This is a genomic window from Brevundimonas sp. ALps5 (assembly GCF_058681645.1).
The window spans coordinates 1,749,381-1,804,343 of sequence record NZ_CM178744.1 but is presented as its reverse complement, the minus strand read 5'-3'; the positions used below and the strand labels follow the sequence as shown (position 1 = coordinate 1,804,343).

Here is a 54,963-nt window from a genome sequence, read left to right as displayed (position 1 = left end):
TCCGCGGCGGCGGGAACGCCTGCGCTGGCGCAGAGCCACGCCGGGCATGCAACGCCCGCGCCTGTTCGCCAGACGCTTCCGGAGGGTTGCGTCGCGCGCGGCTCCTCCACCGCCGATGCATCCCGGATAGGGACGGCCGGAGCGCCGACGTGCCCGACGGGCGCGGTGCCCGTCCGTCTGCAGGCTGGGGCGATGCCGGCGGGGCACGACATGTCGACCATGGGCCAGACCCGGCCTGCGCCGGCCATGCCTGCGGGACACGACATGTCTACGATGCCCCAGACGCAGCCCGCTCCAGCCGCCGCGTCTAGACATGCCGGTCATGACATGTCGACCATGGGTCAGACCCAGCCCGCGCCGGCCATGCCGGCGGGGCACGACATGTCGGCTATGGGCCAGACCCAGCCGGCTCCGGCCGCCGCGTCCCCGCATGCCGGCCATGACATGTCGGCCATGGGTCAGACCCAGCCTGCGCCAGCCATGCCCGCGGGGCACGACATGTCGACGATGGGCCAGACTCAGCCGGCTCCGGCCGCCACGTCCCCGCATGCCGGTCATGATATGTCGACCATGGGTCAGACCCAGCCCGCGCCAGCCATGCCGGCGGGACACAACATGTCGACGATGGGCCAGACCCAGCCGGCTCCGGCCGCCGCGTCCCCGCATGCCGGCCATGACATGTCGACCATGGGTCAGACCCCGCCCGCGCCGGCCATGCCGGCGGGGCACGACATGTCGACGATGGGTCAGATGCCGGCCGGACACGACATGTCCGGAATGGCCATGCCGCCCGACGTCCCGACCAGCGCGAACAATCCCGGACGTCCACCGGAAGCCCCCGCTCCGGCGGGCGCGGCAAGCGGGCCGGCCAATGCCGCCGACCTGCTGTTCGACCCCGCCGAAATGGCGGCGGCCCGCGCCCAGCTGTTGGTCGAGCACGGAAACGTCCGCACGACGGCGGTCATCATCGACCAGCTCGAAGCGACCTTTGGCGACGACGAGGAAGGCTACGCCTGGGACGCCCAGGGCTGGACCGGCGGCGACATCAATCGGTTCTGGTGGAAGTCGGAAGGGGAGGGCGCTTTTGACGGCGAGGTCGAGGAGGCCGAGATCCAGGCCCTCTACAGCCGGGCGTTCCGACCCTTCTTCGACTTCCAGACCGGCCTGCGGCAGACCTACCGGCCCGAGGGCGACCGGACCGATCTGGTCGTCGGCATTCAGGGTCTGGCGCCCTACTGGTTCGAGGTCGATGCGGCGGCCTTCCTGTCCAACAAGGGCGAACTGACGGCGAGGGCGGAGGCCGAATATGATCAGCGGATCACCAATCGCTGGATCGTGCAGCCCCGGGCCGAGGTGGTGCTGTCGGCGGAGGACATCCCCGAACTCCGGATCGGGTCCGGCCTGTCGACGCTCCAGATCGGGGCCCGCTTGCGCTACGAGTTCCGCAAGGAATTCGCACCCTATGTCGGCGTCGAATGGACCAAGAGCTTCGGCAATACGGCGGACTTCCTGGAAGCTGACGGGCGAAGCTCGGAAGACACCCGGCTGGTCGTCGGCATTCGGGCGTGGTTCTAGCGAAGCGGCGGCGGGTCTTGTCTTGACGCCGGCGCCCCCACAGGCACGCAACGGGTCGGTTGTCAGGACGCCCCCGCCGGGGCCAGGGCCTCGCTACAGCCTGTGCCTTGCGCCGGCCGGTGACCGGCCCGGTGTTGTCCAATGACAGCGGAGCGGCGGATCCGGGCCGTCGTGATCGATCTGGATGACACCCTGCTCTCAGCCTATCGCCGCCCTGATCTGGCGTGGCGCAGCGTCTGTCAGGTATACCAGACCGAGCTTGGCGACCTCGCTCCGGACGTTGCAGCGCGCGCCCTGACGGAGGCGGGGCGGGCCTTCTGGAGCGATCCGGACAGCCACGCCGTGGGCCGCGCAGACCCGAAGCAGGCCCGGCGCGTCATCGCAGCCAAAGCCTTCGAGGCCTTGCGGCGCGACAGTAGTCCAACGGTATCTCCCGAGATCGCAGAGCGCATCGCCGACGCCTTCAGCCTCCATCGCGACCGGCAGATGCGGCTCGAACCCAAGGCGGACGCCGTGTTGGTCCAACTGCGGGACGCTGGATACCGGCTCGCGCTGCTCACCAACGGCGCCGGTCCACTGCAGCGCGCCAAGATCGAGCGTTTCGGTCTGGCTTCGCGTTTCCATCATATCCAGATTGAAGGCGAGGTCGGCGTTGGCAAGCCCGATCCGGGCGCGTTCAGGCGAGTGTTTGCCGCCTTGAACGTCGATCCGCCCGAGGTCTGTGTCGTCGGAGACAGTCTGGAATGGGACATTCGCCCGGCCAAGGCGCTGGGCTGTTTCACCATTCTGTACGACCCGGAGGCTGGCCAAGCTGTAGGACGCGGTTTCGGCGACGCCCACGTTGTGACCCGGACATTGGCGAGCTTGGCGCCCCACCTTCAGGAGCGTAGTTCGCCCCCCGGCCGGATGGATCGCGCCGGCCGGCGATCACGGCGCGCCGACTGAGCCCAGGGCTGAAAGACCATCGCGAGGGGTCAGCCGGGGAGCCGACCGCTGATCGACGACGGAAAAACGCCGCGCGGCAGGTCGCGCGGCGTTCCTTCCACATCCGGCTTCGGCCCCTCAGGAGGCGGGAGGCCGATCCCTCAGTGAACCATGAAACGGACGAGGCCGTTCATCTGGTGGCCGTCGGCGCCCTTCGCGGCCCAGGCGGCGGAATAGGATCCGGGGGCCAGGATGGGGAGGGGCGCGCTGACCGTGGTGACCGGCGCCGCGTCGTCGACCACAGCCACGTCGATGGACCGGGCGTCAGGGCCCGTCAGCCTGAGAGAGGTCAGGGTCATGGCGTGCGGGAACGTCGCCGAGAAGGTCGTCGGCGCGACCGCTAGCATGGCGTTGTCCGCGGGCGCGGTGACGACGCCGTTGGCGGGGGCCTGCATGGCGGCGTGATCCTGCGCCGACATGCCCGCGTGCGAATGGCTCTGGGCCTGGGCGAGGGAGACGGGAGCCAGCGCCGCCAGAGCGGCCAGGCTGGTGAGGATTGAACGGTTCATGAGAGACTTCCTGATGCTTACGTGGACTACTGGTTGGGCGGCATGGTCATGCCGTCCATCTTCGACATGTCATGGCCGGCCATCGGATCGGCCGGCGGCGGCGTCGGGGCGGGTGCTGGCGCCGGCGCGGGGCGGGTCGGTCGGGGCGTCGAGGCCCGGGGGGACGGCGCCGGGGCTGATGCGGCGGCCTGCGGCTGCGGGGTCGGCTCGGGCGTGGCGACCGGCGCGGCCTCCATCGGGGTCGTCGCCGAGGCGCCCGGCGCCGTCTGGGCCTCGACCGGTTGAGGGTCGGCGGCCGGCTGGCAGGCGCCCAAGGTGATCGCCGCTGCGGCGGCTAGGATCGGGACTCTCATGTGACAAGCTCCTGAAAGAAAAGGGCGATGATCGGGTCGATTTCCCGCGACGCCCTCATACTAGAATACGCGGACGGGCGCCGCATCCCTCGCCGCCTGGAGGTCGATCGACGGAGCGCCGCTGCGGCCCGAGCGGGGCTAAGGCGCGACGAAGGTTCCGAGGACCCTCGAGCTGATCACTCAAGAGCGGCCCGGACAGCGGGCGTGTCGTCCAGCGCCTCGGACAGCTTGCGACGAGCCCGCGCCACGCGGGTCTCCACGGTCTTGATGGAGACACCCAGCATCCCGGCCGTTTCCGCCTGACTGCGCCCCTCGATCGCCGTCAGCAGAAGCGGAGCCTTGAGGTGCGGCGGCAGATGGCTCACAGCCTCGTTCAACCGCGCCAGCCTTGCGCTGGCATCCATCCGGTCATCCACCGCCTCGGCCCCGTCCGGCACGGACATGGCTTCCGGCGACGACAGGTCGACGCCGCCCCGGATGAGCCGCCGAACGAAGCGGCGACGGCTCCAGTCCCGGCATTTATTGAGTGCGATGGTCCGGATCCAGGCCTCGAAGGGTCGGACCGGGTCGTAGCGGCGAATGTTGATCCAGGCCGCCGCATAGGTGTCCTGCAACAGGTCCCAGGCGTCCTGTTCATCGCCGACATAGCGCCGGACGAAACGGAACAGAGAAGTCTTGGTCTGCCGCATCAACTCGCTGAAGGCCGCCCGGTCCCCGCCGGCGGCGCGGGCTGACAGGTCGTTGGGGCTGTCCACGCGGAACGCTAGCCTTCGTCGGGCGCGAGGGCCTCGACGATACGGTCGTCGAATACCTCGGCCTGGGCCGGCGTCAGAACGGACCGCATCTCGAAGACGTGGGCGATCGTCTCCTTCTGCAAGGCGCCCATGGCGACGTGGAAATGGTCCACCGCCGCCTGGACCTGGGGACCGTCGCCGTCGCTCCGTGCGATCGCGCGCGCCAGTTCCTGATTGGCCGCGCGGACGTCCGCTTCGAGCGCGGGCCGGCGCGCGGCGAACCGGGCTTCGACTGCGTCGATGCGGGTCAGCTGGTCGGGCGAGAGCTTCAGGTCGTGGTGCACGATGTCGTGCAGGGATGGCGGTTCGCGCCGGCTCAGCACCCAGCTGGCGCTGATCCAAGTGCCCGCGCCGCTGGCGACCGCCGCCAGGACGGCCGTCAGGGCGATGGCCTGCCAGCCGCGCTTCATCGGCCGGTTTCCAGTCTCACCAGAGGCGACAGGCCCGCGTCGACCGTGAAAATGGCCATCTCCCCGGCCGGTCTGGGGGCGGCGACCGCGCCGACGCCGCCTGCCGTCAGGCCGGTGACCAGGGCCATGGCGACGGCCCCCAAACGCAGTTGCGACGCGAGCCTTTCGCCGCGAAGCGCGTCGACCCGGCTCCAGACGAGCGGTTCGAGCCCGTCGAGCGACCGGCCCAAGGGCGTCGCCGCCGATCCGGCCAAAAGATCATCCAAATTACGCGCCATCGAACACTCTCCTTGCGCCCCTAATCCCTACTACGCCGAAACAAGCCAAATCCCTCAAACGAGGGGACGGCCTCCCCGGTGCGTAGTTAGCAGAAGGGACGGGATGGGAGAGAACAATGTCGATACGCAAACTTCTGTCGGGGATCGCCCTGGTGGTGGCGCTGTCTGTCAGCGCGCCCGCGTTCGCGCACGAGGATCATGACAAGCAGGCCGCGGCCCGTGCCCAGGCCGCCGCGCCGGCGGGCGCCGTGCCAGAAGGCGGCGTGATGGCCATGCCGGGGATGGCTATGGACATGGAACACGGGGCCATGACGGCGGACGAGGGTCCCAAGCCAATGCCCCAGCGCCTGTATCGCTGGCTCGGCGCCATGCATCCCGCCGCCGTCCATTTCCCGATCGCGCTGTTCCTCGTCGCCGCGCTCCTCGAGATCGCCGCCCTGACGCTGCGTCGGCCGGTCCTGACCCAGGGCACGCGGGTGATCATCGCCCTGGCGGCGATCTCCGCGGTCGCCGCGGTGGCGCTGGGATGGTTCGCTATGGGGCTGCCCGGGAAGGACGATGTGACTCACCTCTACCATCGGTGGCTCGGCACCTCGATCGCCGCGCTCGGCCTGCTGAGCTGGTGGGCGAAGGAACAATGGGTCCGCCGGCCGGGGCGCGGGCGCGAGCTGATCTACATCGGTCTTTTGACCGTGACCGCCGCCGCCGTGGTGGTCAACGGCCTGCTGGGCGGGATGCTGACCCATGGCATGAGGCATCTGATGTTCTGACGGCCTTGGGGTCCGTCGTCGCCCGAACGCCTCGTTCTTCATCTACTTCGCCGGACCGGGTTCTACTGCGGCCGCGGCAAACCAGGAGACTGCACCATGATGTTCCGTTCAGCACTCGCCGGATCGGCGGTCGCCGCCCTCCTCGCGACCTCCGGCCAAGCGCAAGCTCAATCACAGGCGCCGGCCCGCTCCCACGCCCCCGGCTCGGCCCATACGCCAGGCTCGGCGCACGCCCCCGGCGATGCGCAATCCGCTGACGAGGCCCAGGTCCGAGCGGTCGTCACCGCCTACAAGGACGCCATCGAGCGGATGGACGTGTCGCAGACGCCGGCCCTGTTCTGGACCGACTCGGAGATCTTCGAGAACGGCGGCGTGGAGGGATCGTTCGCCTATTATCTGGAGCACCATCTCGGGCCCGAATTCGCCGATCTGGCCGGCTTCGACTTCCGCAACCACGAAATGAAAGTCGAGGTTGACGGCGACACCGCCTTCGTGAGCGAGACCTACACCTTCCACATCACCTTCAAGGACGGAGCCCGGGCCCCCATAGAGCGCCGCGGCGCCGCCACGAGCGTCCTGCGCAAGCGGGGTGACGAGTGGAGGTTCGACGTCTATCACTCCTCGGCCCGGCCCTTCCGCCCCGCCGCCTGATCGCGGCGGCGACCGTCATCGGCGGCCTCCAGATATCGCTCGCCAGAGGGACCCATGAGATCGATGCCCACCCTTTCACGCCGTGCGTTTCTGGCCGCGGGGGCCGGCTCCGTCGCCGTCGCGGCCTGCGCTCCGGGCGCCCGTTCATCGACCGAGCTCGCGGTCTACAAGACCCCGACCTGCGCCTGTTGCACGGCCTGGGTGGATCACATGCGCGCCGCCGGCTTCAAGGCGCGGGTCAACGAACTCCCGAGCCTTCGCTCTATACGCAGCACCCAAGGCGTGCCCGAGGCGCTCGCCTCCTGCCACACGGCCATGATCGGCGGCTATGTCCTCGAGGGCCATGTGCCGGCCGAGGATGTCCGCAAGCTTCTGGCCGAACGTCCCGAGGCCGTGGGCCTCGCAGTGCCGGCGATGCCGCTGGGGTCTCCCGGCATGGAGACGCCAGACGGCCAACGTGAGCCCTATGAGACCCTGCTGATCCTCAAGGGCGGCGGTACGCGCGTCTTCGCGCGTCACGGCTAGGCGAGGCCCAGGGATGAAGGTTCTCAAGCTCTCCACCCAGCTGCACAAATGGATTGCGCTCGTCGTCGGCCTTCAGGTCCTGTTCTGGGTCGGCGGCGGTCTGGTGATGACGGCCATTCCGATCGAGACGGTGCGCGGCGAACATCGGGCGGTTGACCTCAAGCCGAGCCCGCTGGAGCTCGGCGCGCTTCCGGCACTGAGCGAGATCGCGCGCCGAGCGGGCGTCGCGCCTGTCCAGGCGGAGCTTCACACGACGCCGCGGGGGGCGGCCTGGACCTTGAAGCCGGCGTCGGGCGAGCCAGTCGTCGTGTCCGCCGCGACCGGCCGGCCGTTCGGACCGATGTCGGCCGCCGACGCCTCGGCCTTCGCCAAGGGCGCGTACAAGGGCGAGGCGCGGGTTTCCGGCGCGGTTCTTCTGGCGACGGCGCCCGAGGAGACGGGACGCACCGGACCGCTGTGGCGGGTAGACTTCGCCGACCGCGAAAAGACGGCCTTCTACCTGTCGCCAGCGACAGGCGAAGTGGTGACGCGCCGCTCGGGCGTGTGGCGGATCTTCGACTTCTTCTGGCGACTGCACGTCATGGACTGGAACGACGGCGAGGACTTCAATCACCCCCTGATCATCATCACTACCGCCTTGACCCTGAGCATTGTGATTTCGGGCTTCATCCTGCTGTGGATACGGATCTCCCGCGACCTGAAAATGGCGCGTGCGGTTCGCAAGCGGGAGCCATGAGGCAGGCGACGGCTCGATCACAGGAAGCTCTGCCAAGAGACAACGACCGGACTTCACCACCGCGTCTCGCCGCCCTGACCACCGCCTGGCCGCCGCACATCCTGCGGCAAGAGGACGTCGCGGCCAACGGGGCCGAAATGTTCGCCACGACCCACGGCGGTTTCGAGCGGCTGGCGCCTATCTATCGAAACGCCTTGATCGACACACGGCATTCGTGCGTCCCAATGGACTGGTATCTGCAGCCGCACAGCTTCGCGGAGCGGAACGACCTGTTCCTGGAACACGCAGTCGCCCTGATGGCCGAGAGCACGACGAGCGCGCTGGAGCAAGCGGGGTGATCGCGACCTTGGCCGGTTTTGGACCACTCGGATCATCACCTGCCCGGCGCGCCGCTAGTCCGATCCGGCCCTTCCGGGTCATTCGTCATCCCAACTACTGGATCGCATCTCTTGAGATCGCCATCCTGCCGCTGGTTTTCGGCCAGGTCTGGATAGCAGTGGTGTTCACCGCGCTTAATGCCATGCTGATCACCTGGCGGGTGCGGCTGGAGGATCGCGCTCTTGCCTATCAGGCCTGTGAGCCAGAACGACCTGGATGCGAGGCGGGCCAGTCACCGACGATCAGGTCACGCGGTGCGAAATCTCGGTCAGAGCCCTGAGACCGGTTCCGAAGCGGGCGATTGATGCCCGGTGCCGTTCCAGTTCTCCGTAGGGCAGATAGCGCACATTGAGATCGGCGATCCGGCTGAAGGCCGGACGTTGCAACTGCGCCCGCACATCGTTTTCGCGGCTGTCGGGAGCGACCAGGAAAAGGCCGGCGGAGATGTTTAGTTCGCCTGACAGGGCGAGGTCCAGCATTCGCACGACACCGGAGTAGATCGTGGTGGAATGCTCGACCTCGAAGGCGGCCGCCACGCGGTCCGCGTCTCCCTCCAGCCAGAGTACGTCGATCAGCCGGATGGACTCGGCGCCTGGACCGTTCGCCAGCGACGGCGGTAGTTGTTCTAGGCAGCCCTCGCTCAGGCGTGCGCCCTCGTGCTGGCGCCCGCGGTCATTGGACGCGATCCAGACCCTGTAGCCCAGCGCGCGACCCAGATCACGGACCCAGGCCTGGATCTCTGTGTGGGTCCGGTCCGTCTCGCCCTGCTGGAGCGCGGTCTTCTCGAACTTGACCGCTTCGGCGCGCGCTTCGGCCAGCCGCGCGTCCCAGCCGCTGGCGGACAGACTCTCGTCGTCCAGGGGCGGCGCGGGATAACGGCCGGAGCCCACGTCGAACAGGAAGCCCGCGATCGCCCCGAGATCGTTGGACAGAAGATCGCTGTAGCGAGCGTTGAGGGCCAAAATTCCTTGCCGCATCGCAAGGTAGTGCTCCCAGCTCCCGAGCTTGACCTTTGATCCGGTGATCGCGTTGTAGCCGTTGACGATCGCGGTATTGAACGGCGAAACGTGGGTGGGATGGAGAAAATAGATCAGGTTGGCCACTGCAGGCCCGAGTCCCTTGATTCGGAGTTGGTCGATCGTGCGGATGCCCGCGAGAATTTCCGTTGCTGTCGAACAACAGCTGCAGTGATGCAGGAGCCGGCCGAAAGCGCGTTGATTGGCCGGGTTTTCGTAGATGTCCGGGATGCGAAGTTTGGGCTTCCAGAGGAAGGCATGGTCCGCGCCCTTGAAGATCTGCCGTTGTTCGGCCACCGAATGAACGATCGTCTCCAGCGACGACCCGCGATAGGCCACGCCGAACCGGCCTGCTTCGATCTCCTTGACGACCTGGCCGATGCCGCGACGGATGGAGCGGAAATTCTTCAGACGCTCGTCCCACAAGAACCAGGTCTGGTAGGTCGCAGCCGGGTCGCGCCGCCACTGTTCAATAAGATCACGAACTCGATCTGACACGGCGCGCCCCCTCAATTCTTGAGCAGTCTAGGCGGGTCCAGGTCGCTGGGCCAACGGCCATTCGCAGCCGGTCCCAAGAGCGCGTGCGACGCACCTGGCTCCAGCGCGTTCGGCGCGCGCCAACGGCTACATCGCCATTTCCATGGCCGAGACCGGAGCCAGGGTTCCCATGATGGACACCAGGGCCAGCAGCCCCAGGGCGAGGAGGGTCTCCATCACCAAGCTGCGTTTCAGCCGTGAAATGGCGGGGCCAAGATACTCGGGATCGTCCAGGGCGCTGCCGAGGTGGGGCGTCAGATAAAAGCGGTTCGCGGCCGCCAGAACCAGCATGAGCGCGAAGAGCACGAGCTTGCCCGTCAACAGCAGACCGTAGGGCGTGCTCAAGAGGCCAGCGATACGATCGGGTCCGACCATGAACCAGCTGTTCACCAGTCCGCTCAGAACCAGGACGGCGACCGATGCGGTTCCGACGCCGGCAAATCCGTGAAGCGCTCGATGAAGGATCCTGTCGCTATCAACCGTTTTTGACCGTCGCCCGAAGGTCAGGATAAGCAGCGCCGCGAGCGCGCCGAGCCACACCGCCGCCGCCCAGCTGTGCAAAATAGCGGCCGTCAGATGCACATAGCGCCCGGCGCCTTCGGTGGCCGCGCCGTGTCCCGTCCAGGCGAAGCTGGCGCCGACGATCAGACCGGCGACGGCGAAGAATCCCCACAGGCCGCGGGACGGCTTGTCTTGGATGAGCGCAAGAAGCGCGAGCAACGCGGCCAGCGTCCGGACGAGAAAGGCGGGTCCGAGGCTCGTGCCCGTGAGCATGAAGCCGAGCGTCGCCGGCTTGAGACCTTCAGTCAGCGAGCCCGCCATCACAGCGGTCTGGGCCGCGAAGGCGGCGGCGGAGCCTATGGCGACCACGGCCGCCGCGCTGACCAGCAAGGATCTCGTCCAGCCGAGGGCCACCGCGTCCGACCCGCGCAACCCGTAGAGGAGGAACAGCGGCGTCCCGAGCAGGACGACAGCGCCGCCGTACTGCGCGAGCCGGAGCAGGATGACCAGAACGTCGAGCACGATGGGTCAGCGCACCGTGAAGGCGATGGCGCCGGTCATACGGTGGCCGTCTGCGGAGGCGGCGTGCCAGTTGAGGCTGTAGGCGCCGGCCGCGAGCGGTCGCGCCGTCCGTCCCGAAACGGTCATGCCGTCATCGGAGACGGTGGTCGCGACCGGGAATTTGGCACCGGCGGCGTTCACGACCTCGAGGCCCGAGAAAGCGGGAACGACGCGTTCGCTGAAGGTGACCGTCAGCGAACGCGGCGAGGCGATGCTCGCGCTCGCCGCCGGGTTGGAGGCGACGACGCGCGCGTGGGCGGCAGCCTGCGTCGCCCCCAACAGCAGGGCGCCGACGGCGCCGACGACGGAAAGGATTTTGCGAGTGGTCATAGGGAGGCTCCGAAACCAGAGGGGTTCAATGAGTTATACGGGCGCCGGGGTTGAATCCCTCGTTCGAACTGCGGGCGGGCGCGCGCTGATCCGGAGCATTGCGTTGCGCGCGCCCGACGCCAGCCCGTCGGTCGCTTGACACGGCCGGCCGACGGGCGTGGGATGAACGCGCATGTGGAACCTCGTCCGCACCCTTCTGTTCGCCCTGGCGGTGGCCGGCTTCGTCGGCCAGTCGTCCGCGCACGCCACGCCGTTCCAGGTATTCGAAGCGACGGGCGGCATGGCGGACATGGATTGCGCCGAGATGATGGTGATGGCGGACGGGCCTTCCGGCGGCGCTACTAGCCCTTGCGACGAGATGACGCCCGACTGCATCGCCAAGATGGGCTGCGCCGCCGTCGCGGCGCCCATGCCGCCGGCGCCGACCGTTCAACGGCCTTCGGCTCCGCGGGGACTCCGGTTCGCAGCCGTCGATGTCGTGCGAGAGGGCGCAGGCCCGCTTCCACTGAAGAATCCGCCGAAACGGCTGGCTTAGAACGCTTTCGCTGAACGGTAGGCCGTGCGCGACGTTACGCCGCGGTAACCGATCGATCTGAGCCCTTCGCCGGTGTCCTGCCCTCACGGCGGGTCCGATGGTTTCGAGGAATTTCATGACCATTCGTTTGAGGACGGCGACACGCGCGTCTGCTTGTCAGCCGCCCCGTGTCCGCCTGCCGCGCGTCACGACGCGGCGAGCCGAGGCTTCGGCGCCCACCCGGTGCCGTGAGCTAACCGCAAGCTGGGCGATCCTTCCCGCTTCCGTTCTGCTCCTGAGCGTCTGGACCGCGCCGGCCCAGGCTGACCCCCAGACGTTCGACGAGGCCCTGGCCCGCGCGGCGTTCAGCGCACCCAGTCTGCGCGCCAGCGCATTGGGTGTCGACGCCGCTCGTGCGGCCGTTCCGGCAGCGGGGCTTCTGCCGGACCCCCGGCTCTCCGTCGGTCTCGACGGATATCCGGTGACCGGGCCGTTCGCGGGGCAATTCGATGAAGACTTCACCATGCTCAGGATCGGCGTCGAGCAGGAGGTGCCCAGCCGCGCGCGTCGTCGCGCCGAGCGAGACATCGCCGAGGCGGCGATCGGCGTCGCCGGCGCTGAGGAGTCCGTCGCGCGACGAGAGGTCCGGGTCGCCGTGGGCCTTGCGTGGATCGACCTGTTCTATGCCGAACGCCGCTTTGCGGCGTTGGAAGAGCTGCTGGCGACGTTGCAACCCCTGTGGGACGCCGCCCCGGCCGGAGTCGCGTCCGGCGCCTATCGGCCCGCCAACGCTCTCGGGCCCGTTCAGCTCAAAGCCGATCTTGACGATCGCCGCAGCAGTCTCGCCGCCGACATCGAGAAGGCGCGAGCCGAACTCGCCCGGTGGACGGGCGACGCCGATCCCGAGACGGTTGGCCCGCCGCCGCAGGACGATCTCGACCTGACCGCCTTGCGGAACGGCATCGCCCAGCTGCCGACCGTGCGGGCCTATGGAGCCGCCGCGCGCCGCGCCGAAGCCGAGGTCGACCTGGCCCGCGCCGGACGTCGCCCGGACTGGTCGTTCCAAGCCAGCTACGCCCGCCGCGATGAGCGGTTCGGCGATCTGTTCTCCGTCGGAGCGAGCGTGCGGCTGCCGATCTTTCCCGGTCGAAGGCAGGATCCCGTCATCGCCGCGCGCGCCGCTGATGCGCTGCGGGTCACCGCCGAGCGTGAGGACGCTGAGCGCGTGTTGACCGCGTCGCTGCGAAGCGCCCTGGCCGAATACGCGACCGCTCACGATCAATGGGTCCGGTCGCGCGACGTCGTTCTGCCCAGTGTCCTTCAGCGTTCCGATCTCGAAACCGCGAGCTATGCGGCGGGTCGGGCGGGCATCGTTGAAGTTCTCGAAGCCTTCACCGCCGTGGCCAACGCCCGGCTCGACACGCTCGATCGCGAGGCCGCCGTGATGCGTCAAGTGGTCGAGATCACTCTCACCTATGGGAACGACGACCGATGAACGCCCTTCGCAACAAACGCCTGGGCATCGCCATGGGCGCGCTTCTTTTGGTCGGGGTCGGCGTCGGGGCCGGCATCGTCGTCGCTCCGCGGCTGGATGGGGCCGGCGGTGAGACCGCCGAGGGGGGAGGGGAGCGCGAGATCCTCTATTGGTACGATCCCATGGTTCCAAACGAACGCTACCCGGGGCCGGGGAAGTCGTCCATGAACATGGAGACCATCCCCAAATATGCCGATGAGGGGGGAACGACCGCCACCCCCGGCGTTCGAATCGATCCGGCGCTGGCCCAGAATTTGGGGGTCCGGTATGCCACGGCTCGCCGTGGCGACCTTGAGGGCGATCTGAGCGCCACGGCGGTGGTCGATTACAATGAACGCGACATCGCCGTGGTCCAGTCGCGGGCCGACGGCTTCGTGCAGCGAGTCTACAACCGCGCGCCGGGCGATGTCATCGCTGCGGGCGCGCCTCTGGTCGATTTGCTCATCCCGACCTGGGGCGGCGCCCAGACGGAATATCTGGCCGTACGGCGCACCGGCAACACGCCCCTGATCCAGGCGGCGCGGCAGCGACTGGTGCTGATGGGCATGTCCGAGAGCCTGATCGCCTCGGTGGAGCGCAGCGGGCGGGCGCGAAACACGATCACGATCTCAACGCCCACTGGCGGCGTGATCAAGACCCTGGGCGTGCGCGCCGGCATGAGCGTGACCCAAGGCATGACCTTGGCCGAGATCAACGGCCTGGCCACCGTCTGGGTCAATGCCGCCATCCCGGAGGCGCTGGGGAGCCGGCTAAGGGTCGGACAGTCCGTCGAGGTGGCTTTGACCGCGTTCCCGGGAGAGCGGTTCACGGGTCGTCTGACCGCCCTGTTGCCGGAACTCGTCGGCGACAGCCGCACGGTCACGGGACGGATCGAAATGGCCAATCGCGGGGGCCGTTTGCGCCCCGGCATGTTCGGCCGGATCACCTTCGGCGGCGGTTCGACGACGGCGTTGCTCGTGCCGACCGAGGCGGTGATCCGAACGGGTGAACGGGACATTGTCATGCTCGCCCGGCCGGAAGGCCGGTATCAACCGGCCGAGGTCCGTGTCGGGCGAGAAGCCGGGGGGCAAACCGAGATCCTCGCCGGTCTCAGGGAAGGCGAACGGATCGTCGCGTCGGGGCAGTTCCTGATCGATTCCGAAGCCAGCCTGTCAGGCGTAACGGCGCGGCCGATCGGCCCGACGTCCCGGCCCGCCACCGCCGCCCCAACGGGCGCATCCATGGCCGCGCCCGCCTCGCGCGGGAGGTCGAGCCAATGATCGCCGCGGTCATTCGCGCCTCGGTCAAGGGGCGCTTCCTCGTCCTTATGGCCGCCGTCGCCCTGCTCGCCGCCGGCCTGTTCGCGGTTCGCAGTACGCCGGTCGACGCCTTGCCGGACCTGTCGGACGTGCAGGTCATCATTCGCACCAGCTACCCGGGGCAGGCGCCCCAGATCGTCGAGAACCAGGTCACCTATCCTCTGGCGACCACCATGCTGTCCGTACCCGGCGCGCGAACGGTTCGAGGCTATTCCTTCTTCGGCGACAGCTTCGTCTATGTGCTGTTCGAAGATGGGACGGACCTCTACTGGGCGCGTTCCCGGGTCCTCGAATACCTCAGCCAGGTGCAGGCGCGGCTTCCCGCGACCGCCCAACCGGCACTTGGTCCGGACGCCACCGGCGTAGGCTGGGTCTATGAATACGCCCTGGTCGATCGCACAGGCCGCAACGATCTGGCGCAATTGCGAAGCCTGCAGGATTGGTTCCTCCGCTACGAGCTGAAGACCGTGCCGGGGGTCGCCGAGGTCGCCAGCCTGGGCGGCATGGTGCGGCAATACCAGGTGGTGCTCGACCCCGTCAGGCTCGCGTCCTACGGCGTCACCCATCAGGCGGTGGTGGACGCTCTCCAGCGCGCCAACGGCGAGACGGGCGGCTCGGTGCTCCAGCTCGCCGAAGCCGAATACATGATCCGCGCCAACGGCTATCTGACCGAGCTCGACGACTTCCGGGCCGTGCCGCTCCGCACGGCGGCTGGAGGCGTGCCGATCAGCCTCGGGGATGTCGCGACCATCCAGATCGGCCCGGAGATGAGACGCGGCATAGCCGAGCTCAACGGCGAAGGCGAGGTCGCGGGCGGCGTCGTCATCCTTCGATCCGGCGCAAACGCCCGCGCCACGATCGCGGCCGTGACCGAGAAACTCGAGACGCTCAAAGCCGGACTGCCCCCGGGAGTCGAAGTGGTGACGACCTACGATCGCTCGCAGCTCATCGACCGGGCGATCGACAATCTGAGCGGCAAGCTGATCGAGGAGTTCATAGTCGTCGCCCTGGTCTGCGGCCTGTTCCTCTGGCACGCCCGGTCGGCGCTGGTCGCCATCCTGACCCTGCCGCTGGGCGTCCTGGCGGCCTTCCTGATCATGAATCTTCAGGGCGTGAACGCCAACATCATGTCGCTGGGCGGCATCGCCATCGCCATCGGCGCCATGGTGGATGCGGCGGTGGTCATGATCGAGAACGCCCACAAACACATCGAACGATGGGAACACGATCACCCGGATGAAAAGCTGGCGGGCGAAGATCGCTGGAAGGTCATCACCGAGGCGGCCGTGGAGGTCGGCCCCGCGCTGTTCCTGAGCCTGCTGATCATCACCCTGTCGTTCATCCCGGTGTTCAGCCTGCAGGCCCAGGAGGGCCGGCTGTTCGCGCCCCTAGCCTTTACCAAGAGCTATGCGATGGCGGCGGCGGCGATCCTGTCCATCACTCTCGTGCCGGTTCTGATGGGCTATCTGATCCGCGGACGGATCCCGGCCGAACAGAGCAATCCGATCAATCGCTGGCTCACGCGCATCTATCGCGGGCCATTGGACTGGGTGCTGCATCATCCCAGAAAGACCTTGGTGGCAGCCTTGCTGATCTTCGCCACCACCGCCTGGCCTCTTAGCCAGCTCGGCGGCGAATTCATGCCGGCGATGGACGAGGGCGACCTGCTGTATATGCCTTCGGCCCAGCCGGGTCTCTCCCCGGCCAAGGCCGCGGAACTGCTGCAACAGACGGACCGGATGATCCGCACCGTGCCCGAAGTGGCGACCGTGTTCGGCAAGGCGGGCCGGGCGGAAACCGCCACGGATCCGGCTCCGCTGGAGATGTTCGAGACCACCATCCAGTTCAAGCCGCGCGATGAATGGCGGCCGGGCATGACCCCGGAAAAACTGATCGAAGAACTCGATCGCGCGGTTCAGGTCCCCGGACTGTCCAACGTCTGGGTCCCTCCCATCCGAAATCGCATCGACATGCTGGCGACGGGCATCAAGAGCCCCGTCGGCGTCAAGGTGTCCGGCTCTGACCTGGCCGCGATGGACCGTATCGCGGCCCAGGTGGCCGATGTCGCCAGGACCGTACCGGGCGTGACCTCCGCCTTGGCCGAACGCCTGACCGGCGGGCGTTATGTCGACATCGACATCGACCGGCGCGCGGCGGCCCGCTACGGCCTGAACATCGCCGATGTCCAATCGATCGTATCGGGCGCCGTGGGCGGCGAGACGATCGGACAGACGGTGGAGGGGCTCGCCCGCTATCCGATCAGCGTCCGTTACCCGAGAGAATTGCGCGACAGTCTGGAGCAACTGCGCGCCCTGCCGATGCTGACGCCGTCGGGCCAGCAGATCACCCTTGGCACGGTCACCAATATCCAGATCGCGGACGGCCCGCCGATGCTCAAGTCCGAGAACGGCAGGCTGACCACCTGGGTCTATGTCGACACTCGGGGGCGCGACCTCGCGTCTGTCGTCGCCGATCTGCGTCAGGCGGTCGCCAGCGAGGTGGATCTCGCGCCGGGCGTCAGCATCGCCTACTCCGGCCAGTTCGAATATCTGGAACGGGCGGCCGAGCGGCTAAAGATCGTGGTTCCGGCCACGCTCGTGATCATCTTCATCCTGCTCTATCTGACCTTCGGGCGCTTCGACGAAGCCCTCCTCATCATGGGCACCCTGCCATTCGCCCTGACCGGCGGCTTCTGGTTGCTCTATCTGATGGGCTTCGATCAGTCGGTCGCGACCGGGGTTGGCTTCATCGCCCTCGCTGGCCTGTCGGCGGAGTTCGGCGTCGTGATGCTGATCTATCTCAAACATGCGCTGAAGGATCGAGGACCTGATCCCGACCGGGAGCAGGTCGAGGAGGCCGTTCGCGAGGGCGCCCTTCTGCGGGTCCGGCCCAAGGCGATGACGGTCGCCGTGATCTTGGGCGGTCTGTTCCCGATCCTGATCGGCCACGGCGCGGGGTCGGAGATCATGACCCGGATCGCGGCGCCAGTCATTGGCGGCATGATCACCGCGCCCCTCCTGTCGATGCTCGTCATCCCAGCCGGCTATCTCCTCCTGAGACGCCGGAAATCACGTCCCACCCAAACCCCCACCCAAGGAGCTACCCTATGAAAAACCTGTTCGTGAAGTCGGCCAGGCTCGCCCTCGGCCTGAGCCTGTCAGCCGGGGCGGTCATTGCCCTGGCGGCCTGCAGTCAGCAGCCGGCGACGGAGACGGAAACCCCAGCCGCCACCGGTTCCGCCGTTGCCCCCGCGGCGCCCGCGGAGATGGACGCCATGTCGTCGGCGGCCGGAGAGGAGTCCGCGACCGCGCGCGGGGTGATTTCGGCCATCGACGCGGAGGGCGGCAAGATCACGATCGAGCACGAGCCGATCGCCAGTCTGGAATGGCCCGCGATGACCATGGGCTTCGCGGCGTCACCCGCCCTGATTGACCAGGCGAAGGTCGGCGACCGGGTCGAGTTTGATCTGGTCGTTACAGGCAGCGCGGGCGAAGTGAAGGCGATTCGGCCGCAGTAATCCCCTGCTGCCGGACTGTCGTCGCACGGGGCGGCGGCGTCCGGGTTGACGACGCGGCGGGGAACCTTTGGCTTCTCCGCCGCGTCGAGCCTTTATGGGTTCAGCAGACGGCTTCAAAGCGGCGTGAAGATGGACAGTGCCGACTGTCCGAGTTGTTTCGGTCCGAACCCGAATGGGCTTCGAGGCGGCGCTCGGCGCGGGGATGTCGTGCGAACAAGCCGAACCGTGGACTGAGGGACCGCAGCGTTGGAACTCGCCTTGGAGTACCCGAGTTCGATCTTGAAGGAGGTGGGTGACATGAGCGACATGAACGGAATGCCCTCAAGGTCGGGCGAGGCACGCCTGTCGTGCCTGCTGAGGTCCATCGATCTGACTCCTCAACGACGGGCGCCCGCGTCGGATCTTCTTGGGCGGTCCCGCCGGGGCTCGGTGGCCGCCGCCCTGCTGCTGGTGCTCCTGGTGGTCGCCGTCGTGAGCTGGCGAATCGGTCCCGCCGGCGTGGCGTCCGGGGCGCGGGAAGAGCGCCTCGAGGACGACGCCGACGAGCCCGCGCGATCCGACCGCCGCGACGAGCGAGATCGCCGCGGCCGATCCGGGGGCCGGGACCGTGACTGACCCCATCCGGCGTCGTTTCCCGCCTGTGGCGCGCCGGTGAGCCCTGACGGCGCCTGGCGCGGGGGTCTGCAGATCGGCCCGGGCTGGGCGCGGTGGCGCGGCGCGGTCGGCGACAACGCGCTTCACCGGCACCTCGCGGCGCAGGCGGTGTTCGCCGACCGGCCGATCGCCGTCGAGACTGCGGGCGGCCGCGTCCTTCGCGCCACGGCGTTTCTCGTCGATCCGCTCGTGGGCCATCGGCTCGGCGCCGCGGCGCAGGCCGAGATCCTGTTTTTCGAGCCGGGAAGTCTGGGCGTGGAGGCGCGCGCGGCGCTTCGGGCCGTGCTCGTCCGCGCGTCCAGCGCCCACGTGCTGGCGGCCGAGGGCCGTCGGCGGTTCTGGTCGGACCAGGCGGGCGGAGCCGGAGGCGAGCCGGCCGCGCCCGCGGTGTCCTGGATGGCCGGCGTCCTGACGTTCATCGACGCCGCGCTCTCGGAAGGCCCCGTGCGGCTCGATGCGGCTGCGGGCCGCGCGGGTTTGTCGGCCGACCGGTTCCGTCACGTCTTCGCCGAAGCGCAAGGCTTGTCGTTCAAGCGGTTCGTCCTCTGGCGGCGGCTGCAGCTTGCGGCGACACTGCTGGCGGGCGGGGTCGACGTGACCACCGCCGCCCATGAGGCCGGCTTCTCCGACGGCGCGCACCTCGCGCGGACGATGAAGGCGATGTTCGGGGTGCAGCCGCGGCGCCTGGTCCCCTCCGGCTGAGCAGCCGCTTCGTTCAAGCGGCGAGCCCGAATCCAGGCGATGCTCGTCGCCATGAACCAGGACAGAGACTTCGTCCCCGCGCTCGGTCGCCACGAGCTCACCGGCGCCTACGACAGGGTGCTGGCCGTCATGACCCGGGAGCGTCGCTGGCGGTGCGCCCTGCTGTCGGAAGCCGATCCGCAGCCTGGCGAGACAATCCTCGACGTCGGCTGCGGCACCGGGACCTTCGCGATCCAGCTCAAGACGGCGTCGCCGGGATCGCGCCTCATCGGCGTCGATCCCGACAAGGCGGTGCTGGAGATCGCGCGCGACAAGGCTCGCCGGGCCGGGGTCCACGTGGAATGGCGAGCCGGCTACGGGGACGCGCTGACCGCGATCCTGCCGGGCGCGGCCGCGGACAAGGTGGTCTCGAGCCTGGTGCTGCATCAATGCCCGATGCCCGTGAAGCGGGCGATCCTCGCCGCCTGCCTGGGCGCGCTTCGACCCGGCGGCCGGCTGCATATGGCCGACGCCGGCCGCCAGGCGAATCCCTTGATGCGCCTGCTCTTCCGGCAGGTTCAGATGCTGGACGGCTTCGAGCACACCGAGCCCAATGCGCTCGGCGTGCTCCCGGACCTCATGCGCGAAGCCGGCTTCGAGGCCGTGAGCGAGACGCGGCGGATTCCCACCCCGACCGGGTCGATCTCCCTCTACGCGGCCGTGCGGCCGTAGGCCGCCGTCGGGGGCGCCGCGACGCCCTCGACAGCGAGCTCCGCCTGCCCGCGATGACGGCGGGCCCGAGCTCGGGCGGCCGCGGCGCGCGACGGAGGGCGCAACTTGCCGGGCGCCGGGCCGCTCCTGTACCGGTCGACGCCAAAGGAGGCCGAGCGCATGAACTCTATTCCAACCGGGCGCAGGGGTTCGTGCGTGTGGCGGTTTGCACGCCGCGCATCGCCGTGGCCGATCCGGCGGCCAACCTCCTCGAGACCCTGAAACTGGCGCGGGAGGGACACGCCCGCGGCGCCGACCTCATGCTGTTTCCGGAGCTGGGCCTGTCCGCCTATGCGATCGACGACCTCCTGCTCCAGGACGCCCTCCTTCAGGCGGTGAACGCCGCGCTCGCCGAGCTCGTGCAGGCGAGCCGGGACCTGCAGCCGGTGCTGGTGGTGGGAGCGCCCCTCGTCCGCAACGGACGGCTCTACAATTGCGCCGTCGCCCTCGCCCGGGGCCGCGTCCTGGGGGTCGTGCCCAAGAGCTTCCTTCCGAACTATCGGGAGTATTACGAGAACCGCTGGTTCGCCCCCGGCGCCGGCGTGCGCGGCCTGGACATCGCCGTCGCCGGGCAGAGGGCGCCGTTCGGGACCGACCTGATCATCGAGGCCAGCGACGTCCCGGACTTCGTCTTCCACATGGAGCTCTGCGAGGACTTCTGGGCCGCCACCCCGCCCTCGACCCTGGCGGCGCTGGCGGGAGCCACCCTGCTCTGCAACCTGTCGGCGTCCAACATCGTGGTCGGCAAGGCCGACGAGCGCGCGCTGCTCTGCGCCTCGCAGTCGATGCGATGCCAGGCCGCCTACCTCTACGCCGCGGCCGGGCCCGGCGAGAGCACCACCGACCTGGCCTGGGACGGGCAGGCGACCATCCACGAGCTCGGCCGTCTGCTGGCCGCGACCCGCCGCTTCCCGGACGTCGCCCAGATGGCCGTGGCGGACGTGGACGTCGAACGCATGCGCCTCGAGCGGCTGCGGACGCCCACCTTCAACAACGCCGCCGCCGCCGCCGGCCACCCCGAGCACGCTTTCCGGCGGATCGCCTTCGAGCATGCGGCGGAGCACGTCGATATCGGGCTGCTGCGGCCGCACGACCGGTTTCCGTTCGTGCCGGACGATCCGGCCCGGCTGGACCAGGATTGCTATGAAGCCTTCAACATCCAGGTGCAGGGCCTCGCCAAGCGCCTCGACGCGGCGGGCGTCAGGCGCGTCGTGGTCGGCGTCTCCGGCGGCCTCGACTCCACCCACGCCCTGATGGTCGCGGCGAAGGCCTTCGACGCCCTGGGCCGTCCGCGCACGGACATCCTGGGCTTCACCATGCCCGGCTTCGCCACCAGCGAGGGCACCAAGCGCAACGCCTGGGCCCTGATGCGAAGCCTCGGGGTGACGGGCGAAGAGATCGACATCCGGCCCGCGGCGCGGACGATGCTGGAGGCGATCGGCCACCCGTTCGCCCGCGGCGAACCGGTCTACGACGTCACCTTCGAAAACGTCCAGGCCGGGCTGAGGAGCGACTTCCTGTTCCGGCTCGCCAACCAGCGCGAGGGCCTGGTGCTCGGCACAGGCAACCTGTCCGAGTCGGCGCTGGGCTGGCAGACCTACGGCGTCGGCGATCACATGAGCCACTACAACGTCAACGGCTCGGTCCCCAAGACCCTCATCCAGCACCTGATCCGCTGGGTCGCGGCCACCGGGCAGTTGGACGAGGCGGCCTCGGCGACCTTGCTTGGCGTGCTGGGCACGGAGATCTCGCCCGAGCTGGTGCCGCAGGCCGCCGCGGACGCGCTTCAGAGCACGCAGTCCAGGATCGGGCCCTACGAACTGCAGGATTTCAACCTGTTCTACCTGACGCGCTACGGCCTGCGTCCCTCCAAGGTCGCCTTCCTGGCCTGGCACGCTTGGCGGGATCTCGAGGCGGGGGCGTGGCCGGCCCACTTCCCGGCCGCCTCGCGCGCCGCCTATGATCTGCCGACGATCAAGCAATGGCTGGAGGTGTTTGTCACCCGGTTTTTCGCCCTCAGCCAGTTCAAGCGCTCCGCCATGCCGAACGGCCCCAAGGTGATTTCGGGCGGCAACCTTTCGCCGCGCGGCGACTGGCGGGCGCCCTCGGACGCGAGCGCCCGGGTCTGGCTGGACGACCTGAAGCGCAATGTCCCATAGTTCGCCCCGCACGACGCCCCGCCGGTTTTCGGGCCAGGGCGGTCTGCTCGCGTCCTGGGGGCGCCAGGCCTGACGGCGGCCCGCGACATCGTCAGCGTCGTCAACGCCCGGCGATCCGGCTAGGATCGTCGCCTCGCTCGCCAGGATGCCGTCATGCCCGCCTCTTCGCCCTCCCCCTCCCGACGCGCCCTTCTGACGGCGCTGCCGGCCCTCGCCTTCGCCGGCCCGGCCCTCGCCGCGCCGCCGAAGCGGATGACCGCCTACAAGACGCCCTGGTGCGGCTGCTGCGGCGGCTGGATCGCGCACATGCGCCAGGCCGGCTGGACCGTCGAGGTCGTCGAGCGCGAGGATCTGGCTCCGATCCGGGCGCAGCACGGCGTTCCGGACCGGCTGGCCTCGTGTCACACGGCGGTGGTCGGCGCCTACGCCATCGAAGGCCACGTCCCCGCCGGCGATGTCGATCGGCTGCTCAGCGAACGCCCCGCCGCCAGGGCCTTGAGCGCGCCCGGCATGCCGGCGGGCTCGCCGGGCATGGAGGCCGCCGGCCGCGAACCCTATACGACGGTGCTGATCCTCAACGACGGCTCGACCCGCGTGTTCGGCCGACACAACGGCACCTGACCGCCGACCCGCGGCCGGAGGGCGTCAGGCGACCGGTTCACGGCCTGTCGGGTTGGCCCGCCCCAGCCGCTTCCGCCGGGTCGTCGCCGCCATCGGCGCCTCGCGAAAAGTCAGCCTGATGCGGGTGACCGCCGTGCTGGGCGCGATACTCGGCCGGGCTGAGACCCCTGCCCGTCATATGGAGCTTCGGCGGCGTCGCGGGAGCGTCCGGATCAGTCTCGCCGCGGGTCCTCGCGGTGTCGGGGCGCTCGCCATCGACATCCGGTTGATCGCCAGTCTGTTCGCCCATGACACCCTGCGCTCCGCTCCGGCGTCGCTTGCCGTGTCGGGATGCAATCCGCGAGCGGAGGCAGGGTTGCGCGGCGCCGGATAATCCCTGACCTTCGCTGGCCAGGGGCTGACCCGGATCCCTCCCGGCGCGGCCCTTCGAGCCCGGCTCTCTCCCGTCAGGCCTGTCGACGCGGCGTCCAGCGCAGCAGGCGCATGGCGTTGGCCGTGACCAGGACCGTGGCTCCGGTGTCGGCGAGGATGGCGGGCCACAGGCCCGTCACTCCGATCACGGTGGTGACCAGGAAGACGGCCTTCAATCCCAAGGCGATGGTTATGTTTTGCCGGATATTGCCCATCACCCCGCGGGACAGGGCGATCATGTCGGGAATGTCCCTGACCCGGCCGCGCAGGACGGCGGCGTCCGCGGTCTCCAGGGCCACGTCGGTGCCGCCGCCCATGGCGATGCCGACATCCGCCTGGGCCAGGGCCGGGGCGTCGTTGATGCCGTCCCCGACCTTGGCGACCACCAGACCTTCGGCCTGGAGCGCCTTGACGATCACCAGCTTGTCCTGCGGCAGCAGTTCGGCCCGGGGCTCGATGCCCAGCCCGGCGGCGACCGCCTCCGCCGTGCGGCGATTGTCGCCCGTCAGCATGACGGTGCGGATGCCCCGCGCCTTCAGGTCGGCCAGACCCTGGACCGCATCGGGCCGCGCCTCGTCACGCATGGCGAGGAACCCGGCCACCCCGCCTGCGGCGACAAGGACGGACACCGTCTTGCCCTCGGCGTTGAGGGCGGCGATGGCTGCGTCCTGGGCTGGCGAGATCGGCGCGCGCCGGGCCGCGGCCTGCGGCGAGCCGAGGAATATGCGTTCGCCGCCGACCTCGCCTTCGACGCCCTCCCCCGCAATGGCCTGGGTGGCCGACGCCGGCGGCGCCGTGATCTCATCCGCCTCGGCTCGGGCCAGGATGGCGAGGGCCAGCGGATGGCTTGATCCCGTCTCCAGCGCGGCCGCCAGGGTCAGCAGGGCGGAGGCGTCCCGCGTCCCGGCGACGACGTCGGTGACGACGGGCTTGCCGGCGGTCAAGGTCCCCGTCTTGTCGAAGGCGATCGCGGTGATCTTGCCGAGCGTTTCCAGCACGGCCCCGCCCTTCATTAGCAGGCCGCGCCGGGCGCCCGCCGACAGGCCGGCGGCGATGGCGGCCGGCGTGGATATGACCAGGGCGCAGGGGCAGCCGATCAGCAGCACGGCGAGGCCCTTGTAGATCCATTCGCTCCACGTTCCGCCGAACAGCAGCGGCGGCGTGACCGCGACGAGGGCGGCGAACACGAGCACGCCCGGCGTGTAGATTTTCGAGAAGCGGTCGATGAACCGTTCGGTCGGAGATTTCGATTCCTGCGCCTCCTCGACGAGACGCACCATCCGGGCGATGGTGTTGTCCGAGGCCGAGGCCGTCACGCGCACCCGCAGGACGCTGCCGCCGTTGATCGTGCCGGCGAACACAGGATCGCCCACGACCTTGCGTTTGGGCACGCTCTCGCCCGTCACCGGGGCCTCGTCGAGGTCTCCCGCGCCCTCGATGATCTCGCCATCCGCGGGAACGCGGTCTCCGGGCCGGACCAGGATGACCGCGCCCACCGCCACGGTCTCGGCGGCGACTTCCGTGGTCACGCCGTCCACCTCGACGAAGGCGGTCTTGGGCACGAGGGCGGCGAGCCCCTGGATGCTCTTGCGCGCGCGTCCGGCCGCCACCCCTTCCAGCATTTCGCCGACGAGGAACAGCAGGACGACGGCGGCGGCCTCTTCCGCGGCCCCGATGAAGACGGCGCCGACGGCGGCGATGGTCATCAGCATTTCGATGGAGAAGGGCGTGCCGTGGCGCGCCGCCGAAAAGGCGCGCGACGCGATCGGAATCAACCCCACGGCCAGGGCGGCGAGGAAGGCGTATCGTTCGAGGGAGGGGAACAGCGTGCCCAGTCCATAGGCGGACAGCAGCGCCAGGCCGCAGAGCGCGGTGAGGCGCGCCTTCCCGGTCCACCACCACGGGGCGCCCCCGGCCCCGGCGGCCGCCGGAGGCGGGCCGGCCGGCGCCGCAACGGATCCGGACGTCGGCGAGGCCGCTTCCCCGCTGTAGCCCAGGTTGCGCAGTTGCTGCAGGACCGCTTCGTCAGCGAGGTCTCCGTCATGCCTGATCTTCAGCACGCCGGTCTGCACCGCCACCGACACGTCCTCGACGCCCGGCAGCCTGCGGATCGCCGTGTCGATCTTGCGGCCGCAGCTGGCGCAATCCATCCCGGTCACCCGGTATCGGCTTTCGAGGGTTTGCGCCGTCATGTCTGTTCCTTGTGATCTCTACAGGGCAAGGCTACCTCCTCCAGCGACTGTAGATGCAAGCTAAAAATGAGCGCGCCGTTCGGTTGGAGTGAAGGGCGCCGTCCGCTGAACCTGGAGGCCGGGCCCAGCCCGTTGATGACCTCGCCTTGTCCGCACGACCGGGAGACCGCGCCGCCGACGGCGGCACAGGTGGAACGCGCTTTGGGCGCAGCCGCCGCCCGCGTGGCCGCCGCTGGGGACAGGCTGACGCGCCCCCGGCGCAGGGTGCTGGAGCTCCTGCTTATCGCGGGCTCTCCGGCCAAGGCCTATGATCTCGTGGCGACGTATCACCGGGAGGCCCGCGTCGCGAAGCCTGCGACGGTCTATCGGGCGCTGCAGTTCCTCGAGACCCGAGGACTGGTTCATCGTCTTTCCACCCTCAAATCCTACGTGGCCTGCGATCCCGAGCGGCCCGGCGCGCCGGCCCTTTACCTGCTGTGCGACTGCTGCGGCTCCTGTCGCGAGGTTCCCGCGCCCGACCTGGCTGCGCTGAACGCGGCCGCGACAGCGGCGGGCTACGAGATCGAACGGATCACGCTCGAAGGCCAGGGTCTGTGTTCGGCTTGCCGCCCGCCGCGCCCCGGCGCCGCCCGGGATCCGGTCCTCCAGACGGAGCCGGAGGCGGCCGCGGGGTCCGGGCCCGCAAGCATTGAGCCGCGCCCCTGATCAAGCCCGCGGCGGGTCGATGACGGCCTGGCCCGGGCGCCCGGCCGCGGCGACGCCGGGGCCCGCGGCCAGTTCCATGGCCCGTTCGGTGGCGGCGGCCGACATTCGGGTCGCCCCCCCCCGTCGGGACGGACTAAGCCAGGTCTGGACCGGTCGGTCGAAGCCGTAGCGAAACACGGCGGCGGCCACGAACGCCCCGACCAAGCCGATCGCCCACAGGACCCAGCGAACGCCGGACGACCACGCCTCCTGTCCAAGGGCGTCGAGCAGGCCGAACCAGACGATGCGGCTCACCTCATTCGTGAGGAACATCGAGAACGACATTAGGGCCAGATGCTCGATCAGCCGTGAAGGACTGCGCACCGGCACGGCGCCGGCGGCCCAGATGATCACGGTCATCAGGCCGAGCGACACCAGGCTGAAGGCGCCGAAGGCCTGCAGCCCCACGAGCGCGAAGGCGGCGGCGAGGCCGATCGCCCTGGCCCGGTGCGGCGCGACACAGACCCGCGAACCGTAGAAGGCCGCCGCGACTCCGAGCAGGAAGAGCGGCAGGGCGCGCAGGATGCCGTAGCGCATCGGCAGGCGGTAGATCGGATCGCCGAGCCACAGCGAGGCGGCGATATCGGCGGCGACGACGAGGAGCGTCGCGCCGATCACCATTGCGACCGGCGGCCAGCGCCACAGGGCGCGGCAGATCCAGGGCAGCAGGAGATAGCAGCCGATCAGGGCCGAGAGGGTCCAGGTCGGGGCGTTCCACCCCTGCCCGCCCGGCACGCCATAGGCCTGGACCAGTAGCACCTGCGCGGGCAGTTGCGACCAGTCGAACCAGCGCGGATTGCTGGGCGCGATCCCGGCCAGGGCGGCGCCGCCGACGAGCAGCACCAGGACGAGGCTGACCGCCAGGTGGGCCGGAATGACCCGCAGCAGGCGCTGGCGCGCATAGGCGCGCAGCGAGGCCTGTCCGGACGCGAGGCGATCACCGTAGATGCGGGCCAGGACATAGCCGGAGTCGATGATGAAGAAGTCGGTGAGCAGATAGCCGCGCTCGAAGACTGGATGCAATTGTCCGAGAGGCACAGGCGCGGCCTCGCGGAAATGGTAGAGGATGATCAGCGCCCCTACGATAAAACGCAGCGCGTCCAGCCAGCCGCCGCGCGCGATCCGGACGGGGCGAGGCGATGGCTCGGTCAGCGCGGCTTCGGGCATTCAGTCAGCCTTCCGTGGCGCAGACTTGGCGGCGGCGCTGCGGTGCTCATGTGGACGCAGGACGATCTGGTCTCGCGAAGCGTAGAGGACGGCCGTTCCCAAAACCCAAACGACGACCAAGCCTCCGACGACCATCAGTCCGGGCCTATCGCGGGGTCCAAACACAAACGAGCAGCCGATCACGCCGCCCAGAATGGCCCCGTAACCAAAATGCAGCGGCACCTTGTGTGCGCCCAGCAGCAGAAGGGCCATGCAGAAGACCAGGCCTCCTGCGAACAGGCTGACCCCGATGGCGACGAGCGTATCGAGCACGGGCCGTGGCTTCAGCGGGCGCGCCTGGAGCCGCCGCCTACCTCGTTGGCGATAGCGGCCTTCCCGCCAACGAATGCTCCGGCCGCGCACGGTGAAGCGTTTGCCGGCCATGCGTCAGGGCCTTGCGTTGGGCGCGGGCGTGTCCTCATGGCGCGCAAGAAGGATTCTCATCCGGACAATTTCGGATTCCTGGGCCGCAATGATCTCATCGGCCAGATTACGCACGTCGCGGGCTTCGCCATGCTCGACGGCGACCTTGGCCATTGCGAGCGCACCCTCGTGGTGGGCGATCATTCCGCGCAGGAAGTCGATGTCGGCGTCGCCCGTGTAGTTGATGCTCATGGCCTGGTGCATCTTCGCGCTGGCCTCGCGATAGGCGCGAGTCGATGGGCTGTCCGTGGTCTCGCCAGCGTGGCTTGCCTCGGTGTCGCTCGGGCGAGAGTCAGCCGCCGACGGCGCCGCAGGGACCTCGCGGGTTTGCCGCGAGATCATCCCGAAGGCGAAGACCGACAGGGCGAGAAAGACGGCGATGACGGAAATCCATCCGAAACGCTTCATGACGATGTCCTCGAGAGAGCCGGCGGGGCCACGGGGGCGGCCGGGATTGCACTGGGAAGGATGGGCGCCGTTCGGTCGCGGTAGCCGAGCAGGCGCAGAGCGTTGAACACCACCAGCAGGGTCGACCCCTCGTGGAGCGCCACGGCAGGGCCGATGCCAAGGCCGAGGATCGTCGCCGGCACAAGGAAGGCGACGATTCCGAGACTGACGTAGAGATTCTGGAGAATGATGCGCCGCGTCTGTCGGCTGAGACCGACGGTGAAGGGCAGCTGCGACAGGTCGTCGGACATCAAGGCGACGTCGGCGGTCTCAAGCGCAACATCGGAGCCAGCCGCGCCCATCGCGATACCGACGGTCGCCGTGGCCATGGCCGGGGCGTCGTTCACCCCGTCGCCGACCATGGCAATCTTGCCGTCAGCGCGAAGGCGTTTGATGGCGTCGACCTTGTCCTCGGGCATGAGGTCGCCCCAAGCCTCTGTCAGGCCGACCTGTCCGGCGATCGCCTGTGCGGCCTTCTGGTGATCGCCCGAGATCATGATCATTCGCCCGATGCCGAGGGCGCGAAGAGCGGTCAGCGTCGGCCGCGCTGCTGGGCGAGGCGTATCAAGAAGCCCAATGACACCGAGATCGCGCGTGCCGCGTCGCACCACCATCAGGGTTCGCCCCTGCAGTCGCAACTGAGCGACGACAGAGGTTGTTTCGTCGCCGAGCGGCGCTACGCCGTCGACGCCGAACATCTCCGGCTTCCCTATCCAGATCGTCTCGCCGTGCAGCTGGGCGGTCACGCCCTTGCCCGTCAGGCTCTTGAGGTCGATCGCGGCCGGGATGATCGTATCGCGCAAGCGTGCGCCACCGTCGCGCGCGATGGCCTCCGCCAACGGGTGGTCGCTGAGCCGTTCGACCGCCACAGCGACCGCCAGAAGATCGCCCTCCTTCGTCCCGCGCACCGTCATGACGTCGGTGATCCGCGGCCGTCCCTCGGTCAGGGTGCCGGTCTTGTCGAAGGCGATGGCGTTGAGCGAGCCGAGGTTCTCCAACGGCGCGCCGCCCTTGATCAGGACACCGGCGCGCGCCGCACGGGCGACGCCCGAGAGGACGGCGCTCGGGGTGGCGATGGCGAGCGCGCAAGGACTCGCGGCGACCAGCACGGCCATGGCGCGATAGAAGCTGTCGCGGAACGGCTCATCGACGACGACCCAGGCGAACAGCAGGACAAAGGCGAGCGCCAGCACCACAGGCACGAAGATGCGTTCGAACCTGTCCGTGAAGCGCTGGGTCGGCGACTTCTGCGTCTCGGCCTCACTCACCATCCGAACCACCTTGGCCAGGGTGGTGTCGCTCGATGTGCGGGTCGTCTCAATCTCGATGGCGCCTGAGCCATTGATGGTGCCCGCGAAGACGAGAGACGGCGATCCGACCTGGGCCGGTCTCGCCCGCGCCGCCTCGGGATCCGCGACGGGCTGCTTGTCGACAGGCATGCTTTCGCCGGTCACGGGGGCTTGGTTGATGCTTGTGGTGCCGACCACGACAAAGCCATCAGCGGGCAGTCGTTCGTTTGGACGCACCACCACGGTGTCGCCGACGACCAAATCTTCGACAGGCAATTCGACGACCTGCCCGTCGCGTCGCACATGGGCTGTCCGGGGGGCAAGCTCGGCCAGGGCCTCGATCGCGCGTTTGGCGCGGCCCATGGCGTAGTGTTCGAGCGCGTGGCCGATGCTGAACAGAAACAGCAGGAGAGCGCCTTCGGCCCAGGCCCCGAGCGCCGCCGCACCTGCGGCTGCGACGAGCATCAAGGTATCGATCTCGAAGCGCTTCTGGCGGAGGTTCTCGAACGCTTCTCGCACCGTAAAAAAGCCGCCGAAGATGTAGGCGATCAGGAAGAGGGCGAGGGGAATCCAAGCGGGAAGGCCCGTTGCGAGTTTCTCGAGGGCGAATCCAAGGCCCAGAGCAAGGCCACTTGTCAGGGCGAAGATCAGCTCCGTATTGGAGCCTAGAACGCCACCGTGATCGTGCTCCTCGGACTTGGTGTGGAGATGGTCCGGCAGTGTTGTGCTGGTCATAAATAGGGTCCCGTTGCGGGTTGGGAATCGCGGCTGCTTGCGGCGACCGCCGCGATCGAGGGGGCGGGATAGCGACACGGGCGAAGGCGCGCCGGGCCAGCGGGTTCCAGCGCGATCCGCTCGCAGGTGGTCATCCCGGTTCTCCCGACCTCAGGGCACGGGCACGACGGCATTAAAGCCCCCGAGCCGCTGGAGCTGCTCAATCGCTTCGAAAAGCGGAAGCGCTAGGAGAAAGACGAAGCCGTCGCGCACCGTGCGGACGAAGAATACCGGCCGGATCATGATTTCCGCCTCGTCGCGCCATAGGGAGAGCTTGGGCAGGAACCGAGGGGTGCGCTCACGGTAAGCTTGGTAGTCGTGTCCAAAGGCGTCGGAGAGGAAGCGTTCTTCGCGGCCGACCACGATGCGAAACACCACCCAGCAGGCTAATCCGAAGACCAAACCGACGCTAAGGCTGCCGGACTGGGCGCCGATGCCAAACGCGCCGATGAAGCTGAAGACGTACAGCGGATTGCGGCTGACCGAATACGGTCCTGCGGATATGATCTCCTGTTTCTTGCGGCCACCGATGTAAAGGGAACACCAAGCCCGACCGATGATGCAAACCATGATGGCGATCAGGCCCAGATGCTCGACAGGATGTTCGAGCAAGGGCCAGGATGTGACGAGCGCCGCGCAGACGACAAGAAGCAGGCCCCCGACGAGAATGCCCGCCTTGCGCCATCGTTGAACGGATTGGATATCGACCGCTGATCGACAGGCGTCATCAGGGGGCGAGGAGCCGGACAAAGCGGGGCTTGCGGGCTTGGAGACGCTGTCGGAGGGCTCGAGCGGCATCATTGCCCCTCCCCCTCAGCCGGACGATCCTTAGCCGCATCGCGCAGGATATCCACGCCGCCCTTCAACGCGATGGCGGCCACGAGGACGCCGACGACGAGGTCCGGCCACGCCTGGCCGAGCCAGAGCACCAGGGCCCCGGCGACGAGGATTCCCCCGTTGGAGGCGAAGTCGTTAAAGCTGAACGTCTCGGCAGCCTTCATGTTGACGTCGCCGCTGTGCTGACGGCGGATCAACTGCAGGCAGATCAGGTTGATGATCGCTGCGACGACCGAGAGTCCCATCATGGTCGGGCCGATCGGTTCGGTCCCGATGAGGAATCGACGACCCGCGTCCAGAAGGACGCCAGCGCCGAAGATAAGGAGCATGACGCCCGAGAGGCGCGCCGCCCCCCGCTTCCACGAACCAGGCCGACCGATCGCGAGAAAGCTGATCAGATAGACAGCAGCGTCCGAGGCGTTGTCCACTGCATTGGCCAGCAGAGCGCTGGAATCGGCGGACAAGCCGCCGATCCCGAGCGCTAATGCCAGGCCCGCGTTGAGCGCGAGAACCGTCAGCAACGTGCGTCGCTGCTGACGGTCATCCTGAGTGCGAGCAATCAATCCTCAACCCCCTCGTCCTTGCGATGACGCACCGCCTTGGCCGCGAAGGTCGGCAGGACCAGCAGGGTCAGGGCCGTCGCGGTCAGAAGGCCGCCGATGACGACCGTCGCCAGAGGCTTCTGAACCTCGGCCCCCGCGCCGTGGGCGAGCGCCATCGGGATGAAGCCGACAATGGCGACCAAGGCTGTCGTCAACACCGCACGCAATCGGCTGGACGCCCCTTCGATCGCCGCGTCCCGGGGCGCGAGCCCCGCCTGCAATCGCTCGCGAATGGCCTGCATCAAAACAAGTCCGTTCAGGGTCGCCACACCCGAGACGGCGATGAAGCCAACGGCCGCAGACACCGAGAACGGCATCCCTCGCATGAGAAGCGCCAAGGCGCCGCCGATCAAGGCCAAGGGCACGCAGGCGAAGACCAGCCCAGCCTCGGAGAACGACCCCAGAGCCATAAACAGCAGCACACCGATCAGGACGAAGACGATCGGAATAACCAGGCCCAGCCGTTGTTCGGCCCGTTTGAGGTTCTCGAACTGACCGCCCCAGGTCAGGCGGACGCCCGGCGGGAGCTGGATTTGGTCCACCTTGGTTTGTGCGTCGGTGACGAAGCCGCCCAGATCCCGGCCGCGAACGTTGGCCTGGACCACCATCCGTCGGCTACCGTCGTTGCGGCTGATCTGGTTCGGCCCCTCGGCGCTTTGGATACGGGCTACCGAAGACAGCGGCACGGTTACGCCTGTCGAAGAGACGATCGGCAGGGCCGCGAGCGCCGCCGGATCGTTGCGCGCATCGTCCGGAAGACGGACGACGACGTCGAAGCGACGGTCGCCCTCGAAAATCCGGCCGGCCTCCGCGCCGCCGATGGCGGCCGAGACCGCTTCAGAAACGTCGGCTGCGGACAGGCCGTAGCTGGCCGCCGCGAACCGATCGACGCTGACCGTGAGCGTCGGCAAGCCCGACGCTTGTTCGACGCGAACGTCGGCGGAGCCGGTGGTCTGCCGCAGTACGCCGGCCACCTCATCAGCGACCCGCTGCATGGTGTCGAAGTCATCGCCGTAGACCATGACCGCGAGGTCGGTCCGGACCCCGGAAATGAGTTCGTTGAAGCGGAGCTCGATGGGTTGGCTGAACTCGAAATTATTCCCGATCTGTTGGTTGGCGAGCTCTTCGAACCGCTCGAGCAAGGCTTCCTTCTCGAGACCTGAATCCGGCCAGTCCTTGCGGTCCTTCAGAACGATGACGCTGTCCGAAATGTTGGGCGGCATCGGGTCGACGGCAGCCTCGGCGGTGCCGGTCCTGGAGAACATGGTCTCGACTTCCGGCTGGGCGGTGATGACCCGTTCCAACGCCATCTGCATGGCGAGGGACTGTTCCAGCGACGCCGAGGGAACACGCAGCGCCTGCATGGCGATGTCGCCCTCGTCCAGAGTGGGGATGAACTCCCGTCCCAGGGACGAGAAGGCCAGACCACCGACAACAACCGCGCCGAGTGCCGAGATCAGCACGATCTTAGGACGATCGACGGCGGCGCGGATGGCCGGCTGGATCCAACGCCGCGCGTGGCGGAGCAGGAAGGTCTCATGTTCGTGGGCTTGGCCGTGTTCGTCGGTCTCGACCTTCTTGGGGTCCCGCACCAGCAGGGCCGTCATGGCCGGAACGAAGGTGAAGGAGAAGATGAAGGCGCCGACGAGCGCCAGCATGACCGTTGCGCCCATGGGGACGAACGTCTTGCCCTCGACGCCCTCGAGCATCAGCAAGGGGGTGAAGACGAGCAGGATAATCAGCTGACCGAAGGCGGCTGGCTTGACCATCTTGCGAGCTGCGGCCACGGCGACATCAAGGCGTTCCCGACGGGTCAGAGCCCGTCCCAGATCGATCCGCCGCTGCGACAGCATCAACAAGGTGCTTTCAACGACGATGACCGCCCCATCGACCAGAAGGCCGAAGTCCAGCGCGCCCAAGCTCATCAGGTTTCCACTGATGCCAAACCTATTCATGCCGATGACGGCGAACAGGAAGCTGATCGGGATCATCAAGGCCGTGATGCTGGCCGCACGAATGTTTCCGAGCAGCAGGAACAGCACGACGATGACCAGAAGGGCGCCCTCGGTGAGGTTGCGGGCCACGGTCGAGATGGTCGAGTTGACCAGGGCGCTACGGTCAAGGACCGTCACCGCCTCGATCCCTGCGGGCAGAGTCTTGCGAACCTCATCGAGTCGCTCCCCGGCCGCCTGGGCCACGGTGCGGCTGTTGCCGCCCGCGATCATCAGCGCCGTTCCGAGCACGGCCTCGTGGCCGTCACGGCTGGCGCCGCCCAGGCGCGGAGCCTGGCCGATCTCGACCGTGGCGACATCGGCGACCCGCACGATCAGGCCGTTCCGGTTGACGACCGGCGCCTGAGCCAGATCTTCCACGGTGGAGGCCAAGGCGTCGGTGCGGACCGTCAGAGCTTCGCCAGCGCGCTGGATATAGCCTGCGCCGGCCTGAGTGTTGGCGCGATCGAGGGCCTGGATAAGGTCGCCCATGCCCAGGCCGTAGGCGGAAAGGCGCGCCGCGTCCGGACGGACCGCATACTCCTTCACATAGCCGCCGACGGTGTCGACGCCGGCGAGACCGGGGGCGGTCCGCATTTGCGGCGCGACGATCCAGTCCTGCACGGTGCGCAGATAGGTGGCGCGCTGCTGCGGGGTCGAAAGCAGATCGCCTTCGGGCGTCAGATAGGCTCCGCCCGCCTGCCAGCCCGGCTCGCCAGGCTTGGCGAGGTTCTGACTGTTGAATGGCTTGTAGTCGATCGTCCACATCAGCACTTCACCGAGGCCCGTGGTGATCGGGGCCATGGTCGGCTCCACCCCGTCAGGCATGGCCTCCCGGGCGCCCGCGAGCCGTTCGGCGACCTGCTGGCGCGCAAAATAGATGTCGGTCTGGTCGGTAAAGATGACCGTGACCTGGCTGAAGCCGTTTCGGCTGAGGGATCGGGTCGTGGTCAGGCCGGGAATGCCGGCCATGGCGGTTTCAATCGGGTAGGTGACCTGTCGTTCGATCTGTTCAGGCGCGAGCGCCGGAGCGACCGTGGTCACCTGGACCTGGCGATTGGTGATATCCGGCACGGCGTCGATGGGAAGCCGTGTCAGCTCGAGGAGTCCGTAGGCCGCGACAAGCGCCGTGGCGAGAACCACGAACCATCGGAATTTGACCGAGAGTTCGATGATGAATTTGAACATGCGGTGCGCCCCTAGTGACCGTGCTCGGCCTCGCCCTTGGCGAGCTCGGCTTTGAGGAGGAAGGCGTTCGTGCCGGCGACCCGTTCAGCCCCGGTGAGGCCACGCAGGATTTCAGTCCGCCCCCCGGCCTGACGACCGGCGAGCACCGGACGGGCCTGGAAGCCGTTCGGGACCTGAACGAAGACGACGGTGTTGCCGTCGACGGTCTGGACGGACTCGGTCGGCACGGTGAGACCGCCGGTCGTCTCGCCCGTCACGATCGCCCCCGTGACGGCGGAACCGGCCGGCGGGAGGACAGAGCCCGTCGGCCGGGCCCGAATGACCGTGGCGCCGCTTTAGCCGCCCGCGCCTGCGGCAACGCCGGTGACGATGGCGTCGAAGTCGCCGCTGGGGTTGCTGACCCGCAGAGGCGCCCCGGCCCTTACATTGGCGGCCAAAGCAGGCGGCGCGTTGAAGACGAGCTCAACCCTGGCCGGGTTGGTGACCTCGGCGACAACGCCGCCAGGGGCGACGAAGCCGCCCGGTCCGACCTGGACGCTGGTCACGACTCCGGTGATGGGGCTGGTGACGCTGAGGCGGCCCGAAGCGTTGGGCGAGCCCGCCGCGCTGGACCGCGCGCGAGCCGCGCGGGCGCCGGCTTCGGCGCTGAGCAGTTGCGCGCGGGACGCCTCGACCTCCTGTCGGGCGACAACGCCCTGGTCCGCCAGATTGCGGTTGCGTTGATAAGCCTGGCGCGCCACTTCAGTTTCGGCGGCCGCCGCGTCTGCGTCCGCGCGGAACGTCGCCGCTTCACCGCTGACGACGCTCGCCAGGGGCTGACCGATCCGGACCGACTGGCCCGGAGCTACGAGAACCCGCTCGACCCGCCCGCCGACGGACGCCGCCACAGCGGCGCGCGCGTCGACCATGGGCTCGACCCGCCCGGAGAGCCGGGTTTCGGCGCCCCCTCCCCGACCGACGCCGACCACGATCAGGTTGGCGGCCTGGGCCTGGGCCGCGCTCAGAGCGACGAAGCCTTCCGGCGCTTCGGCCTCGCCTTCGTGGCCGGCTTCGCCCTCGGCATGAGCGCCCTCTTCTTCAGCGTGACCCGCCTCACCCTCGGCGGCGGCTGGAGCGGCGTCCGGCCCGCGCGTGAGCAGGAACAGCCCGCCTCCGCCAAGCAGAACGACGGCGGCGGCGCCGCCGATCAGCAACGTCTTGTTGGATGTGCGCTTGCGCATCATTGGGCTCCTTGGAAGGGGGCGCGGCCGTCCTGGCGCGCGAGTTCAATCTCGGCCTGGACACGTGCAAGGCGTGCATCGACGGCCGAAGTCCGAGCTGAGATCAGGGCGGTGCGTGTGACCCGCAGTTCGAGCTGGGAGATCCTCCCGGCTTCGGTTCCAATCCGCGACAGACGGTAGGCTTCCTCAGCGGACGCCACCCCTGCATCGGCGGCGGAGACCCGGCTGACGGAGGCGGCAAGCCGCGCCCGCGCCGCGGCGCGATCGGCCTGGGCTTCCTGACGGGCTCCAAGAAGCCGCGCGTCCGCAGCCCGGAAGTCGGCCTGCGCCGCGTCTATGTTCCCGCGGTTGCGGTCGAACAGGGGCAGCGGCATGCTGACGCCGAAAGTCAACGCCGTCGCGTCCTCCATCTCGTATCGACGGACACCGACGCTGGCGTTGATGTCCGGGCGCGAGCGGATTCGCTCCACGTCGATCCGGCGTTCGGCGGCCGCGCGGTGAGCCTCGGCGACGCGAACGGTCGGCGCATCCGCCGGGGCCGCGAAGGTGGCGGCAGGCGCGAGGTCCAGCAGGCTGGCGTCGATGGTCGTCACCGGAGCCGCCAGCATGGCGACTGCGGTCAGTCGCGCGAAGGCCGCGTCGCGCTCCGCGACGGCCTCATCGCGCGAGGCACGCGCCGCAGCCGCTTCGCTTTCACCCTGGATGCCGCGCAGCAGTGGCTCACGGCCTTCTTCGACAAGAACGAGGGCGGCCCTCGCATCGGCGATGGTCAAGGTAAGGCTTTCCTCGGCGAGCACGGCCCGCCGTTGAGCGGCTTCCGCATCGGCATAGACCTGTGCGAGTCGTCCGGCGGCGTCGATGATGGCGAGGTCCCGTTGCAGCGCCGCGGTTCCGGCTTCCGCGCGGGCGACATTCACCCGCGCGGTTCGGCGTCCCCAGAGCTCAAGGTCCTGACTGATCGACAAGGTGGTTTCTGCGTTGGCGTAGCCTGAGAAGGGCCCCGTGCCGAACGCGTTTTCGGCGTCGAGAGCGATCGTCGGATTAGGCCTGACACGGGCCTGGCGGACACGCGCTTCAGCGGCGTCGGACAGGGCGCCGGCTTCAAGGGTGGCCGGGGTTTGATCGAGCTGGGCGAGCAGCTCGGCGAACGACGGAGCGGGGTCAGCCCAAGCGGGACTGGCCAGCACGGCCGCAAATGCGGCCAGCGCGCAGCCGACCGCGAAACGCGGCGGCCTGCGATGTGAGGGAGGCATGATTCATCTTCCAGAAATTTGACACGAGATCGCGCGCACGGCGGCGCAGACGTCGTGTCAGACTCTGGGCGGACGCTTCAGGCCGTCGGGCGAGATCGACGACGGAAAATCACTCGAGGGGAAGGCGTGAACCGGCCTTGCGTGGATTTGCATCGCGATGTCGTCGGCGACATCCGCACGGGCGGTTCCGTTGTGGTGGCAGTGGCCGTGGGTGCAGACTCCGTGCCCACCGCCAAGGTCGCCCTGGTCGCTATCGCCTGCATCCTGAGCGACAATGGCGTGAGCCGAGGTCGTCTCTGGGGCGCAGGTCGCGGCGTCAGCGATCGGGGCGACGAAAAACACGGCGGAGACCAGGGTCACCGCCAGTATCAGTCTTGCCCATGTCGCAATTGGCCACGCCATCGCGTGGTGGATACTTTCATTCGGGCGATCAAGCAATCTGTTACAGTGTTCGGGGGCTGCGACTGTTTCGAGTGACCACCAATCCGCGGTGAGGGAGAGGGAAAGTCGACATGCAAGGCCGAGAGTGGCGCGTCGTCGGCCATCTCGACCTATTCAGCAACGTCGAGCGATCTTTAAGCGAGCGCACGCTGATCGCGTCCGATTCTTTCGCTGCGTCTGCAGGTGGATCGAGATTGCAGAATGCGCAATCTTCACCTGAGTAGCGCTCCCGCTATCAGGTCGGGCCATCGTGAACCGGTCAGCCAGACCGCTCCGCCGGTCGCCGCGACGCCAGGCTCTGGGTAAGGTCGTTGCGCGCGCATAGCCAGAGCGAGCGGACGTTGGCGTCGCCTGCGCAGTGGCTTACCAGCAGTAAGCCGGCCAGGGCGTTGGCGAAGAAGCCCAGAGGGCCCAGTCCGGTGATGCCACGGGACGGCGCCCCGGAGGTGGCTCGCGAGATCGCGTAGCTGAGGAATAACAGCACCAACGCAACGAGGCTGGCGCCTTGGCCATTGGCCGCCCCGGACTGCACGGCGACCGAACGTCCGATCACGGCCAGGCTGATGCCGTAGGTGGCGCGTCGGCCAGGAAGTTGAGCACATTGGCGCCCAGGGGGCGCCGAGCCTTGCAGGGACACGCCGCTGGCTATGGCCATAAAGGCGGCGCAGTTGACGGCGATCACCGCGATCATGATGCGCCGGTAGGCGGGGTGGCGCTGTCGAACCTGGAGGCCACGCCGCAACTGCAGCCGGGCGAGGAAGTGCACAGGACGAGAGGGGGTTCAGTCATCGGATTACCCTTTCGCGAGAAGCATGCATCTCCCAATGGCTAGACGATCATGCCGAGAATGCATGGCTTCCATGAAAGAAACGCCTGTCAGATAAAACCAGCTTGATCCTCTAGTAACTAGAGGGCCCAAAATCAGTTGAAATCCATTGGAGGCTTCATGATCACCATGCACCCGACGCGACGCGTTCCCGGCCGCCTGCAGACGATCGCCTTCGCGCTCGCGGCGCTGATCGCCGTCGTGGATCAGGCCGCCAAGGCCGCGGCGCGCGCTCAGCTGGACGCTCCGATCAACCTCACGCCGTTTCTCGCGCTGCGTCTCGGGTTCAACCCCGGCGTCACCTTCGGCCTGTTCGCCGGCTCAGGCGCCGTCGGCCGCTGGGCGCTGAGCGCCGTGGCCTCCCTGATCATCGGCGCCCTGCTGGCGTGGATCTGGCGCACGCGCAGCGCCGTGACGGCGGCCGCCGCAGGCCTCATCGCCGGTGGAGCGATCGGGAACCTCGTCGACCGGCTACGCTTTGGCGCGGTCACCGATTTTATCGATCTTCATTGGGGGGCGGCGCACTGGCCGACCTTCAACCTCGCCGATGCGGCCATTGTCTGCGGCGTCGCGCTGCTCCTCCTCACCGTCCGGGGCTCGGACAGCCGCGCGGCGTCCTCGACCCTGGGACGGGCGGCGCGATGAGGCTTCCCGCCGAACAGAGGGCGATCGCCGTCCGCTCGGCGCCGGCGATTCTCATCACCGCCTCAGCGGCGGCCTCCGCCTGGCTGCGGCTTTCCCCGCCCCTTCTCGGCGCGGCGCGCGACATGGCGACGGCCGATAGGCTGGCCTATGCCCTGCAGGCGAATCTCCCGGTCTTCCTGTGGCTCGCGGGGTGTTTGAGGGTGGTGGCCAGCATCCGGTTCCGGTCCGACGCCGACCGGCCGGGTCCGCCGATGCGGCGCCCGGCGCCAGGCTCGCCCTACCCGCCGCCGTGCTACAGAACTCGCTTGAACAGACCGTTCTGGCGGTGAGCGCCCACCTGGTGCTCGCCACCGTGCTGCGCGGCGAGGAGATGATCCTGCTGCCGGTGTTGGTCCCTCTTTATCTGGTTGGTCGGGGTTTCTTCGCCCTGGGTTACGCGCAGGGCGCGGCGGCCCCGGCCTTCGGCATGGCGCTCACCGGCGCCTCCACGATTGCCGCCTTCGGCATCGCCGTCGTCCTGATGGGGCTGGGCCGATGATCCCTCCCCGCCCCAGATGCCTTTCACCCGCCGTTACGAGCTGACGCGATGCCCCTCCCCTCTCCCGCCTCGTCCGGGTTGCGCCCCATCGGCAAACTGGCCGCCGCCACGGGCGTCAAGGTTCCGACCATCCGCTTCTATGAAGAAATCGGCTTGCTTCCGCCGCCGCCGCGCACCGCCAGCGACCGGCGCATGTATGACGACGCGGCGGAGCGCCGCCTGTCATTCATCCGGCATGCCCGCCAGCTGGGCTTCGATCTGGATTCGATCCGCTCCTTGCTTGATCTGTCGGATCACCCCGATCGGCCCTGCGCCGAGGCCAGCACCCTGGCCGAACGTCATCTCGCCGATGTGAAACAGAAGATCGCCCGGCTCCGCGCCCTCCAGCGCGAACTGTCGCGGATGACGACGGAATGCGCCGGGGGCCGGGTCTCCGCCTGCAAGGTGATCGAGGCGTTGCACGATCCATCCGCGCCGCTTTGACCCTGTGGAAGATCCGGAAGGCGCAAAGACCCCGGAGCCATTAGCCCACCGCGACGTTTGGAGGCGATTGGCGGCTCCCGTCGCGGACCGCCCGTCCTTCTGGAGGATTTCGATGACGCATCGGCCGACCTCGCGACACGGCGACCAGACCCTGGCCCTGCTGACAGACCCTTATCGGCGCCTTTCCCACCTGTTCGAGCAGGCCGGCGCCGACGTCGTCGAGACCCGCCTGGCGCTGAAGGAGACGACCTGTCTGAGAGGCCGCGAGGCGGCGCGGATCTTCTATGACGAGACCCGCATCGTGCGGGCGGGCGCCATGCCGGCGCCGGTCCGCCGCACGCTGCTCGGCGAGGGCGGCGTCCAGGGGCTGGACGGCGAGGCCCACCGCGCCCGCAAGGGCGTGTTCATGTCCCTGATGTCGCCAGCCCGTGTCGCGCGACTGGGCGAACTGTTCGAAGCGGAGTGGCGGCGCGCGGCCGTCGAATGGGCCGGCGAGGACGACATCGTGCTGTATGACGCCTTGCAGCCGGTGCTAACGCGGGCCGTCTGCGCCTGGGCCGGCGTGCCGCTCGAGCCGCACGAAGAGGCGAAACGGGTCCGTCACCTGAGGGCGCTGTTCGACGCGGCGGGATCGCGGGGCCCCCGGCATCTGTGGTCGAGGCACGCGCGTCGCCGCGTCGACGCCTGGCTGGGCTCGATCATTGAAGACATTCGCGCCGGCCGTCTGTCGCCGGATCCGGACACGGCCGCCCACGCCTGGGCCTGGACCCGCGCCGCGGACGGCGAACCGTTGCCGATCCACACGGCGGCGGTCGAACTGGCCAATGTATTGCGGCCGACTGTCGCGACCTCGGTCTACATCGTGTTTGTGGCGCACGCGATGCAGGCTCACCCGGATGCGGCCCGTCTGGCCGACGCCGACGCCGGACGTCGCCGCGCCTTCGTCCAGGAAGTCCGACGCTTCTATCCGTTCTTCCCGGCAGTGATCGGGCGTGTGCGCGCGCCGTTTCGCTGGCGCGACCTGGTCTTCCCGGAGGGCCGTCAGGTGGTCCTCGACCTCTATGGCTCCAATCACGATCCCGCACACTGGACTGATCCCGAGGCGTTCCGGCCGGAGCGGTTCAGCGACGGCTCCGGAGATCCGTTCGGTCTCATCCCCCAGGGCGGTGGGGATGCGGCGACCGGTCACCGTTGCCCTGGCGAAGGGATCGTCGTGGAGCTGATGGAGCGCGCCGTCGGCCTGCTCGCCGACCTGAACTACCGGCTGCCGGATCAGGATCTGGAGATCGACTTCCGCCGCCTGCCGGCCCTCCCCGGAAGCGGGTTCCGAATGGAGACGCGCGACGCGGCCCTCAATGAGGGGGGGCGCCTGATGCCGCTTCCTCGGGCTGGCCGGGGCCCTTCTCTCCCATCCACTCGCAGCAAAGGCTGACGCCATGAGCCGTTCGACGACCTCCTACGACCTGGTGATCATCGGCGGCGGGCCGGGCGGATACCCGTGTGCGATCCGGGCGAGCCAGCTCGGCCTGTCGGTGGCGGTCATCGACGACCGCGAACTGCTCGGGGGGACCTGCCTGAACATCGGGTGCATTCCGTCCAAGGCGCTGCTCCAGGCCACCGAGCGGCTGGAGATGGCGCGCAATCTCGAAGCGTTCGGCGTCATGGTAGACAATGTGCGGGCCGATCTTGACGGTGTCATGCGGCACAAGGGCAAGGTGGTGACCGAGCTTGGCGAAGGGGTCGCCTACCTCCTGCGCAAGCACAAGGTCGCCCGCTTCCAGGGCCGCGGGCGGCTGCTGGCGCGCGACCGGGTGGAGGTGCGCGCCGCGGACGGCGCTTTCGAGGTGCAGGCCAGCAAGGCGGTGGTCATCGCCAGCGGATCGGAAGCGGCGACCTTGCCCGACCTGCCCATCGACGAGCGGCGAATCGTCACCTCCGCCGGCGCCCTGAGCCTGACGGCGGCGCCGCGCCATCTGGCGGTGATCGGCGGCGGCTACGTCGGACTGGAGCTGGGGTCGGTCTGGCGTCGGCTCGGCAGCGAGGTCACGGTCATCGAGGTGCTCGACCGGATCGCCTCCGGCGTCGACTCGGAGATGTCGGCGGCGCTGCACAAGGTGCTCGAGGCCCAGGGCTTCCAGTTCTGCCTTGGGCATAAGGTGGTCGGATCGCGGATGGAGGGCGACGACGTCGTCCTCGACGTCGAGCCCATGGGCGATGGCGCGCGAGGAACCATCAAGGCCGATGTCGTGCTGGTCTCCATCGGCCGACGGCCCGCAACCGCCAGGCTCGATCTGGAAACGGTCGGCATTGCGCCCGACCGCAGGGGCTTTATTCCGGTGGACGAAGGGTTCCGGACCAGCGCCGACGGGGTCTACGCCATCGGCGACGTCATCGGCGGCGCCATGCTGGCCCACAAGGCGGAGGAGGAAGGGATCGCCCTGGCCGAACGCCTGGCGGGGGGCGCGGGCCATGTGGACTACGGAACGATTCCGGCGGTCGTCTATACCTGGCCGGAACTGGCCTCAGTCGGGCGCACCGAGGACGACCTCAAGGCGGCCGGCGTGGCCTATCGCGTCGGGCGCTTTCCGTTCTCGGCAAACGCCATGGCCAAGGCGCGGTTGGAGAAGAACGGGTTGGTCAAGGTGTTGGCGGACGCCAGGACGGACAAGATTCTCGGCGTGCACATCCTGGGGCCGGACGCCGGCAGTCTGATCCATGAAGCGGTCGCCGTCATGCAATTCGGCGCGGCGGCCGAGGACGTGGCGCGGACGAGCCATGCGCATCCGACGCTTCCGGAAGCCTTGCGCGAGGCATGCCTGGCTGTGGCCGACCGCACGATCCACCTGTAACGAGCGCCGCGCCGCGTAGCTGCCCGGGCTGGCCACGCAGCGCCGTGGCGTCTCGGCGGACGGGGAGCCGTCGCCGCCTGCGAGCCCGGCCGCGTCGCGAATAAAGCGCGACAGTGCCGTCGCCTGAATGCTATTGCGAGCCGCTCACAACTAGGTCTCCCATGCGCCCTCTGCTCCGCCTTTTCGCCCTGATGCTTGCGATGGGGCTGTCCGCACCCGCCCTGGCCCAGGCGCCGTCCGCCTCCGAGGCCCAGGTCGCCTGGCGACTGCTCGACTATGTGGCGGTCGACTATGCCGGCGCGGTTGCCAATGGTCAGGTGACCAATCCGGCCGAATACGGCGAGATGATCGAGTTCGGCGGCCAGATCCGGACCCGCCTGGACGCCCTGCCGCCGAACCCGGCCAAGGCCGGCCTGATCCGTGACGCGGAGGCCCTGCAGGCGGCCATCCTCGACAAGGCCGACCCGGGGGTCGTCGGGGCCCGGGCCAAGGCGCTGGCCGGCGCGGTGCTGGCGGCCTATCCGAGCCCGCTCGCGCCTTCGTTCCCGCCTGATCTGGCCCGCGGCGCGACCCTCTATGCCGAGCAATGCTCGGTCTGCCATGGCGTGACCGGACGCGCCGACGGACCGGGCGCCGAGGGGCTCGACCCGCCTGCGATCGCCTTCGCGGATGTGGAGCGCGCCCGTCAGCGCAGCGTGTTCGGCCTCTACCAGGTGATCGATCAGGGGCTCGAGGGCACGGCCATGGCCAGCTTCGCCCATCTGCCGGCCGAGGATCGCTGGGCCTTGGCCTTCTACGTGGGCCGGTTCGCCTTCACCGACGCCGAAGCCGCCGAAGGTCGACGCCTCTGGGAGAGCGACGCGGCGATCCGCGCCGCGTTCCCTGACCTGGCCGCCCTCACCCAGGCCACCCCGGCGGAGCTGGCGACAAGGATCGGCGAGACGAAGGCGCGGGCGGTCATCGCTCACCTGCGTCGCCATCCCGAGGCGACGGTTCGCGCCGAGGGATCGACCCTGACCCTGGCCCGGACGCGACTGGCCGAAAGCGAGGCCGCCTATCGCCGGGGCGACCGCAAGGCCGCGACCGACCTCGCCCTCTCGGCCTATCTCGACGGCGTCGAACCGGTGGAGCCGGCGCTCGGCGCTCGTGACGGCGTCTTGCTGCGGCGGGTCGAGACGGCCATGACCGACCTGCGCATCTCGATCAGCAGGCGCGCGCCGACCCAGGAGGTCGCGGACCGGGTCGCCCGCGCGAACGCCCTGCTGGACACGGCCGAACGCGCCCTCGCGCCCCAGGAGGCGGACAATCTCGCCAGCTTCCTCGGCGCTTTCACCATCCTGCTGCGCGAAGGGCTGGAAGCCATCCTCATCGTGGTGGCGATGATCGCCTTCCTGAGGAAGGCCGAACGGCCCGAGGTGCTGCGCTACGTCCACGGCGGCTGGGTGGCCGCGCTGGTCGCCGGCGGCGCCACCTGGGCGGCCGCGACCTTCTTCATCTCCATCAGCGGCGCCAGCCGGGAGCTCACCGAAGGATTCGGCTCGCTCCTGGCGGCCGTGGTGCTCGTCTCGGTCGGCATCTGGATGCATGGGAAGTCGCACGCCGACGCCTGGCAGACCTATATCCGCGACAAGCTCTCCCACGCGCTGTCGAAGCGGTCGGCCTGGTTCCTGTTCCTGCTGGCCTTCATCGTCGTCTATCGCGAGGTGTTCGAGACCATCCTCTTCTATGCGGCGATCTGGAGCCAGGGCGGCCATCTCGGCATGCTGGCCGGCGCCCTGACGGCGGTGGCCATCCTGGCCGTGGTGGCCTGGGCCTTGCTGGCCTACAGCATGCGCCTCCCGATCGGCCGGTTCTTCTCGCTGAGCTCGATCCTCATGGCCATCCTGTCGGTCGTCCTCGTCGGCAAGGGCGTGGCTGCGCTGCAGGAGGCGGGCTGGCTCGATGTCCATCCGCTGGAGTGGATCCCCCGCATCGAGATCCTCGGTCTTTATCCGACGGTCGAGGGCGTCGCCGTTCAGCTTCTGACGATTGCTATCCTCGTGGTCGGCTTCTCCCGGCATGCGGCGCCGAAGGGCGCGCGCCCAGCCTCTTGAGCGGGCGTCTCCGCCTGAGGCCCAACTGCGGCCCGCGGGTTTCGGAGCTCCTTGGGCGCCGATAGCCGCGCAGTCCGCGGATACCCAGGGTGCGGGGGCCGCCTATAGTGTGCGAGGCCTCCCTTGGTGCGGAGATTAGGCGTCCTATTCTCCGCACTTCACGCGGAGAACAGCCTTGCTCCTGCGGCGCATAACGCCCATATTCCCCGCAAGGAGTGCGGGGAATGGCGCAATACATCCATGAGATCGAAGGCTGGCCGCGTCTGGAATGGCGCGCTGACGCGCTTGCCGATCGCCTCCCAGCCGTCCGTCATCGCCAAGGCCTTCTGCTTGGCCGGATGCACACGCTCGGCTTCGACCTCCGCGCTGAAGCCGTCCTCGAGACCCTTACCGAAGATGTCCTGAAATCCAGCGAAATCGAAGGCGAGCTGCTCGACAAGGATCAGGTGCGATCCTCCATCGCCCGCCGCCTCGGCATGGATATCGGGGCCCTCGCCCCCGCGGATCGCAACGTCGAAGGCGTCGTCGAAATGATGCTCGACGCGACCCAGAACTTTGCGTCTCCGCTCACCGAGGAACGGCTGTTCGGCTGGCACGCCGCCCTGTTTCCGACCGGACGCAGCGGCATGACGAAGATCGTCGTCGGCGCCTGGCGCAACGAGAGCTCCGGCCCGATGCAGGTCGTCTCGGGCCCCTTCGGACGAGAGCGCGTGCACTATGAAGCGCCGCCCGCCGCCCGTCTGCAGGACGAGATGCGCGCGTTCCTCGACTGGTTCACTGACGAGCCGCGGACGGATCCGGTCCTCAAGGCCGCGATCGCCCACCTGTGGTTCGTGACCATCCACCCGTTCGACGACGGGAACGGCCGGATCGCCCGGGCGATCGCCGACATGGCGCTCGCCCGTTCCGAGAAAAGCGCCCAGCGGTTCTACAGCATGTCCGCCCAGATCCGGCTGGAGCGCAAGGACTACTACGCGACCCTGGAGACGACCCAGAAAGGCGCGCTGGACGTGACCCTCTGGCTGGACTGGTTCCTCGGCTGCCTCGATCGCGCATTCGACGGCGCGGAAACCACCCTGACCCATGTGATGCGCAAGGCGCGCTTCTGGGAGGCGCTCGCAGGTCAGACGTTGAGCGAGCGCCAGAGCACGGTCATCAACCGGCTGCTCGACGGCTTCGAAGGCAAGCTCACCTCGACCAAATGGGCGGCGCTGACGAAGTCCTCGCCCGACACGGCCTTGCGCGACATCAAAGATCTGGTGGACCGGGGCATCCTCGTGAAGGATGACGGCGGGGGACGCAGCACAAGCTATTCTCTGGTCGATCGAGGATAAGCGCCTCCCCATGGCGCCGGCGAGGCTCTGCGCCGTGCGGCTCCACTGAAGACCCTGCCTCGACAGGGAGGATCGCAATTCGCCAGTTCTGGCGCGTTACCGCCAAAAACGCAGCCTCAGGCCTGGCGTGCGATAGCAATGGCCGAGAGGTCGGACGCGGCATCCACCAAAACTCCGGCCGCCTTGCGCTCCGAATAGCGGTCCACGAGCTGAACGGCGTGGGGCCGGACCAGGATGGTGAAGCGCACCAGTTCCTCCATCACATCGACAATCCGCTCATAGTAGGCCGAGGGTTTCATCCGGCCGGCCTCGTCGAATTCCTGGAAGGCCTTGGCCACGCTCGACTGGTTGGGGATGGTGACCATCCGCATCCAGCGGCCCAGAAGGCGCAGAGTGTTGACGGCGTTGAAGCTCTGGGACCCGCCCGACACCTGCATGACGGCGAGCGTCCGGCCCTGGGTCGGGCGCATGCCGCCCAGGCTCAACGGCAGGTGATCGATCTGCAGCTTCATCAGTCCGGAGACCTGGCCGTGCCGCTCCGGGCTGCACCAGACCATGCCCTCCGACCACAAGGCGTGTTCGCGCAACTCGCGCACCGCCGGGTGGTCGTCGTCGCCGGGCGCGCCCGGCAGGGGCAGGTCGGTGGGGTCGAAGATGCGGGTCTCGCATCCCATTTGCTGCAGCAGGCGGGCCGCTTCCTCGACGCAGAACCGCGAATACGACCGCTCGCGCAGCGATCCGTACAGGAGAAGGATACGCGGCGCCGGCTCGGTCGGGCCCAGTCCACGGGCGGGATCGGCGGACAGATAGGCCGCGTCCAGAGCCGGCAGATGATCCGGGTCCGGCAGCGAGCGCAGGCGGGTGAAGGTCATCACAGGTCCTTGGTCAGACAGGCGGCCGACGCCGGCCAGACGTCCGCGAAGTCCGACGTGCGGACGAGCGATAGACCGGGCCGGTCCTATTAAGGTCACTACAGGACGGTGAACAGCAATCGCTCGGGACCGCGCCGAGACCGCGACACCCTGACCGTCGCCAAACCCCGCGGGATCCTTCAGAGAGTCAAAGGCGGCGGTTGACGGATACGAGGCAAGAAGCTGCGGGCAACAACATTCCAAGGCACTATTTTCCCGTGACCTGCTCGCGGGTCGATCTCCGCAAAAATTAGTTCGGTCTTTTCAGCAGATTTCAGGGGCCTTCACCGCAATGCGCCATGCCAATGGACAGGCGAGCGCTCGCCAGCAAAAGATTTTTGGTAGCGGTGTGGTAGCGGCGTAAAAAATAGGGTGGGCGATCCCGTTGGGATCGCCCTGCCATAACCTATTGATTGCCTTGGCAATCTCGACTGGAGCGGGCGAAGAGATTCGAACTCTCGACCCCAACCTTGGCAAGGTTGTGCTCTACCACTGAGCTACGCCCGCACTCCGTAACGGCCCCTTCGGAAAGGCGATCCGTCTCGTCGAGAGGCGGGCGTATAGCGGACCCTCGCGGGATACCGCAAGGGTCTTTTTTCATCGATCAGCGGATTATCTCGAGGCCGGCCTGACGGCCTCGTCTTTCCTCAGCGGGGGGCAAGCCGGATCGCGCCGTCCAGACGGATGCATTCGCCGTTGATGTAGACGTTGCGGGCCAGCTCCAGCACCAGCGAGGCGTAGTCGGCCGGGCGGCCGAGGCGCGAGGGGAAGGGAATGGCGGCGGCCAGGGCGTCCTGGATCTTCTGGTCCATGCCGGCCATCATCGGGGTCCACATGATGCCGGGCAGGATGGTGTTCACCCGGACGCCTTCCTGGGCCAGATCGCGGGCCACCGGCAGGGTCATGGCGTAGACGCCGCCCTTGGACGCCGAATAGGCCGCCTGGCCGATCTGGCCGTCCTGGGCCGCCACCGAGGCGGTGTTGACGATCAGACCGCGCTCGCCGTCTTCCATGGGGTCCAGCGTCACCATGCCCAGCGCCGACTGCGACAGCACGCGGAAGGTGCCGAACAGATTGATGCGGACGGTGCGCTCGAACGAGGCCATGTCATGGGCGCGGATCTCGCCGGTGTCCTTCTTGCGCGACACGGTCTTCTGGCCGGTGGCGATGCCGGCGCAGTTGACGGTCAGGCGCTCCTGGCCGTGGGCGGCGCGGGCCTTGGCGAAGGCGGCGGCGACCTCTTCGTCGGAGGTGACGTCGACCTTGCAGAAGACCCCGCCGATCTCGGCGGCGATGGCCTCGCCCTTTTCCTCGTTCATGTCGAACAGGGCGACCTTGGCGCCCGTCGCGGCGATGGCGCGAGCCGTGCCCTCGCCGAGGCCGGAGGCGCCGCCGGTGACGACCGCGGCGATGGAGCTGTCGAGTTTCATGGAAAGGTCCCTATATTGAAGGCCGGTTCAGAGGATGCGGAGGGTTTAGCGGCCATGGCCTCACGATCACAAGCCGTTACAGACGACGAGGTCGTGACCCCGGACGACGCCATCGATCCGCGCCGCGCCCTGACGCCCGCCGTGCTGCGGGTCAATGAGATGCGGGTCCAGCGCGGCTTCTGGCCCAAGATCGTCTCGACCGCCGCCCGCATCCCCTTCGCCGATCAGGCGCTCAGCGTCTGGTACGCGGCGCGAGACCCGGAGACGCCCGCGGCGGCCAAGGGGATGATGCTGGGGGCTCTGGCCTATTTCGTCCTGCCGATCGACGCCATTCCCGACATCTTCGCCGGCATCGGCTTCACCGACGACGCCGCCGTCTTCGCCGCCCTGATCGCGACGCTCGGCGCCAATATCAAGCGCAAGCACCGCGACGCGGCCTCCGAGACCGTCGAGCGCCTCAAGGACCGCTAGGGTCTCTGCGGACCGACCGGCTGGTGCGAGCGGATCCAGCCGGTGATCGACAGCCTCGGCGCCCCGGCGAAGGACGCCACCTGGGTCACCGCATGGGACATGGGGACCTCGAACAGATTCAGGGCATTGAAGGCCGGGATGAAGCCCTCGGTGACATGACCGTCAGGCCCGTGGAAGACGAGCGTCCCGCCCCAGTCGGCCCGCCATTCCCGCGTGAGGTTCAGCACATAGGCGTAGAGCCGGTTCTTGCCCATCGACAGGTCGCTATGGGTGGTCAGCACATGGCCGGGGCGATAGCGGCTGGCCTGACCGTCCACGAAGTCGATGCGGGCGTCGCCGGTCACTGCGCGAACGAAGCCGAGGAAGGCCTCCCCGTTCAGGAACTCCAGAGCGGCGTCGGGGGCGTCCGGCGTTTCGGTTTCGTGCTCTGCGCCCAGACGGCGGGTGTCGAAGACGTACTGCATCCGGGTCGCGGCGCCGTCGAGGCGGGCGTCGTCCAGCCAGGCCTGCTTCGACGGATCCTCGGCCCGGTCTCCGTTCAGGGGCAGTTCGAAGAAGTCGCCGCCCGCCGCCACAGTGGTCTTCCAGCGCGTCTCGGCCTCCAGCACGGCAGCCACCGCCTCGGCGCTCGCGGCGTCGAGGACGTTCGGGATATGCAGCCGCCGCCTCGCCGCGAAAACCTCCGCAAGGCCGGCGACGTCCAGATCGGGGTTGAGACGGATATCCGTCATCGCGCTTCGGGTGGGGGCGTGTCGCGCCACCAGCCGGTGATCGAATAGCGCGGCGCTCCGGCGAAGGGGGCGACCATGGAGACACAGTGGCTCTGGGGCACCTGAAAGACGTTCAGGGTCCCGAAGGCCGGGGTGAAGGTCTCGGCCACCGCCCCCTCCTCATCGAGGAACATCAGAAGCCCGCCCCACTCGGCCCGCCAGTCGGGCGAGACGTTCAGGACATAGGCGTAGAGCCGCCCGGCGTCGACATGCTCGTCCGTATGCCGGTTCAGGAAATGGCCGGGCAGGTAGCGGGTCGGCTGGGCGTCGGCATAGGCGATACGGTCGTCGCCGGTCAGCCGCCGGGCGAAATCGAGGAAGGGCTCCGAGTTGAACAGCGCGTGCAGGTCATAGAGGGCCTGCGGGATGGCCAGACCCATGGCCTTCGCCCGCCCCAGCCGAAGGCGGTCGAAGATGAACTGGAAGCCGTCGACGGCCTCCTCATGGGCCATGGCGATCAGCCGGGCCTGTTCCTCGATCGGCTCCGCCTCGAACAGGGCGACCGGGACGTCCTCGTTGTAGGGGTTCTCGATGGCCCGCATCCAGACCATGTCGGGATGGGTGACGGCGGCGTGGATCACATCCGCCCCCTCCCCGATCAGGCCGGACAGCCGGGTGCGGCCGGTGCGGGCCAGCCGCTCCGCCGCCGTCCCGATATCCAGATCGTCGGCGAGGCGGAGGACGGTCACGACTCGACCGTCACCACGATCTTGCCCATGGCCGCCCGTTCGCCCAGGGCCTTGATGGCCTCATGGGCGCGCTCCAGGGGGAAGGTCTGGAAGATGCGCGGCTTGATCTTGCCCTCGGCGTAGAACTTCAGAAGGTCCGCCATGTTGGCGGCGTGACCGGCCGGGTCGCGCGCGACGGCGGCGCCCCAGAAGACCCCGATCACCGACACCGATTTCAGCAGGGTCAGGTTCAGCGGCAGGGACGGAATCCCCGCCGGGAAACCGACCACCAGATAGCGGCCGTTCCAGTCCATGGCGCGCAGCGCCGGTTCGCAATAGTCGCCGCCGACGCCGTCATAGACCACGTCGGGGCCGTCGCGGCCCGAGGCCAGCTTGAGCTCGCCCGACAACTCCTTCTGGGCCGTCTTGTCCATCTTGCCCGACGGATAGATCAGGCCGTTGTCGGCGCCGAGCTCCAGCGCGAACTGGACCTTGTCGTTGGTCGAGGCGGCGGCGATGACATGGGCGCCCATGGCCTTGCCCAGTTCGACGGCGGCCGCCCCCACCCCGCCCGCGGCGCCCAGCACCAGCAGGGATTCCCCCGCCTTCAGCTGGGCCCGGTCCTTGAGGGCGTAGTAGGAGGTGCCGTAGGTCATGACGAGGGCCGCGCCCTCCTCGAACGACATACCCTCGGGCATCTTGATGACGCTGGCGGCGGGCACGGCCAGACGCTCCACCAGACCGCCCCAGCCGGGCACGGCGATGACCTTGTCGCCCTTGAAGATGCCCTTGACCCCCTCGCCCACGGCCTCGACCACGCCCGCGACCTCGCCGCCCGGCGAGAAGGGGCGTTCGGGCCGGAACTGGTACTTGTCCTCGATGATCAGGGTGTCGGGGAAGTTGATGCCCACCGCCTTGACCTCGATGATCACCTGACCCGGCTTCGGCGTCGGATCCAGAATGTCCTCCACGACCAGCGCCTCGGGACCGCCGACGACTTTCGAGAGGACTGCGCGCATCTGGAAGTTTCCCTTACGACGGCTTTTTCCGCCGCCTGATTGGTGGTTTGGCGCAGACCCCCGTGGCGCGCGCGTCTTTGGAACGCTAATCAGCCCCCCACGATAAGAAAAGGCCCGATCGAACGCGGCCGGATAATGCGGAGACCCTCATGACCCGTCCTGCCCTCATCCTCCACGGCGGCGCCGGCGCCCGCCGCGAGCGCGACTACAGCCGCGAGGTCGTCCATATGCGCGAGGTGGTCGAGGCCATGAAGGCCAGGCTCGAGGCGGGCGCCTCGGCCCTGGACGTTGCGGTCGAGGCGGTGGTGATGCTGGAGGACTCAGGGCTCTATGTCGCCGGCAAGGGCGCCTCGCCCAACCTCGCCGGCGCCTATGAGCTGGACGCCAGCCTGATGGACGGGTCGACCCGCAAGGCCGGCGCCGTCGCCGCGCTGCAGGGCTTCCGCAGCCCGGTCCGCGCCGCCCGGGCGGTCATGGACCACACCCCCCACGTCATGCTGGTCGGCGAGGGCGCGGCCCTGTTCGCCCACGATCAGGGGCTGGAGGCCATCGCCGACGAACCGTCGTGGTTCACCCATGCCGGCAAGGGCGAGGACAACCATCCGCCCGGCACGGCGCCCGATGTCCTGAGCCACGGCACCGTCGGCTGCTGCGTGCTGGATAGCGAGGGCCGCCTCGCCGCCGCGACCTCGACCGCGGGCGTGTTCGGCAAGATGCCCGGACGTGTCGGCGACACCCCCATCCCCGCCGCCGGGACCTGGGCCGACGACCGCGTCGCCGTCTCGGGCACGGGTCAGGGCGAGTTCTTCATCCGTGTCGCCGCCGCCGCACAGGTCGGCTGGCGCGTCGGGGCGGGCCAGACGATCGCCGAGGCCGCGCGTGCGGTCATTGACGACATCGGCGGGCTGGGCGGCGACGGCGGCCTGATCGCGCTCGACGCCGAGGGAAACATCGCCCATCCCTTCAACAGCCAGGGCATGAAGCGCGCCTGGCTGACCACCGACGGCGAGATCGGCGTCGAGGTGTTCGGGGTACAGGAGTGGGAGGGGTCTAGATGACCTGCTCGACCCGGGTCACTTCCGGGACGTAGTGTTTCATCATCTGCTCGACCCCGGCCTTGAGAGTGGCGGAGGACGAAGGGCAGCCGGCGCAGGCGCCGCGCATGCGGAGTGAAAGCACCCCGCTGTCCTCGTCGAAGGAATCGAACAGGATGTCGCCGCCGTCCTGGGCCACGGCCGGGCGGATGCGGCTGTCGAGCAGGGCCTTGATCTCGGCGACGATCTCGGTGTCCTCGCCCGCGTCGGCGACGGCCTCTTCGGTGCGCAGCAGGGGGGCGCCCGAGGTGAAGTGGTCCATGATGGCGGCCAGGATCGGCGGCTTCATCTCCGACCAGTCCAGACCGTGAGCGGCCTTGGTCACCGAGACATAGTCCGCGCCGAAGAAGACGCCGGCGACATCTTCCAGATTGAACAGGGCCTCGGCCAGGGGTGAGGCGGCGGCCTGGTCGATGTTCAGGAACTCGCGCGCGCCCAGCGGCGCGACGTCCCTGCCGGGCAGGAACTTCAGGACGTTCGGATTGGGCGTGGGTTCGGTCTGGATGAACATGGGCTGCAGATGCGCTCAACCAGGCCCGCGTTCAAGACGGCCAGGACTGCTCCAGCTCATATTCGCTGCCGTGATCGGTCAGGGTGCTGGAATACAGGCCGAAGCGGTCGATGCGGATCGGCGGCGAGTGCAGCAGATTGTGGTTCGAAACCCAGGCCCCGATCCGGTCCGGATTGGTCTGGATCTTCAGATAGGCCAGGGTCAGGTGGGGCTTGTAGAGGCGCGGCTCCATACGGATCCCGGCCCGTTCCGCCGCGGCCTTACAGCGGCCCGCGAGAACGTTGAGCTTTTCATTGGCCTCGACCCCGGCCCAGAGGGTGTCAGCGCGGTGGCCGTCGCCGAAGGAGCCGACGCCCTTCAGCACGATCTCGAACGGATCGACCGGGATGCGCGACAGCTCTCCCGCCAGATCGTCGGCCTGACGCTCGGGCACGTCGCCATAGAAGGCCAGGGTGATGTGCAGGGCCTCCTCGGGCCGCCATTTCGCGCCCGGCAGACCGGTCTGGCGCCGTTTCAGGGTCTGGGCGACGTCCCAGGGAACGGGCAGGGCGGTGAACAGACGAAGCATGCGACCCTTGGTAGCGGGGCGGATCGACGCGGGGAAGCGCACATTCCCTTGCGTGTCGGGGTCGAGGCTCCGATATTTCAGTCAAAGGCCGGGGGCTTGCTCCGGTCCAAGTGGAGATTGATCTCGCGATGAGCGACTTCAGAAACGGTTTCACCAATGTGGCGCCCGCCTCGGCCGACATGTCGGTCGACGCCGGACTGCGCGGCTTCATGCTGGGCGTCTATAACAAGCTGGCCCTCGGCCTCGTGGTCGCGGGCGTTCTGGCCTATGTCACCGGCAACGTCCCGGAGGTACAGCGCCTGCTGTTCGGCTATGGTCCCGACGGCCGCATCGGCCTGACCATGCTGGGCATGATCGTCCAGTTCTCGCCGCTGGTCATGCTGTTCGGCTCGATGTTCTTCATGAAGAACCCGACGGCGGGCGGCGTGAACCTGCTCTACTGGGCCGTGGTCTCAACCATCGGCGCCGGCCTCGGCATCCTGTTCCTGCGCTACACCGGCGGGTCTCTGGCCTCGACCTTCCTGATCACGGCGGCGGCCTTCGGGGCCTTGAGCCTGTTCGGTTATACGACCAAGCGGGACCTGTCGCCGATGGGCACCTTCCTGATCATGGGCGTGATCGGCCTGATCATCGCCTCGATCGTCAACATCTTCCTCCAGTCGGGGACCTTCTACCTGATCATCAGCGCCATCGGCGTGCTTCTGTTCTCGGGTCTGATCGCCTTCGATACGCAGCGCCTGAAGATGACCTACTACCAGCTGGGCGGCGACCAGCAGGCGATGGGCGTGGCGACGGGCTTCGGCGCCCTGAACCTGTTCATCAACTTCATCAACCTGTTCCAGTTCCTGCTGGCCTTCACGGGCGGCCGTCGCTGAGTTCGGGCGGGCTCAAGTAGCGCAAGGCGCGATAGCCCAAGAGGAACGAAGGCCCGGCGGAAACGCCGGGCCTTTTGCTATTCGATGACCTGAAACTTGCGGCTGTCGAAGACGCGCAGGACCTGGGGCAGTTCGCGGCCGCGTTTCAGCACCACCCCGCCCTCGCCGATGACGGCCCACTGGCCCTGACGGGTCTGCAGCGA

58 protein-coding genes, 1 tRNA gene and 1 pseudogene (1 of these 60 cut by a window edge) are annotated in these 54,963 nt (G+C 68.4%); 31 read left to right on the top strand and 29 right to left on the bottom strand.

Annotated features, from left to right (window positions below; all coding sequences use genetic code 11):
• Positions 1–336: 336 nt before the first annotated feature.
• Together ACW172_RS08735 and ACW172_RS08730 are read left to right on the top strand one after the other, a co-directional pair.
• Positions 337–1,575 carry a copper resistance protein B gene (locus ACW172_RS08735; RefSeq protein WP_230307596.1) on the top strand — a complete coding sequence of 413 codons (1,239 nt, stop codon included), beginning with the start codon at positions 337–339 and terminating at the stop codon, positions 1,573–1,575.
• Positions 1,576–1,746: 171 nt separating this feature from the next.
• Entirely contained in the window at positions 1,747–2,520 is a 774-nt protein-coding gene (locus tag ACW172_RS08730) for an HAD family hydrolase (RefSeq protein WP_164952667.1), read from the top strand.
• 140 nt (positions 2,521–2,660) lie between these two features.
• Here ACW172_RS08730 and ACW172_RS08725 read toward each other — a convergent pair whose 3' ends face one another.
• From ACW172_RS08725 to ACW172_RS08705, 5 genes are all read right to left on the bottom strand, one after another.
• A complete protein-coding gene (locus ACW172_RS08725; RefSeq protein ID WP_052004988.1) occupies positions 2,661–3,068 on the bottom strand; it encodes a copper resistance CopC family protein in 408 nt (135 codons plus the stop codon).
• Positions 3,069–3,094: 26 nt separating this feature from the next.
• Entirely contained in the window at positions 3,095–3,421 is a 327-nt protein-coding gene (locus ACW172_RS08720; RefSeq protein WP_135194141.1) for a hypothetical protein, read from the bottom strand.
• 176 nt (positions 3,422–3,597) lie between these two features.
• Positions 3,598–4,176 (bottom strand): RNA polymerase sigma factor, encoded by a 579-nt coding sequence (locus ACW172_RS08715; RefSeq protein WP_245159370.1) that lies wholly within the window; start codon positions 4,174–4,176, stop codon positions 3,598–3,600.
• An 8-nt stretch (positions 4,177–4,184) separates the two neighbouring features.
• Complete coding sequence (locus tag ACW172_RS08710) at positions 4,185–4,625, bottom strand: Spy/CpxP family protein refolding chaperone (RefSeq protein ID WP_088582505.1); 441 nt, start codon at positions 4,623–4,625, stop codon at positions 4,185–4,187.
• Entirely contained in the window at positions 4,622–4,903 is a 282-nt protein-coding gene (locus ACW172_RS08705) for a hypothetical protein (RefSeq protein ID WP_088582506.1), read from the bottom strand. The genes ACW172_RS08710 and ACW172_RS08705 overlap by 4 nt, the downstream gene beginning before the upstream one ends.
• Before the next feature lie 116 nt (positions 4,904–5,019).
• Here ACW172_RS08705 and ACW172_RS08700 point away from each other — a divergent pair, with 116 nt between their 5' ends.
• From ACW172_RS08700 to ACW172_RS08675, 6 genes are all read left to right on the top strand, one after another.
• A complete protein-coding gene (locus ACW172_RS08700; protein WP_426022432.1) occupies positions 5,020–5,673 on the top strand; it encodes a DUF2231 domain-containing protein in 654 nt (217 codons plus the stop codon).
• Between the two features lie 96 nt (positions 5,674–5,769).
• A complete protein-coding gene (locus tag ACW172_RS08695; RefSeq protein WP_135194142.1) occupies positions 5,770–6,324 on the top strand; it encodes a YybH family protein in 555 nt (184 codons plus the stop codon).
• A gap of 63 nt (positions 6,325–6,387) precedes the next feature.
• The gene (locus ACW172_RS08690) at positions 6,388–6,849 is read left to right on the top strand and encodes a DUF411 domain-containing protein (protein ID WP_088582509.1); all 462 of its coding nucleotides are present in this window, start codon (positions 6,388–6,390) and stop codon (positions 6,847–6,849) included.
• A gap of 13 nt (positions 6,850–6,862) precedes the next feature.
• Positions 6,863–7,585, top strand: coding sequence for a PepSY domain-containing protein (locus tag ACW172_RS08685; protein ID WP_088582510.1), 723 nt, complete (start codon positions 6,863–6,865; stop codon positions 7,583–7,585).
• On the top strand, positions 7,582–7,923 hold the full coding sequence (locus ACW172_RS08680; RefSeq protein ID WP_088582511.1) for a hypothetical protein: 342 nt from the start codon (positions 7,582–7,584) through the stop codon (positions 7,921–7,923). Before ACW172_RS08685 ends, ACW172_RS08680 begins: the two co-directional genes overlap by 4 nt.
• A complete protein-coding gene (locus ACW172_RS08675) occupies positions 7,920–8,243 on the top strand; it encodes an isoprenylcysteine carboxylmethyltransferase family protein (RefSeq protein ID WP_205678542.1) in 324 nt (107 codons plus the stop codon). Before ACW172_RS08680 ends, ACW172_RS08675 begins: the two co-directional genes overlap by 4 nt.
• On the opposite strand, the gene ACW172_RS08670 is transcribed toward ACW172_RS08675, so the two are convergent.
• The 3 genes from ACW172_RS08670 to copC form a co-directional block, all read right to left on the bottom strand.
• Complete coding sequence (locus ACW172_RS08670) at positions 8,206–9,477, bottom strand: type II restriction enzyme NmeDI-related protein (RefSeq protein WP_088582921.1); 1,272 nt, start codon at positions 9,475–9,477, stop codon at positions 8,206–8,208. The genes ACW172_RS08675 and ACW172_RS08670 overlap by 38 nt on opposite strands.
• Positions 9,478–9,603: 126 nt before the next feature.
• Positions 9,604–10,539: a copper homeostasis membrane protein CopD gene (copD, locus tag ACW172_RS08665; RefSeq protein WP_184279852.1), complete on the bottom strand. Its 936-nt coding sequence runs from the start codon at positions 10,537–10,539 to the stop codon at positions 9,604–9,606.
• A gap of 6 nt (positions 10,540–10,545) precedes the next feature.
• Complete coding sequence (gene copC / locus ACW172_RS08660) at positions 10,546–10,908, bottom strand: copper homeostasis periplasmic binding protein CopC (protein ID WP_088582513.1); 363 nt, start codon at positions 10,906–10,908, stop codon at positions 10,546–10,548.
• 172 nt (positions 10,909–11,080) lie between these two features.
• Between copC and ACW172_RS08655 the strand changes: the two genes are divergently transcribed.
• From ACW172_RS08655 to ACW172_RS08605, 11 genes are all read left to right on the top strand, one after another.
• Positions 11,081–11,443 carry a hypothetical protein gene (locus tag ACW172_RS08655; RefSeq protein ID WP_088582514.1) on the top strand — a complete coding sequence of 121 codons (363 nt, stop codon included), beginning with the start codon at positions 11,081–11,083 and terminating at the stop codon, positions 11,441–11,443.
• 115 nt (positions 11,444–11,558) lie between these two features.
• On the top strand, positions 11,559–12,917 hold the full coding sequence (locus ACW172_RS08650) for a TolC family protein (protein ID WP_135194144.1): 1,359 nt from the start codon (positions 11,559–11,561) through the stop codon (positions 12,915–12,917).
• Complete coding sequence (locus ACW172_RS08645; protein WP_112863185.1) at positions 12,914–14,215, top strand: efflux RND transporter periplasmic adaptor subunit; 1,302 nt, start codon at positions 12,914–12,916, stop codon at positions 14,213–14,215. The genes ACW172_RS08650 and ACW172_RS08645 overlap by 4 nt, the downstream gene beginning before the upstream one ends.
• On the top strand, positions 14,212–17,364 hold the full coding sequence (locus ACW172_RS08640; protein ID WP_112863184.1) for an efflux RND transporter permease subunit: 3,153 nt from the start codon (positions 14,212–14,214) through the stop codon (positions 17,362–17,364). Before ACW172_RS08645 ends, ACW172_RS08640 begins: the two co-directional genes overlap by 4 nt.
• On the top strand, positions 17,361–17,771 hold the full coding sequence (locus ACW172_RS08635) for a copper-binding protein (protein ID WP_035307582.1): 411 nt from the start codon (positions 17,361–17,363) through the stop codon (positions 17,769–17,771). The genes ACW172_RS08640 and ACW172_RS08635 overlap by 4 nt, the downstream gene beginning before the upstream one ends.
• 297 nt (positions 17,772–18,068) lie before the next feature.
• Complete coding sequence (locus ACW172_RS08630) at positions 18,069–18,386, top strand: hypothetical protein (RefSeq protein ID WP_135194148.1); 318 nt, start codon at positions 18,069–18,071, stop codon at positions 18,384–18,386.
• Positions 18,387–18,422: 36 nt separating this feature from the next.
• A complete protein-coding gene (locus ACW172_RS08625) occupies positions 18,423–19,127 on the top strand; it encodes a helix-turn-helix transcriptional regulator (RefSeq protein ID WP_052004914.1) in 705 nt (234 codons plus the stop codon).
• Positions 19,128–19,166: 39 nt separating this feature from the next.
• A complete protein-coding gene (locus tag ACW172_RS08620; RefSeq protein WP_230307678.1) occupies positions 19,167–19,838 on the top strand; it encodes a class I SAM-dependent methyltransferase in 672 nt (223 codons plus the stop codon).
• Positions 19,839–20,029: 191 nt separating this feature from the next.
• Positions 20,030–22,036 (top strand): NAD(+) synthase, encoded by a 2,007-nt coding sequence (locus tag ACW172_RS08615; RefSeq protein ID WP_230307679.1) that lies wholly within the window; start codon positions 20,030–20,032, stop codon positions 22,034–22,036.
• A 153-nt stretch (positions 22,037–22,189) separates the two neighbouring features.
• Positions 22,190–22,657 carry a DUF411 domain-containing protein gene (locus tag ACW172_RS08610; RefSeq protein ID WP_035307575.1) on the top strand — a complete coding sequence of 156 codons (468 nt, stop codon included), beginning with the start codon at positions 22,190–22,192 and terminating at the stop codon, positions 22,655–22,657.
• Between the two features lie 52 nt (positions 22,658–22,709).
• Positions 22,710–23,030 carry a hypothetical protein gene (locus ACW172_RS08605; RefSeq protein WP_035307574.1) on the top strand — a complete coding sequence of 107 codons (321 nt, stop codon included), beginning with the start codon at positions 22,710–22,712 and terminating at the stop codon, positions 23,028–23,030.
• A 73-nt stretch (positions 23,031–23,103) separates the two neighbouring features.
• Here the strand turns inward: ACW172_RS08605 and ACW172_RS08600 are convergent, their stop codons facing one another.
• The gene (locus ACW172_RS08600; protein WP_183197508.1) at positions 23,104–25,260 is read right to left on the bottom strand and encodes a heavy metal translocating P-type ATPase; all 2,157 of its coding nucleotides are present in this window, start codon (positions 25,258–25,260) and stop codon (positions 23,104–23,106) included.
• Positions 25,261–25,326: 66 nt separating this feature from the next.
• Between ACW172_RS08600 and ACW172_RS08595 the strand changes: the two genes are divergently transcribed.
• Positions 25,327–25,965, top strand: a complete 639-nt coding sequence (locus ACW172_RS08595) for a Fur family transcriptional regulator (protein WP_240612159.1) — start codon at positions 25,327–25,329, stop codon at positions 25,963–25,965.
• Here the strand turns inward: ACW172_RS08595 and ACW172_RS08590 are convergent, their stop codons facing one another.
• The 10 genes and pseudogenes from ACW172_RS08590 to ACW172_RS08545 form a co-directional block, all read right to left on the bottom strand.
• Entirely contained in the window at positions 25,966–27,171 is a 1,206-nt protein-coding gene (locus ACW172_RS08590; RefSeq protein WP_105625181.1) for an acyltransferase family protein, read from the bottom strand.
• Complete coding sequence (locus ACW172_RS08585; protein ID WP_112863181.1) at positions 27,172–27,594, bottom strand: hypothetical protein; 423 nt, start codon at positions 27,592–27,594, stop codon at positions 27,172–27,174.
• 3 nt (positions 27,595–27,597) lie between these two features.
• Positions 27,598–28,041: a CopM family metallochaperone gene (gene copM, locus ACW172_RS08580; protein ID WP_088582518.1), complete on the bottom strand. Its 444-nt coding sequence runs from the start codon at positions 28,039–28,041 to the stop codon at positions 27,598–27,600.
• The gene (locus ACW172_RS08575; protein ID WP_088582519.1) at positions 28,038–30,104 is read right to left on the bottom strand and encodes a heavy metal translocating P-type ATPase; all 2,067 of its coding nucleotides are present in this window, start codon (positions 30,102–30,104) and stop codon (positions 28,038–28,040) included. Before ACW172_RS08575 ends, copM begins: the two co-directional genes overlap by 4 nt.
• A 150-nt stretch (positions 30,105–30,254) precedes the next feature.
• Positions 30,255–30,944, bottom strand: coding sequence for a methyltransferase family protein (locus ACW172_RS08570; RefSeq protein WP_008264189.1), 690 nt, complete (start codon positions 30,942–30,944; stop codon positions 30,255–30,257).
• Positions 30,941–31,501, bottom strand: coding sequence for a cation efflux transmembrane domain-containing protein (locus ACW172_RS08565; protein WP_008261511.1), 561 nt, complete (start codon positions 31,499–31,501; stop codon positions 30,941–30,943). Before ACW172_RS08565 ends, ACW172_RS08570 begins: the two co-directional genes overlap by 4 nt.
• Before the next feature lie 38 nt (positions 31,502–31,539).
• Positions 31,540–34,761: an efflux RND transporter permease subunit gene (locus ACW172_RS08560; protein ID WP_112863180.1), complete on the bottom strand. Its 3,222-nt coding sequence runs from the start codon at positions 34,759–34,761 to the stop codon at positions 31,540–31,542.
• A gap of 11 nt (positions 34,762–34,772) precedes the next feature.
• Positions 34,773–35,981 (bottom strand): annotated as a pseudogene (locus ACW172_RS08555) (efflux RND transporter periplasmic adaptor subunit).
• Positions 35,981–37,234: a TolC family protein gene (locus ACW172_RS08550; protein ID WP_135194152.1), complete on the bottom strand. Its 1,254-nt coding sequence runs from the start codon at positions 37,232–37,234 to the stop codon at positions 35,981–35,983. Before ACW172_RS08550 ends, ACW172_RS08555 begins: the two are co-directional and overlap by 1 nt.
• A 57-nt stretch (positions 37,235–37,291) precedes the next feature.
• Entirely contained in the window at positions 37,292–37,558 is a 267-nt protein-coding gene (locus ACW172_RS08545; protein WP_353738805.1) for a hypothetical protein, read from the bottom strand.
• Here ACW172_RS08545 and ACW172_RS08540 point away from each other — a divergent pair.
• Entirely contained in the window at positions 37,442–37,711 is a 270-nt protein-coding gene (locus ACW172_RS08540) for a hypothetical protein (RefSeq protein ID WP_353738804.1), read from the top strand. The two genes, ACW172_RS08545 and ACW172_RS08540, sit on opposite strands and share 117 nt — an antisense overlap.
• Positions 37,712–37,934: 223 nt before the next feature.
• Here the strand turns inward: ACW172_RS08540 and ACW172_RS08535 are convergent, their stop codons facing one another.
• Positions 37,935–38,366: a hypothetical protein gene (locus tag ACW172_RS08535; protein ID WP_008262257.1), complete on the bottom strand. Its 432-nt coding sequence runs from the start codon at positions 38,364–38,366 to the stop codon at positions 37,935–37,937.
• Between the two features lie 255 nt (positions 38,367–38,621).
• On the opposite strand from ACW172_RS08535, the gene lspA reads away from it, so the two are divergent.
• From lspA to ACW172_RS08500, 7 genes are all read left to right on the top strand, one after another.
• Positions 38,622–39,146 carry a signal peptidase II gene (lspA, locus tag ACW172_RS08530; protein WP_008258720.1) on the top strand — a complete coding sequence of 175 codons (525 nt, stop codon included), beginning with the start codon at positions 38,622–38,624 and terminating at the stop codon, positions 39,144–39,146.
• 178 nt (positions 39,147–39,324) lie between these two features.
• Complete coding sequence (locus ACW172_RS08525) at positions 39,325–39,684, top strand: MAPEG family protein (protein ID WP_083793338.1); 360 nt, start codon at positions 39,325–39,327, stop codon at positions 39,682–39,684.
• A 48-nt stretch (positions 39,685–39,732) separates the two neighbouring features.
• Positions 39,733–40,167 carry a MerR family transcriptional regulator gene (locus ACW172_RS08520; RefSeq protein WP_040349346.1) on the top strand — a complete coding sequence of 145 codons (435 nt, stop codon included), beginning with the start codon at positions 39,733–39,735 and terminating at the stop codon, positions 40,165–40,167.
• Positions 40,168–40,279: 112 nt separating this feature from the next.
• Positions 40,280–41,599 (top strand): cytochrome P450, encoded by a 1,320-nt coding sequence (locus tag ACW172_RS08515; RefSeq protein WP_492034739.1) that lies wholly within the window; start codon positions 40,280–40,282, stop codon positions 41,597–41,599.
• Between the two features lie 4 nt (positions 41,600–41,603).
• Positions 41,604–43,016 carry a dihydrolipoyl dehydrogenase gene (gene lpdA, locus ACW172_RS08510; protein ID WP_088582523.1) on the top strand — a complete coding sequence of 471 codons (1,413 nt, stop codon included), beginning with the start codon at positions 41,604–41,606 and terminating at the stop codon, positions 43,014–43,016.
• Positions 43,017–43,177: 161 nt separating this feature from the next.
• The gene (locus tag ACW172_RS08505; protein WP_183197501.1) at positions 43,178–45,109 is read left to right on the top strand and encodes a cytochrome c/FTR1 family iron permease; all 1,932 of its coding nucleotides are present in this window, start codon (positions 43,178–43,180) and stop codon (positions 45,107–45,109) included.
• A gap of 224 nt (positions 45,110–45,333) precedes the next feature.
• The gene (locus tag ACW172_RS08500; protein WP_035307547.1) at positions 45,334–46,443 is read left to right on the top strand and encodes a Fic family protein; all 1,110 of its coding nucleotides are present in this window, start codon (positions 45,334–45,336) and stop codon (positions 46,441–46,443) included.
• A gap of 116 nt (positions 46,444–46,559) precedes the next feature.
• Here the strand turns inward: ACW172_RS08500 and arsH are convergent, their stop codons facing one another.
• From arsH to ACW172_RS08485, 3 genes are all read right to left on the bottom strand, one after another.
• Positions 46,560–47,315 (bottom strand): arsenical resistance protein ArsH, encoded by a 756-nt coding sequence (gene arsH / locus ACW172_RS08495; protein ID WP_035307546.1) that lies wholly within the window; start codon positions 47,313–47,315, stop codon positions 46,560–46,562.
• Between the two features lie 471 nt (positions 47,316–47,786).
• Positions 47,787–47,861: transfer RNA gene (locus ACW172_RS08490), tRNA-Gly, on the bottom strand.
• 140 nt (positions 47,862–48,001) lie between these two features.
• Positions 48,002–48,784 (bottom strand): SDR family NAD(P)-dependent oxidoreductase, encoded by a 783-nt coding sequence (locus tag ACW172_RS08485; protein WP_492034738.1) that lies wholly within the window; start codon positions 48,782–48,784, stop codon positions 48,002–48,004.
• A gap of 54 nt (positions 48,785–48,838) precedes the next feature.
• Here ACW172_RS08485 and ACW172_RS08480 point away from each other — a divergent pair, with 54 nt between their 5' ends.
• Positions 48,839–49,255, top strand: coding sequence for a YkvA family protein (locus ACW172_RS08480; protein WP_492034737.1), 417 nt, complete (start codon positions 48,839–48,841; stop codon positions 49,253–49,255).
• Here ACW172_RS08480 and ACW172_RS08475 read toward each other — a convergent pair.
• The 3 genes from ACW172_RS08475 to ACW172_RS08465 are packed head-to-tail and all read right to left on the bottom strand — an operon-like array spanning position 49,252 to position 51,712.
• Entirely contained in the window at positions 49,252–49,986 is a 735-nt protein-coding gene (locus ACW172_RS08475) for a 2OG-Fe(II) oxygenase (RefSeq protein ID WP_492034736.1), read from the bottom strand. The two genes, ACW172_RS08480 and ACW172_RS08475, sit on opposite strands and share 4 nt — an antisense overlap.
• Positions 49,983–50,714 (bottom strand): 2OG-Fe(II) oxygenase, encoded by a 732-nt coding sequence (locus tag ACW172_RS08470; RefSeq protein WP_492034735.1) that lies wholly within the window; start codon positions 50,712–50,714, stop codon positions 49,983–49,985. The genes ACW172_RS08475 and ACW172_RS08470 overlap by 4 nt, the downstream gene beginning before the upstream one ends.
• Complete coding sequence (locus ACW172_RS08465; protein ID WP_492034734.1) at positions 50,711–51,712, bottom strand: NADPH:quinone oxidoreductase family protein; 1,002 nt, start codon at positions 51,710–51,712, stop codon at positions 50,711–50,713. Before ACW172_RS08465 ends, ACW172_RS08470 begins: the two co-directional genes overlap by 4 nt.
• Before the next feature lie 149 nt (positions 51,713–51,861).
• On the opposite strand from ACW172_RS08465, the gene ACW172_RS08460 reads away from it, so the two are divergent.
• Entirely contained in the window at positions 51,862–52,770 is a 909-nt protein-coding gene (locus ACW172_RS08460; RefSeq protein ID WP_492034733.1) for an isoaspartyl peptidase/L-asparaginase family protein, read from the top strand.
• Here ACW172_RS08460 and ACW172_RS08455 read toward each other — a convergent pair.
• Both ACW172_RS08455 and thpR read right to left on the bottom strand, forming a co-directional pair.
• Entirely contained in the window at positions 52,763–53,317 is a 555-nt protein-coding gene (locus ACW172_RS08455) for a NifU family protein (protein WP_492034732.1), read from the bottom strand. The two genes, ACW172_RS08460 and ACW172_RS08455, sit on opposite strands and share 8 nt — an antisense overlap.
• Before the next feature lie 31 nt (positions 53,318–53,348).
• Complete coding sequence (thpR, locus tag ACW172_RS08450; RefSeq protein WP_492034731.1) at positions 53,349–53,885, bottom strand: RNA 2',3'-cyclic phosphodiesterase; 537 nt, start codon at positions 53,883–53,885, stop codon at positions 53,349–53,351.
• A 128-nt stretch (positions 53,886–54,013) separates the two neighbouring features.
• Here thpR and ACW172_RS08445 point away from each other — a divergent pair, with 128 nt between their 5' ends.
• Entirely contained in the window at positions 54,014–54,760 is a 747-nt protein-coding gene (locus ACW172_RS08445; RefSeq protein WP_492034730.1) for a Bax inhibitor-1/YccA family protein, read from the top strand.
• A 77-nt stretch (positions 54,761–54,837) separates the two neighbouring features.
• Here the strand turns inward: ACW172_RS08445 and ACW172_RS08440 are convergent, their stop codons facing one another.
• Positions 54,838–54,963, bottom strand: partial view of a DUF2794 domain-containing protein gene (locus tag ACW172_RS08440; protein WP_492034729.1) — the 3' portion only. It continues 222 nt past the right edge of the window; 126 of the gene's 348 nt are visible here — the last part of the coding sequence; its start codon lies off the right edge, out of view — the gene reads right to left on this strand; it ends in the stop codon at positions 54,838–54,840.

What these genes read in the sequence shown, in the direction of transcription:
- ACW172_RS08655 (WP_088582514.1), top strand. Translation starts at nt 11,081, where the DNA reads ATGTGGAACCTCGTCCGCACCCTTCTGTTCGCCCTGGCGGTGGCCGGC.
- ACW172_RS08710 (WP_088582505.1), bottom strand. Translation starts at nt 4,625, where the DNA reads ATGAAGCGCGGCTGGCAGGCCATCGCCCTGACGGCCGTCCTGGCGGCG.
- lpdA (WP_088582523.1), top strand. Translation starts at nt 41,604, where the DNA reads ATGAGCCGTTCGACGACCTCCTACGACCTGGTGATCATCGGCGGCGGG.
- ACW172_RS08720 (WP_135194141.1), bottom strand. Translation starts at nt 3,421, where the DNA reads ATGAGAGTCCCGATCCTAGCCGCCGCAGCGGCGATCACCTTGGGCGCC.
- ACW172_RS08445 (WP_492034730.1), top strand. Translation starts at nt 54,014, where the DNA reads ATGAGCGACTTCAGAAACGGTTTCACCAATGTGGCGCCCGCCTCGGCC.
- ACW172_RS08735 (WP_230307596.1), top strand. Translation starts at nt 337, where the DNA reads ATGGGTCAGACCCAGCCCGCGCCGGCCATGCCGGCGGGGCACGACATG.
- ACW172_RS08505 (WP_183197501.1), top strand. Translation starts at nt 43,178, where the DNA reads ATGCGCCCTCTGCTCCGCCTTTTCGCCCTGATGCTTGCGATGGGGCTG.
- ACW172_RS08500 (WP_035307547.1), top strand. Translation starts at nt 45,334, where the DNA reads ATGGCGCAATACATCCATGAGATCGAAGGCTGGCCGCGTCTGGAATGG.
- ACW172_RS08610 (WP_035307575.1), top strand. Translation starts at nt 22,190, where the DNA reads ATGCCCGCCTCTTCGCCCTCCCCCTCCCGACGCGCCCTTCTGACGGCG.
- ACW172_RS08640 (WP_112863184.1), top strand. Translation starts at nt 14,212, where the DNA reads ATGATCGCCGCGGTCATTCGCGCCTCGGTCAAGGGGCGCTTCCTCGTC.
- ACW172_RS08460 (WP_492034733.1), top strand. Translation starts at nt 51,862, where the DNA reads ATGACCCGTCCTGCCCTCATCCTCCACGGCGGCGCCGGCGCCCGCCGC.
- ACW172_RS08585 (WP_112863181.1), bottom strand. Translation starts at nt 27,594, where the DNA reads ATGGCCGGCAAACGCTTCACCGTGCGCGGCCGGAGCATTCGTTGGCGG.
- arsH (WP_035307546.1), bottom strand. Translation starts at nt 47,315, where the DNA reads ATGACCTTCACCCGCCTGCGCTCGCTGCCGGACCCGGATCATCTGCCG.
- ACW172_RS08550 (WP_135194152.1), bottom strand. Translation starts at nt 37,234, where the DNA reads ATGCCTCCCTCACATCGCAGGCCGCCGCGTTTCGCGGTCGGCTGCGCG.
- ACW172_RS08480 (WP_492034737.1), top strand. Translation starts at nt 48,839, where the DNA reads ATGGCCTCACGATCACAAGCCGTTACAGACGACGAGGTCGTGACCCCG.
- copC (WP_088582513.1), bottom strand. Translation starts at nt 10,908, where the DNA reads ATGACCACTCGCAAAATCCTTTCCGTCGTCGGCGCCGTCGGCGCCCTG.
- ACW172_RS08465 (WP_492034734.1), bottom strand. Translation starts at nt 51,712, where the DNA reads ATGCGCGCAGTCCTCTCGAAAGTCGTCGGCGGTCCCGAGGCGCTGGTC.
- ACW172_RS08620 (WP_230307678.1), top strand. Translation starts at nt 19,167, where the DNA reads ATGCTCGTCGCCATGAACCAGGACAGAGACTTCGTCCCCGCGCTCGGT.
- ACW172_RS08650 (WP_135194144.1), top strand. Translation starts at nt 11,559, where the DNA reads ATGACCATTCGTTTGAGGACGGCGACACGCGCGTCTGCTTGTCAGCCG.
- ACW172_RS08725 (WP_052004988.1), bottom strand. Translation starts at nt 3,068, where the DNA reads ATGAACCGTTCAATCCTCACCAGCCTGGCCGCTCTGGCGGCGCTGGCT.
- ACW172_RS08700 (WP_426022432.1), top strand. Translation starts at nt 5,020, where the DNA reads ATGTCGATACGCAAACTTCTGTCGGGGATCGCCCTGGTGGTGGCGCTG.
- ACW172_RS08690 (WP_088582509.1), top strand. Translation starts at nt 6,388, where the DNA reads ATGCCCACCCTTTCACGCCGTGCGTTTCTGGCCGCGGGGGCCGGCTCC.
- ACW172_RS08705 (WP_088582506.1), bottom strand. Translation starts at nt 4,903, where the DNA reads ATGGCGCGTAATTTGGATGATCTTTTGGCCGGATCGGCGGCGACGCCC.
- ACW172_RS08635 (WP_035307582.1), top strand. Translation starts at nt 17,361, where the DNA reads ATGAAAAACCTGTTCGTGAAGTCGGCCAGGCTCGCCCTCGGCCTGAGC.
- ACW172_RS08570 (WP_008264189.1), bottom strand. Translation starts at nt 30,944, where the DNA reads ATGATGCCGCTCGAGCCCTCCGACAGCGTCTCCAAGCCCGCAAGCCCC.
- ACW172_RS08590 (WP_105625181.1), bottom strand. Translation starts at nt 27,171, where the DNA reads ATGCCCGAAGCCGCGCTGACCGAGCCATCGCCTCGCCCCGTCCGGATC.
- ACW172_RS08630 (WP_135194148.1), top strand. Translation starts at nt 18,069, where the DNA reads ATGAGCGACATGAACGGAATGCCCTCAAGGTCGGGCGAGGCACGCCTG.
- ACW172_RS08595 (WP_240612159.1), top strand. Translation starts at nt 25,327, where the DNA reads ATGAGCGCGCCGTTCGGTTGGAGTGAAGGGCGCCGTCCGCTGAACCTG.
- ACW172_RS08520 (WP_040349346.1), top strand. Translation starts at nt 39,733, where the DNA reads ATGCCCCTCCCCTCTCCCGCCTCGTCCGGGTTGCGCCCCATCGGCAAA.
- ACW172_RS08515 (WP_492034739.1), top strand. Translation starts at nt 40,280, where the DNA reads ATGACGCATCGGCCGACCTCGCGACACGGCGACCAGACCCTGGCCCTG.
- copM (WP_088582518.1), bottom strand. Translation starts at nt 28,041, where the DNA reads ATGAAGCGTTTCGGATGGATTTCCGTCATCGCCGTCTTTCTCGCCCTG.
- ACW172_RS08475 (WP_492034736.1), bottom strand. Translation starts at nt 49,986, where the DNA reads ATGACGGATATCCGTCTCAACCCCGATCTGGACGTCGCCGGCCTTGCG.
- thpR (WP_492034731.1), bottom strand. Translation starts at nt 53,885, where the DNA reads ATGCTTCGTCTGTTCACCGCCCTGCCCGTTCCCTGGGACGTCGCCCAG.
- ACW172_RS08680 (WP_088582511.1), top strand. Translation starts at nt 7,582, where the DNA reads ATGAGGCAGGCGACGGCTCGATCACAGGAAGCTCTGCCAAGAGACAAC.
- ACW172_RS08600 (WP_183197508.1), bottom strand. Translation starts at nt 25,260, where the DNA reads ATGACGGCGCAAACCCTCGAAAGCCGATACCGGGTGACCGGGATGGAT.
- ACW172_RS08560 (WP_112863180.1), bottom strand. Translation starts at nt 34,761, where the DNA reads ATGTTCAAATTCATCATCGAACTCTCGGTCAAATTCCGATGGTTCGTG.
- ACW172_RS08695 (WP_135194142.1), top strand. Translation starts at nt 5,770, where the DNA reads ATGATGTTCCGTTCAGCACTCGCCGGATCGGCGGTCGCCGCCCTCCTC.
- ACW172_RS08535 (WP_008262257.1), bottom strand. Translation starts at nt 38,366, where the DNA reads ATGATCGCGGTGATCGCCGTCAACTGCGCCGCCTTTATGGCCATAGCC.
- ACW172_RS08575 (WP_088582519.1), bottom strand. Translation starts at nt 30,104, where the DNA reads ATGACCAGCACAACACTGCCGGACCATCTCCACACCAAGTCCGAGGAG.
- ACW172_RS08485 (WP_492034738.1), bottom strand. Translation starts at nt 48,784, where the DNA reads ATGAAACTCGACAGCTCCATCGCCGCGGTCGTCACCGGCGGCGCCTCC.
- lspA (WP_008258720.1), top strand. Translation starts at nt 38,622, where the DNA reads ATGATCACCATGCACCCGACGCGACGCGTTCCCGGCCGCCTGCAGACG.
- ACW172_RS08685 (WP_088582510.1), top strand. Translation starts at nt 6,863, where the DNA reads ATGAAGGTTCTCAAGCTCTCCACCCAGCTGCACAAATGGATTGCGCTC.
- ACW172_RS08645 (WP_112863185.1), top strand. Translation starts at nt 12,914, where the DNA reads ATGAACGCCCTTCGCAACAAACGCCTGGGCATCGCCATGGGCGCGCTT.
- ACW172_RS08455 (WP_492034732.1), bottom strand. Translation starts at nt 53,317, where the DNA reads ATGTTCATCCAGACCGAACCCACGCCCAATCCGAACGTCCTGAAGTTC.